Annotated in this window: 50 protein-coding genes, 4 pseudogenes and 2 riboswitches (1 of these 56 running past the window's edge); of the genes and pseudogenes, 32 read left to right on the top strand and 22 right to left on the bottom strand. The window is 65.5% G+C overall.

The features are described 5' to 3' along the window. Positions 1-754 carry the 3' portion of an MFS transporter gene (locus tag N5J71_RS13665; RefSeq protein ID WP_003464869.1) on the top strand. 476 nt of this gene lie to the left of the window's left edge, so only the last 754 of its 1230 coding nucleotides appear in the window; the start codon falls outside the window, past its left edge; the stop codon is at positions 752-754. A gap of 22 nt (positions 755-776) precedes the next feature. Next, entirely contained in the window at positions 777-3038 is a 2262-nt protein-coding gene (locus tag N5J71_RS13660) for a TonB-dependent receptor (RefSeq protein WP_279917033.1), read from the top strand. Positions 3039-3081: 43 nt separating this feature from the next. Here the strand turns inward: N5J71_RS13660 and N5J71_RS13655 are convergent. Then, a pseudogene (locus tag N5J71_RS13655) lies at positions 3082-3393 on the bottom strand (MFS transporter); the annotation flags it as partial. Between the two features lie 101 nt (positions 3394-3494). Next, entirely contained in the window at positions 3495-4406 is a 912-nt protein-coding gene (locus tag N5J71_RS13650) for a LysR family transcriptional regulator (RefSeq protein WP_279917031.1), read from the bottom strand. Positions 4407-4546: 140 nt separating this feature from the next. Here N5J71_RS13650 and N5J71_RS13645 point away from each other — a divergent pair, with 140 nt between their 5' ends. Together N5J71_RS13645 and N5J71_RS13640 are read left to right on the top strand one after the other, a co-directional pair. Next, positions 4547-5290, top strand: coding sequence for an SDR family oxidoreductase (locus N5J71_RS13645; protein WP_074856643.1), 744 nt, complete (start codon positions 4547-4549; stop codon positions 5288-5290). A gap of 83 nt (positions 5291-5373) precedes the next feature. Continuing rightward, complete coding sequence (locus tag N5J71_RS13640) at positions 5374-5943, top strand: flavin reductase family protein (protein WP_003464862.1); 570 nt, start codon at positions 5374-5376, stop codon at positions 5941-5943. Between the two features lie 12 nt (positions 5944-5955). On the opposite strand, the gene N5J71_RS13635 is transcribed toward N5J71_RS13640, so the two are convergent. Next, positions 5956-6567, bottom strand: coding sequence for a LysE family translocator (locus tag N5J71_RS13635; protein WP_074856640.1), 612 nt, complete (start codon positions 6565-6567; stop codon positions 5956-5958). Positions 6568-6661: 94 nt separating this feature from the next. On the opposite strand from N5J71_RS13635, the gene N5J71_RS13630 reads away from it, so the two are divergent. Continuing rightward, a complete protein-coding gene (locus tag N5J71_RS13630; protein ID WP_279917030.1) occupies positions 6662-7642 on the top strand; it encodes a GlxA family transcriptional regulator in 981 nt (326 codons plus the stop codon). Between the two features lie 81 nt (positions 7643-7723). Here N5J71_RS13630 and N5J71_RS13625 read toward each other — a convergent pair whose 3' ends face one another. From N5J71_RS13625 to cobG, 6 genes and pseudogenes are all read right to left on the bottom strand, one after another. Continuing rightward, a complete protein-coding gene (locus N5J71_RS13625) occupies positions 7724-8410 on the bottom strand; it encodes a LysE family translocator (RefSeq protein WP_481787213.1) in 687 nt (228 codons plus the stop codon). Beyond that, a pseudogene (locus N5J71_RS22645) lies at positions 8367-8624 on the bottom strand (AraC family ligand binding domain-containing protein); the annotation flags it as partial. The gene N5J71_RS13625 and the pseudogene N5J71_RS22645, both read right to left, overlap by 44 nt. Before the next feature lie 400 nt (positions 8625-9024). Next, positions 9025-10674 carry a precorrin-3B C(17)-methyltransferase gene (gene cobJ / locus N5J71_RS13620; RefSeq protein ID WP_279917029.1) on the bottom strand — a complete coding sequence of 550 codons (1650 nt, stop codon included), beginning with the start codon at positions 10672-10674 and terminating at the stop codon, positions 9025-9027. A gap of 123 nt (positions 10675-10797) precedes the next feature. Continuing rightward, the gene (locus tag N5J71_RS13615) at positions 10798-11538 is read right to left on the bottom strand and encodes a precorrin-2 C(20)-methyltransferase (protein ID WP_279534074.1); all 741 of its coding nucleotides are present in this window, start codon (positions 11536-11538) and stop codon (positions 10798-10800) included. Then, a complete protein-coding gene (locus N5J71_RS13610; protein WP_104729416.1) occupies positions 11538-12164 on the bottom strand; it encodes a precorrin-8X methylmutase in 627 nt (208 codons plus the stop codon). The genes N5J71_RS13615 and N5J71_RS13610 overlap by 1 nt, the downstream gene beginning before the upstream one ends. Beyond that, entirely contained in the window at positions 12157-13470 is a 1314-nt protein-coding gene (cobG, locus tag N5J71_RS13605) for a precorrin-3B synthase (protein ID WP_279870967.1), read from the bottom strand. Before cobG ends, N5J71_RS13610 begins: the two co-directional genes overlap by 8 nt. Before the next feature lie 93 nt (positions 13471-13563). Further along, positions 13564-13888, bottom strand: a riboswitch (cobalamin riboswitch). Positions 13889-14068: 180 nt separating this feature from the next. Between cobG and cbiE the strand changes: the two genes are divergently transcribed. The 14 genes from cbiE (at position 14069) to N5J71_RS13535 (ending at position 30268) form a co-directional block, all read left to right on the top strand. Continuing rightward, on the top strand, positions 14069-15271 hold the full coding sequence (cbiE, locus tag N5J71_RS13600) for a precorrin-6y C5,15-methyltransferase (decarboxylating) subunit CbiE (protein WP_084341255.1): 1203 nt from the start codon (positions 14069-14071) through the stop codon (positions 15269-15271). After that, the gene (locus N5J71_RS13595) at positions 15268-15987 is read left to right on the top strand and encodes a cobalt-precorrin-6A reductase (protein WP_084341254.1); all 720 of its coding nucleotides are present in this window, start codon (positions 15268-15270) and stop codon (positions 15985-15987) included. Before cbiE ends, N5J71_RS13595 begins: the two co-directional genes overlap by 4 nt. A gap of 364 nt (positions 15988-16351) precedes the next feature. Continuing rightward, a complete protein-coding gene (locus N5J71_RS13590; protein ID WP_279917027.1) occupies positions 16352-17050 on the top strand; it encodes a (2Fe-2S) ferredoxin domain-containing protein in 699 nt (232 codons plus the stop codon). A gap of 102 nt (positions 17051-17152) precedes the next feature. Then, a riboswitch (cobalamin riboswitch) is annotated at positions 17153-17346 on the top strand. 111 nt (positions 17347-17457) lie between these two features. Further along, on the top strand, positions 17458-18036 hold the full coding sequence (locus N5J71_RS13585; RefSeq protein WP_279917026.1) for a TonB-dependent receptor plug domain-containing protein: 579 nt from the start codon (positions 17458-17460) through the stop codon (positions 18034-18036). Continuing rightward, on the top strand, positions 18036-18806 hold the full coding sequence (locus N5J71_RS13580; protein ID WP_104729413.1) for an ABC transporter ATP-binding protein: 771 nt from the start codon (positions 18036-18038) through the stop codon (positions 18804-18806). Before N5J71_RS13585 ends, N5J71_RS13580 begins: the two co-directional genes overlap by 1 nt. Then, on the top strand, positions 18806-19834 hold the full coding sequence (locus tag N5J71_RS13575) for an ABC transporter substrate-binding protein (protein WP_206419344.1): 1029 nt from the start codon (positions 18806-18808) through the stop codon (positions 19832-19834). The genes N5J71_RS13580 and N5J71_RS13575 overlap by 1 nt, the downstream gene beginning before the upstream one ends. Next, positions 19831-20838, top strand: a complete 1008-nt coding sequence (locus tag N5J71_RS13570) for a FecCD family ABC transporter permease (protein ID WP_003464835.1) — start codon at positions 19831-19833, stop codon at positions 20836-20838. The genes N5J71_RS13575 and N5J71_RS13570 overlap by 4 nt, the downstream gene beginning before the upstream one ends. An 84-nt stretch (positions 20839-20922) precedes the next feature. Then, on the top strand, positions 20923-22107 hold the full coding sequence (gene cfaB / locus N5J71_RS13565; RefSeq protein ID WP_125874629.1) for a C17 cyclopropane fatty acid synthase CfaB: 1185 nt from the start codon (positions 20923-20925) through the stop codon (positions 22105-22107). Between the two features lie 40 nt (positions 22108-22147). Beyond that, on the top strand, positions 22148-23899 hold the full coding sequence (locus N5J71_RS13560; RefSeq protein WP_279917025.1) for a sensor histidine kinase: 1752 nt from the start codon (positions 22148-22150) through the stop codon (positions 23897-23899). 232 nt (positions 23900-24131) lie between these two features. Continuing rightward, the gene (locus N5J71_RS13555; protein ID WP_279917024.1) at positions 24132-25472 is read left to right on the top strand and encodes a sigma-54-dependent transcriptional regulator; all 1341 of its coding nucleotides are present in this window, start codon (positions 24132-24134) and stop codon (positions 25470-25472) included. Positions 25473-26097: 625 nt separating this feature from the next. Beyond that, a complete protein-coding gene (locus N5J71_RS13550) occupies positions 26098-27051 on the top strand; it encodes a TAXI family TRAP transporter solute-binding subunit (RefSeq protein ID WP_206408884.1) in 954 nt (317 codons plus the stop codon). A 134-nt stretch (positions 27052-27185) separates the two neighbouring features. Next, positions 27186-29213, top strand: a complete 2028-nt coding sequence (locus N5J71_RS13545; protein ID WP_279917023.1) for a TRAP transporter permease — start codon at positions 27186-27188, stop codon at positions 29211-29213. Beyond that, the gene (locus N5J71_RS13540; RefSeq protein ID WP_125874624.1) at positions 29210-29617 is read left to right on the top strand and encodes a DUF1850 domain-containing protein; all 408 of its coding nucleotides are present in this window, start codon (positions 29210-29212) and stop codon (positions 29615-29617) included. The genes N5J71_RS13545 and N5J71_RS13540 overlap by 4 nt, the downstream gene beginning before the upstream one ends. Positions 29618-29755: 138 nt before the next feature. Further along, positions 29756-30268 carry a DUF3617 domain-containing protein gene (locus tag N5J71_RS13535; protein WP_116620444.1) on the top strand — a complete coding sequence of 171 codons (513 nt, stop codon included), beginning with the start codon at positions 29756-29758 and terminating at the stop codon, positions 30266-30268. A gap of 3 nt (positions 30269-30271) precedes the next feature. Here the strand turns inward: N5J71_RS13535 and N5J71_RS13530 are convergent, their stop codons facing one another. Further along, positions 30272-30997 carry a substrate-binding periplasmic protein gene (locus N5J71_RS13530; protein ID WP_279917022.1) on the bottom strand — a complete coding sequence of 242 codons (726 nt, stop codon included), beginning with the start codon at positions 30995-30997 and terminating at the stop codon, positions 30272-30274. A 58-nt stretch (positions 30998-31055) separates the two neighbouring features. Continuing rightward, positions 31056-32501: a cardiolipin synthase gene (gene cls, locus N5J71_RS13525; protein WP_074855736.1), complete on the bottom strand. Its 1446-nt coding sequence runs from the start codon at positions 32499-32501 to the stop codon at positions 31056-31058. 282 nt (positions 32502-32783) lie between these two features. Between cls and N5J71_RS13520 the strand changes: the two genes are divergently transcribed. After that, positions 32784-34457, top strand: coding sequence for a BCCT family transporter (locus N5J71_RS13520; RefSeq protein WP_279917021.1), 1674 nt, complete (start codon positions 32784-32786; stop codon positions 34455-34457). Between the two features lie 355 nt (positions 34458-34812). Here N5J71_RS13520 and N5J71_RS13515 read toward each other — a convergent pair whose 3' ends face one another. Next, positions 34813-36201, bottom strand: a complete 1389-nt coding sequence (locus N5J71_RS13515; protein WP_279917020.1) for an L-serine ammonia-lyase — start codon at positions 36199-36201, stop codon at positions 34813-34815. A 183-nt stretch (positions 36202-36384) separates the two neighbouring features. Here N5J71_RS13515 and N5J71_RS13510 point away from each other — a divergent pair, with 183 nt between their 5' ends. Beyond that, positions 36385-37287 carry a LysR family transcriptional regulator gene (locus tag N5J71_RS13510; protein WP_279917019.1) on the top strand — a complete coding sequence of 301 codons (903 nt, stop codon included), beginning with the start codon at positions 36385-36387 and terminating at the stop codon, positions 37285-37287. A 328-nt stretch (positions 37288-37615) separates the two neighbouring features. Here the strand turns inward: N5J71_RS13510 and N5J71_RS13505 are convergent, their stop codons facing one another. From N5J71_RS13505 to folE2, 4 genes are all read right to left on the bottom strand, one after another. After that, positions 37616-37777 carry a DUF2986 domain-containing protein gene (locus tag N5J71_RS13505; RefSeq protein WP_147811488.1) on the bottom strand — a complete coding sequence of 54 codons (162 nt, stop codon included), beginning with the start codon at positions 37775-37777 and terminating at the stop codon, positions 37616-37618. Positions 37778-37838: 61 nt separating this feature from the next. Beyond that, the gene (locus tag N5J71_RS13500; RefSeq protein ID WP_279917017.1) at positions 37839-38546 is read right to left on the bottom strand and encodes a 3'-5' exonuclease; all 708 of its coding nucleotides are present in this window, start codon (positions 38544-38546) and stop codon (positions 37839-37841) included. Next, a complete protein-coding gene (locus N5J71_RS13495) occupies positions 38543-40462 on the bottom strand; it encodes a DUF294 nucleotidyltransferase-like domain-containing protein (RefSeq protein ID WP_279917016.1) in 1920 nt (639 codons plus the stop codon). Before N5J71_RS13495 ends, N5J71_RS13500 begins: the two co-directional genes overlap by 4 nt. 106 nt (positions 40463-40568) lie before the next feature. Continuing rightward, a complete protein-coding gene (gene folE2 / locus N5J71_RS13490) occupies positions 40569-41453 on the bottom strand; it encodes a GTP cyclohydrolase FolE2 (RefSeq protein ID WP_279534066.1) in 885 nt (294 codons plus the stop codon). A 71-nt stretch (positions 41454-41524) separates the two neighbouring features. Between folE2 and N5J71_RS13485 the strand changes: the two are divergent. The 4 genes and pseudogenes from N5J71_RS13485 to N5J71_RS13465 form a co-directional block, all read left to right on the top strand. Beyond that, positions 41525-41863, top strand: a pseudogene (locus N5J71_RS13485) (TraR/DksA C4-type zinc finger protein); the annotation flags it as partial. A gap of 250 nt (positions 41864-42113) precedes the next feature. Further along, positions 42114-42227: pseudogene (locus tag N5J71_RS13475) on the top strand (TraR/DksA C4-type zinc finger protein); the annotation flags it as partial. A 14-nt stretch (positions 42228-42241) separates the two neighbouring features. Further along, entirely contained in the window at positions 42242-43447 is a 1206-nt protein-coding gene (zigA, locus tag N5J71_RS13470) for a zinc metallochaperone GTPase ZigA (protein WP_279917015.1), read from the top strand. Further along, positions 43447-44091 (top strand): DUF1826 domain-containing protein, encoded by a 645-nt coding sequence (locus N5J71_RS13465; RefSeq protein ID WP_279917014.1) that lies wholly within the window; start codon positions 43447-43449, stop codon positions 44089-44091. The genes zigA and N5J71_RS13465 overlap by 1 nt, the downstream gene beginning before the upstream one ends. A gap of 339 nt (positions 44092-44430) precedes the next feature. On the opposite strand, the gene N5J71_RS13460 is transcribed toward N5J71_RS13465, so the two are convergent. Then, positions 44431-44781, bottom strand: a complete 351-nt coding sequence (locus tag N5J71_RS13460) for an NADH:ubiquinone oxidoreductase (protein WP_125874615.1) — start codon at positions 44779-44781, stop codon at positions 44431-44433. A 95-nt stretch (positions 44782-44876) separates the two neighbouring features. Between N5J71_RS13460 and N5J71_RS13455 the strand changes: the two genes are divergently transcribed. Next, a complete protein-coding gene (locus N5J71_RS13455) occupies positions 44877-45857 on the top strand; it encodes a CobW family GTP-binding protein (protein ID WP_279917013.1) in 981 nt (326 codons plus the stop codon). A 34-nt stretch (positions 45858-45891) separates the two neighbouring features. After that, complete coding sequence (locus N5J71_RS13450) at positions 45892-46770, top strand: alpha/beta fold hydrolase (RefSeq protein ID WP_003464779.1); 879 nt, start codon at positions 45892-45894, stop codon at positions 46768-46770. A 95-nt stretch (positions 46771-46865) separates the two neighbouring features. Here the strand turns inward: N5J71_RS13450 and N5J71_RS13445 are convergent, their stop codons facing one another. Then, complete coding sequence (locus N5J71_RS13445) at positions 46866-47261, bottom strand: DUF3301 domain-containing protein (RefSeq protein WP_003464776.1); 396 nt, start codon at positions 47259-47261, stop codon at positions 46866-46868. 172 nt (positions 47262-47433) lie between these two features. Here N5J71_RS13445 and N5J71_RS13440 point away from each other — a divergent pair, with 172 nt between their 5' ends. Beyond that, complete coding sequence (locus N5J71_RS13440) at positions 47434-47808, top strand: TFIIB-type zinc ribbon-containing protein (protein WP_003464775.1); 375 nt, start codon at positions 47434-47436, stop codon at positions 47806-47808. Here the strand turns inward: N5J71_RS13440 and N5J71_RS13435 are convergent. After that, positions 47799-48296, bottom strand: coding sequence for an acyl-CoA thioesterase (locus N5J71_RS13435; RefSeq protein WP_003464774.1), 498 nt, complete (start codon positions 48294-48296; stop codon positions 47799-47801). The two genes, N5J71_RS13440 and N5J71_RS13435, sit on opposite strands and share 10 nt — an antisense overlap. Positions 48297-48380: 84 nt before the next feature. Here N5J71_RS13435 and N5J71_RS13430 point away from each other — a divergent pair, with 84 nt between their 5' ends. Further along, positions 48381-49100, top strand: a complete 720-nt coding sequence (locus N5J71_RS13430; RefSeq protein ID WP_279917012.1) for a tetratricopeptide repeat protein — start codon at positions 48381-48383, stop codon at positions 49098-49100. After that, positions 49097-50359: a hypothetical protein gene (locus N5J71_RS13425; protein WP_125874610.1), complete on the top strand. Its 1263-nt coding sequence runs from the start codon at positions 49097-49099 to the stop codon at positions 50357-50359. The genes N5J71_RS13430 and N5J71_RS13425 overlap by 4 nt, the downstream gene beginning before the upstream one ends. A gap of 47 nt (positions 50360-50406) precedes the next feature. Here N5J71_RS13425 and N5J71_RS13420 read toward each other — a convergent pair whose 3' ends face one another. Then, positions 50407-51774: a glutamine synthetase family protein gene (locus tag N5J71_RS13420; protein WP_279917011.1), complete on the bottom strand. Its 1368-nt coding sequence runs from the start codon at positions 51772-51774 to the stop codon at positions 50407-50409. Positions 51775-51864: 90 nt separating this feature from the next. Beyond that, positions 51865-53256 (bottom strand): aspartate aminotransferase family protein, encoded by a 1392-nt coding sequence (locus tag N5J71_RS13415; protein WP_279917010.1) that lies wholly within the window; start codon positions 53254-53256, stop codon positions 51865-51867. 240 nt (positions 53257-53496) lie between these two features. Between N5J71_RS13415 and N5J71_RS13410 the strand changes: the two genes are divergently transcribed. Further along, positions 53497-54150, top strand: coding sequence for a GntR family transcriptional regulator (locus tag N5J71_RS13410; RefSeq protein ID WP_003464769.1), 654 nt, complete (start codon positions 53497-53499; stop codon positions 54148-54150). 153 nt (positions 54151-54303) lie between these two features. Here N5J71_RS13410 and N5J71_RS13405 read toward each other — a convergent pair whose 3' ends face one another. Further along, positions 54304-54711: an SMI1/KNR4 family protein gene (locus N5J71_RS13405; RefSeq protein ID WP_279917008.1), complete on the bottom strand. Its 408-nt coding sequence runs from the start codon at positions 54709-54711 to the stop codon at positions 54304-54306. 105 nt (positions 54712-54816) lie between these two features. Between N5J71_RS13405 and N5J71_RS13400 the strand changes: the two genes are divergently transcribed. Then, positions 54817-55287, top strand: coding sequence for a GNAT family N-acetyltransferase (locus N5J71_RS13400; RefSeq protein WP_279917007.1), 471 nt, complete (start codon positions 54817-54819; stop codon positions 55285-55287). Positions 55288-55400: the final 113 nt, after the last annotated feature.

The following is a 55400-nucleotide window of genomic DNA, read 5'->3' as shown; positions in this document are numbered from 1 at the left end:
CGGCGGTGCCGGCGTGCTGTGGCTGTACCAGGTGGTCGGCTGGCAGAGCGCGCTGCTGACCCTGGCCGGCCTGAGTGCCCTGACCATGCTGGCGGTGGCGCGGGTCGATGACCGCCTGCCGGCGCAGGCCGAGGCGGCCAGGCCGGGATTCATCGCCACCTTCAAGCGCCCGGAGATCCGCTGGGCGCTGTTGCTGATCCTGGTCTATCGCCTGGTCGAGGCGCCGGCCATGGCCATGCTCACGCCGATGCTGGTGGATCGCCAGTGGTCGCTGACGCAGATCGGCTTGCTGATGTCTGTAGCCGGCGCCAGCGTCGGGCTGCTCGCCGCCGTGGCGGCTGCACGCCTGTTGCAGCGCCAGCGCGCGGCGACCCTGCTGCTGCGCGCGGGTTGGCTGCGCAGCCTGGCCTACCTGGCGGTCGCCGGGCTGCTGCTCAGCGGCCTGGCCGATGGCTCACCGCTGTGGCTCGGCGCCATGGTGCTGGTGCTCCTGGCCATCCGCTACCTGGCGATGACCAGCCTCTACGCCCTGTTCATGCAGCTGTGCTCGCGGCAGCAGGCCGGCACCGATTTCACCGTGCTGGTGTGCTTCGAGCTGCTGGTGTTCTTCGTCGGCGGTTCGCTGTCGGGCTTCCTCGCCAAGGGCCTGGGCTACGAAACCTATTACCTGCTGCTGGGCGCACTTTCAGTGCTCAGCGTCCTGCTCTGCAAACCTATCGTCCGGTCGATCCAGGCCGGCTCCGGCAATCATTGACGCGCTTTCTCTGGGGGAAACCATGAGGCTTTTTTCGGCATCCATGCAGGTCACCTTGCTCAGCCTGGCGGTGAGCGGCGCGCTCCACGCGCAGGCCGACGACACCACGACGAGCAAGGTCAAGGAACTCAGCCCGATGGTGGTCACCGCCACCCGTTCGGCCAAGAGCATCGCCGAGATCGCCGGCACGGTGTACAGCATCAATCGCGAGCAGGTTGCCGAGCAGGCCGCTGCCGGCCGTTCCACCGCCGATATCCTCGGCCAACTGGTGCCCTCGCTGGCGCCGAGCAGCGGCACCACCAGCAACTACGGCATGACCATGCGCGGGCGCACCGTCCAGGTGATGATCGACGGCGTACCGCTGACCGGCTCGCGTGACGGTTCGCGCCAGCTCAATAGCATCAGCCCGGCGATGATCGAGCGCATCGAGGTGATCTCCGGTGCCACCAGCATCTACGGCGCTGGCGCCACCGGCGGCCTGATCAACATCATCACGCGTAACGCCGACGACGAAACCAGTGACTTCAGCAGCCGCATCGGCCTGCGTACTCCTGGCAAGGCGGCGCGTGACGCCATGGCCTACGAGGCCTCGCAGACCGCTGCCTTTCACCATGGGGCGATCAGCGGTTTCGCCGGCCTGAGCTTCACCAAGCAGGGCGAGATTCGCGATGCCGACGGTGATCGCATCGGCCCGGAAATCTCCCAGACCGACCGCCAGGACACCACCAGCTTCGACTTCAACGGCCGCCTGACCTGGCACTTGGACGACGACCAGCAACTGAGCGCCGGCGTGCGCTACTACAACGACGAGCAGGACAGCGACTACGGCCCGGACTACGGCCCCAACCTGTCGGCGTTGCTGGTCTCGAACTACCAGCCCAGCCACAACGCGGTGGACGGTTTGCAGCTCGACGACCAGCCGCGCACCCGTCATTACGGCGCCAATGTGCAATACCTCAACCGCGATTTGCTGGGTGGCCAGCAATTGACCGCCGAAGCCTACTACCGCAAGGAAAAATCGCGCTGGTTCCCGTTCGCCAGTCGTGCGGCCAATGCCGCGTTGCCCGGTGGGGTGGCCAACGTGGTGCTGCAGTCGAGCACCGACATCGACGTCTGGGGCGTGCGCACCGCCTTGCAGAAGGGCTTCGAGCTAGCCGGCCGCGATCTGCAACTGACCTATGGCCTCGATCATGAGCGCGAGCAGGATCGTCAGGACGGCCAGTTCTACGACTTCAACAGCTTCTTCACCAGCAATGGCCTGAACTACCGCGAGACCTACAGTTCCTCGATGGGCCCGGACGTGGAAGTGAGCAAGACCGGCGCGTTCCTCCAGGGCGACTACCAGCTTACCGAGCGCCTCAGCCTGCAGGCAGGGGTGCGCCGCGAAACCATCCGCAACGAAGTGGATGATTCCATCCCCTATGGCGAGGCGGTCACCGCCGCCACCGTGGCTGGCTACCAGGCGCGCACCCTGGAAGGCGGCAACGTGCGCCACAGCGAGACCCTGTTCAACCTCGGCGCGGCGTACAAGCTGACCGACACTCAACAACTGTTCGCCAATTTCTCCCAGGGCTTCAGCCTGCCCGACACCCAGCGCATGCTGCGCGACGTGCCGGCCAGCTTCGTCATCGATAGCAGCAGCATCGATTCGATCAAGGTCAACAACTACGAACTGGGCTGGCGCCTGGGTGATGCCAGCGGCCTGAACGCCGGGGTGACCGCGTTCTACAACACCTCCGACAAGGTGGTGCAGTTCAACCGCGATTTCAGCGTCTCGGTGGCCGACACCGATGAGCGCGTGTGGGGCGCCGAAGGCAACCTGCAGGTGCCGGTGGTCGAGGGCTGGACGCTGGGCGGCACCCTGGCCTACACCCGTGGCCAGTACAAGGACGCCGCCGGCAACTGGCGCGAGCTGAATGCCTTCCGCGTTTCGCCGCTGAAGGCCACCGTCTACAGTGACTGGCGCTTCCTCGATGGCTATGGCGTACGCCTGCAGGCGCTCACCGTGGGCGGCAGTGACCGCGCTTATGACGACGCTCAGTCCGCCGCGATCAGCCCAACCATCCGCGCCACCCCGGCGACCAAGATCCAGGGCTATACCGTGGTCGACCTGATCGCTCACGCGCCCTGGCTAGGCGGCGAGGTTGGTTTCGGCGTCTACAACTTGGCCAACCGCGACTACAAGACCGTCTACGGTCAGCAGGCCGAGGCCACCTACGGCGCCATCTCCAGCCTGCCGGCGGCGGGGCGTACCTTTGGCTTGAGCTACTCGGTGCAGTACTGATCGTTCAGCGCTGGTAGCTCAGCGGCCGCTTCGATGACTCCGGCAGCGCCAGGCCGCCGGCCATCAGCAGCACGGTGATCGACAGCACGCGCTTGCGTCCGATCCGATCACCGAGAATGCCGAACACGATGCCACCCAGTGGGCGCAGGGCGAACGACACGGCAAACACGGCGAAGGTCTGCAGCAGCGCCAGGGTCGGGTTGCCCGGCGGGAAGAACAGCGAAGCGATGGTCACGGCGAGAAAACCGTAGACGGCGAAGTCGAACCACTCGACGAAGTTGCCGATGGCCGAGGCGGCGATCACCTTGTGCAAGGTGGCCGGGCTGACCTGCTGGCCTGTGTTGATAGCATTCATGCGACGCTCCTGATCCCTGATTTAGACGGCTTCAGGCAGGTTACGGAGCGATGGGCGAGGCGGGCGCTTCGCAGGCGACAGCGGCGTTGCCGTGAACGACCTCAGCCCTGGGGAAACTGCGCCGGGTCGGAGAAGCAGGTGCGCAGGTGATCGAACACCAGGCGCACCCTTGGCGGCACCGGGCCCTGCTGTGGGCGGTAGATGAACAGCTGCCAGGGATCGGGCGCCTGCTCGGTCAGCACCGCCTGCAGGCGGCCGTTCTCCAGGTACGGTTGCGCCAGGTAGGCGGGTAACTGGCCGTAGGCCAGGCCGGCGAGCACGGCTTCCAGCTCGGCTTCAGGGTCGTCGCACACCAGCGCTGGCGCGGGCGGATGCAGGCTGGGGCCGTGAGCGAAGGTCCACGGCCAGGGGCGGCCGTTCTTGCGGTCGATCAGCACCGACAGCGGCCGCTGCTGCAACTCGTCGAGGTTACGCGGCGCACCGCTGGCGGCGATCAGTTGCGGTGTGGCCACCACCTGCAACGGTACGGGTGCGAGGGCGCGGGCGACGTAGCGGCTGTCACGCAGGAAGCCGACGCGGATGCCGATGTCGATCTGCGCTTCCACCGCGTCGGTGATCTCGTCCTCCAGGCGCAGGTTCAGCACCAGCTGTGGGTGCTGCTTGAGCAAGGGCTGCAGGAACGCCACCAGAAAGCGCTTGCCAATGGCCTGCGGCGCGGTGATGCCGATGCGCCCGGCGATGGCCGATTCGGCCTCGGCGCGATGGCCGCGAAACAGCGCATCGAAGTCTTCCAGCATCTGCCGGGCGCGCAGCGCGTAGGCCTCGCCAAAGGCGGTGATATGCACCTGGCGGGTGTTGCGGTGGAACAGAATCTCGCCGAGTTCTTCCTCCAGCGCCTTGATCGCACGGGTCACCGCCTGCGGAGAAATCCTCAGGCGAGTCGCCGCCTCGCGGAAATTGCTGCAGTCGGCCGCGCTGCAGAAGATGCGGATCATCTCCATGCGATTGAGCATGTCGGGGCGCCTTCATATTCCAGAATATGGAATATTTTAATCCAAACTCTTCCATTCATTGAAACGGGAATCGCCTATAACGTGAGCTCATGTCCGGCGTATGGCGTGGACACTCCAATCAATCGAGAGAGGGCTTACCCATGAGCAACAATATTTCCGGCAAGGTCGTGGTCATCACCGGCGCCAGCAGCGGCCTGGGCGAAGCCACCGCCCGTCATCTGAGCAAGTTGGGCGCCAAGGTGGTGCTGGGCGCACGGCGCAAAGAGCGTCTCGAGCAACTGGTCAGCGAACTGGTTGCCGCTGGTGGCGAGGCCGTGGCCTACCAGACCGACGTGACCCGCGCCGACGAGGTCAAGGCACTGATCCAGGGCGCACTGGACACCTTCGGCCGCGTCGATGTGCTGATCAACAACGCCGGTCTTATGTCCATTGCACCGATGAGCGATGTGCGCGTCGAGGAGTGGGAGCGCATGATCGACATCAACATCAAGGGCGTGCTGTACGGCATCGCCGCGGCGCTGCCAGTGTTCCAGCAGCAGAACGCCGGGCACTTCATCAACATCGCCTCGGTGGCCGGGATCAAGGTGTTCAGCCCGGGCGGTACCGTCTACAGCGGCACCAAGTTCGCCGTACGCGCGATCTCCGAAGGGTTGCGTCACGAGGTAGGCGGCAGCATCCGCACCACCACCATCGAGCCCGGCGCGGTGGATTCGGAGCTGAAGTTCGGCAGCTCGCACCAGCAGAGCCGCGACTTCGTCGTCGACTTCTACAAGCAGGCGATTCCGGCGGAATCGGTGGCACGCGCCATTGCCTACGCCATCGAGCAGCCGGCTGACGTCGACATCAACGAGATCGTTCTGCGTCCGACCACGCAGGAGTTCTGATCCATAACCGCTGTTGCAGGCGCTTGCGATGCTGGTTCACCCGAGCCAGCATGCAGGCGCCTTTTTCGCTTTCAGGAGTCTGCATGAGCGCGTCCATTCATTCCGTCGACCTGGCCAAGGCCTACCGTCTGCTCAACCACGGGCCGACCGTGCTGGTGTCGGCGCGTCATCAGGCTGTGGATAACGTCATGGCGGCAGCCTGGTGCTGCGCCCTGGATTTCGATCCGCCGAAACTCACCGTGGTGCTGGACAAGGCCACCCGCACCCGCGCGCTGATCGAAGGCAGCGGCCTGTTCGCCATCCAGGTGCCGACCGTGGCTCAGCTGCAACTGACCCAGGCGGTGGGCAGTGCCAGCCTGGCCGATGATCCGGCGAAGCTGGCCCATGCTGGCGTGGAGTTGTTCGAGATGGCAGGCCACGATGTGCCATTGGTGGCCGGCTGCTCGGCCTGGCTGGTCTGCCGGCTGATCGATGAGCCGCATAACCAGCAGGCCTACGACCTGTTCATCGGCGAGGTGATCGCGGCCTGGGCGGACGAGCGCGTGTTCCGCGACGGCCGCTGGCATTTCGAAACGGCCGACCCGAGCCTGCGCAGCCTGCATCACGTCGCGGGCGGGCACTACTACGCGATTGGCGAGGCGCTCAAGGCCTGATGTCGGGCGTGCTCAGCGCGCCAGCGGTAGCGCTACACCGATCAGCACGAAGAGCACGCCGCAACTGCGGTTGAAGGTGCGGCCGCCGCGTTGCAGCCAGGGCCGTACGCGGAAGGCCAGCAACGCCAGCAGCAGCTCGACGAGGAACTCGACCACGGCGAAGGTCGCTGCCATCACCACGAACTGCACGGCCAGGCCACGCTGCGGGTCGACGAACTGCGGTAGAAAGGCGCCGTAGAACAGGATCACCTTGGGATTCGACAGCGCCGACAGCAGGCCTTGGCGAAACAGCCGGCTGGCGCTGGGGCGCACACCGCTGTCGGCCAGGGTCAGGGTCATCGGTGGCGAGCGCCACAGCTGCACGCCCAGCCAGATCAGGTAGGCGCCGCCGATCCACTTCAGCGCCAGCAGCGCGTTGGGCGCGGTCTTGAGCAGCGCACTGAGGCCGAACATGGCCAGTGCGATCAAGGTACTGAAGCCAACCACACCGCCAAGGATGGTGGCCAGTGCCATGCGCGAGCCGTACAGCCCGCCGTGGGTCAGCGCCAGAAGGCTGTTGGGGCCGGGCGTCAGAGCCAGGCCAAGGGTGGCGACGAAGTAGACGAGCCAGAGTTCTAGAGCCATGCGGGTCTCCTGTTTGGGCGCGGCCAGTCTAGTCAGCGGCAGGTACTTGAATAAGGTAGATTCTGGCTATCTAACGGTTGATTCTGGACATAACATGGCCGAAAGCCCCGATCTGCGTTTTCTCCTGTTGCCCTTGCCGGAGTTCGCCCTGCTGCCGTTTGGTGGTTTTCTCGACAAGTTGCGTTTTAGCGCCGACGACGAGGACTACAGTCGCCAGCGTTACTGCACCTGGACGATTCTCGGCCTGCAGCCAGGGCATGTGCTGTCCAGCAGCGGTGCTGCGCTGCGGATCGAGGCTACACCCGAGCAACTCGATCTGGCTGACTTCGACTATCTGGTGCTGTTCGGCGGGCGCAACGCGCAGGCCACCGCCGCGCTGGCGCCGACCTATCAGCAGCTGCTGCGTCGCGCAGCCCGCGCTGGGGTGAAGCTGGTGGCGATCGACAATGCCAGCTTCCTGTTCGCCGCCTGCGGCCTGCTTGACGGTCATCGGGTGGCGGTGCACTGGCGCCATGAAGCGGAATTCCGTGCCAGCTTTCCGCAGCTGCGCCTGGCTCGCGAGCGTCTGTATTGCCTTGATGGTGCGCGGATTTCCTGCGCCGGCGGCACCGCAGCCATCGATCTGGCGGTGGAACTGCTGGCTCAGGGCAGCGGCCGGGCACGGGCGCTCAAGGGCTTGGCCGATATGCTGGTGGACGAAACGCGCAGCGGCCAGCACGCGCTGCGCTCGTTGCACACGACATCGAGCGGCGAGCGCCATGTAGACCGCGCCATCGCCCTGATGCGCCACGGCCTGGCCAGTGCCGATGGCATCGAGCAGCTGGCGGCCAGTGTCGGCATCAGCCGGCGTCAGCTGGATCGCCTGTTCCACGCCAGCCAGGGCATGAGCGCGCGCGAATACTGGAACGAGCTACGCCTGCAACATGTGCGCTGGCGCCTGCTCAACTCCAGCCACAGCCTGGCGCAACTTGCCGACGAGATCGGCGTCAGCGATGCCAGTCACCTGGGCAAGCTGTTCCGCCAGCGCTTCGGTGTTGCGCCTGGCGCCTTCCGCCGTCAGGGCGGCGCGTTGTAGGAGCCGCGCCCCGCGGCGAATGCTGCGGATAAGCTCGGTATCGCGGCATCGCCGCAATCGCTTCGCGCCGGGGCGACGCTCCTACAGGCTTGCCAGCGGCGGCAGCCACACTGAAGCCAGTAGCAACAGGGCCATGCTGCGGTTGAACAACAGCAGCCGGGCCGGTTGCCGCAACAGGCGCGCGCCGCCGACGCCCAGCACACCCCAGACCAGCAGGCAGGGCGTCGATACCAGCAGGAACAGCGTCGCGTAGCTCGCCACCGCGCCGAACGAGGCCTGGCCGTCGAGGAAGATCGCCGTGACCGAGACGCTCATCAGCCAGGTCTTGGGGTCGATCAGTTGCAGGCCAGCGCCCTGGGCGAAGCCCTGGCGCCGGTCGACGCCGCAGAATCGCGCCAGTTCGTCGAGGCCGATGTTCTGGTGAAAGTGCGCATGCAGATAATTGCGAGCACGCAGGGCCACACTGGCGATCTGTGGGTTGCCCGACAGGCGCTGGCGCCAGTGCAGACTGCGCGAGATACGTTCCAGCAGCGCATCCAGCGTGGCGTCGCGTACCATGCGTGGCTCGCCGTCGCGCAGCGCCTGCAGGGCGTTGGCAATACACGGCAGCAAGCCAGGATCGTCCGGCTGGGTGCGCCGCACGCCGGGCAGGCAGTCGGCGGGTGCCTGCTCGAACAGTCCCGGCAATGCCTTTTCCAGCCAGCCAGGCTGGTTCGAGGTAGAGCGTGGAATAGGTGAAGCCACCCGGCGTCGGCGCGTGGCCGTCATGGATATCGCCGGGTTCGAGGAAGAAGGTCTGGCCGGGCACGCTACTGAACAGCGCGCGGCGGCAATGAAACTGCTGCACACCCTGCTCGGTAAAGCCGATCAGGTAGCTGTCATGCCAGTGTGGATCGTAGGCGTGCCCCTCGAAATGCGCGCGGATCACCTCGATGCCGGTATCGGCATCCTGCTTGAGGTCGACCCATGATTGCGCGTTCATCGCCTGTTGCCTGTCGTTGCTGTGAACGCCCGAGCTTAGCGCGTCCGACGCGCAGGGCTAGAAGGTTTGTGCAGACGCGCTTTTCGTAGGAGCCGGCTTGCCGGCGATCAAGGTGTCCGACGGTGCTGTATCGCCCGCAAGCGGGCTCCTACGGGTCGGGATATCTGCACTTGGTGCGTGGGTCTGTAAGGTGTGCGCAGACGCGCTTTTCGTAGGAGCCGGCTTGCCGGCGATCAAGGTGTCCGACGGTGCTGTATCGCCCGCAAGCGGGCTCCTACGGGTTGGGATACCGGCACTTGGTGCGTGGGTCTGTAAGGTGTGCGCAGACGCGCCGTTCGTAGGAGCCGGCTTGCCGGCGATCAAGGTGTCCGACGGTGCTGGATCGCCCGCAAGCGGGCTCCTACAGATCGGGATACCAGCGCGGCGTATAGACCCACTCGCCGCCATCGGCGCGCGGGAAGCGGCGGGTCTGACTGGAGCCGATGATCACCAGGGTGCGCATGTCGACCATCTCCGGCGTCAGCTCGCCGAGGGTGAGGTTGCGCAGGGCTTCGGCGGGGCGGCCGATATCGCGGCCGAGCACCACCAGGGTTTGCGGTTCGCGGTGTTGACGCAGCAACTCCAGCGCGCGGCCGAGTTGCCAGGGGCGGGACTTGGAGATCGGGTTGTAGAAGGCCATGGCCAGATCGGCGATGGCGGCATGCTGCAGGCGCTTTTCGATCACTGCCCAGGGCTTGAGGTTGTCGGACAGGGATATCAGGCAGAAGTCGTGACCCAGCGGCGCGCCGGCCTTGGCAGCGGTAGCCAGGGCGGCGGAAACGCCCGGCAGTACTTCCAGCTCGATGCTGTGCCAGGTCTCGCTTTGCGGGTTTTCCAGCGCCTCCATTACGGCAGCGGCCATGGCGAACACGCCAGGGTCGCCCGAGGAGATCATCACCACCCGCCGACCGCTGGCGGCCAGTTCGAAGGCGTGGGCGGCGCGCTGCAGCTCCTCGCGGTTGTCGCTGGGGTGCACGCATTGATCGGCGCGCAGCGGGCCGGCCATTTTCACGTAGGTGTCGTAGCCGAGCAGGTCTTCGGCTTCGTCGAGGGCACGGCGCACGGCGGGCGTCATATGTTCGGCGGCGCCGGGGCCGAGGCCGACCACGCTGAGGCGGCCACGGCGCTGGCCGAGGCGTTCGATATCCAGTGGTTGTTCGCCCAGCAGCAGGCGCAGGCCGTCGCCGGCATGGTGCTCGGGCGGCAGCTCGGCTGTGCTGTGAATAAAGCGCAGTGGCAGGTTCAACTCGGCTGCAGCAGCGTGTAGCTCGGCATTGGCCATCCAGTCTTTGTCCGCGAGCAAAACGGCCAGCGCTTGCGGCGCCAGGTTGGCATCGCTATACGCCTGCTGCAGGCGAGCCGGTAGGTCGGCGCCGGGGCGTTCGATAAGTGCGGCGGCGCTGCGCGGGTGGATCAGCAGTTCGTCCGGCTGCGCCGGGCGTGCCTGCGCGGTGATGTGGATTACACGATCTGCAGCGTTATCCACAGGCAACTGCGCGGCTTCCAGCCAGGGCGCCTGGCCTTCGATGCGTACCGTCTCGCCGCCGAGCAGATCGCTGACGAAACGCTTGCCCTGCTGCAGGTCGGCCAGTGCGTAGCCGGCCGGTGGCTCCAGCAGGCAGGTGCCGAAGCGCAGCTCGCCGCTGGTGGTGATGGCCGGCGTCACACCCAGGTGCGCGGCGATCTCGCGGGCCAGGCGGTTGACCCCGGCCAGGCCGCCGAGCAACGGCACCACGGCGCTGCCGTCTTCGGCCAGGGCCAGCACCGGCGGCTCGGCGCCTTTCTCGGCCAATAGCGCGGCAAGGCTGCGAATCACGATCCCGGCAGCACACAGCACCACAAGTGGCTGACCGGCGCGATACAGGGTGCGCAGGTGCTCGCCGAACTCGTCGTAATGGCGCTCGGCGCCGTCGGCACGCCCGCGCAGGCCTTGGATCTCCGCCTGTGGATAAAGCGCCTTGAGACGTTGTGCAGTGGCCAGCGCGCTGGCGCCGAGGATGACGATGTTCATGCGGTAAATCCTTGCAATCCGGGGAATGGGTTTCCCGGGGTGCATCCGTATACGGTCTTGAGACGGGTAGGGCGGGTGCAACCCGCCAGCTCGCTGCAGGCGGGTTGCACCCGCCCTACGGGATTACCCCCGCCATTTCTGCCCAGGCAGCAGAATCATGGAAAAGTACGGCGAATCCATCGGCTCCACCTCGTCCAGCGGCACGATCTTCTGGCTGGCCATGGTCGCGCGCTCGACGTAATGGGCGCGGTCGTCCAGGCCGAGCTTGCGCAGCACGCGGCGCACCTTGTCGAAGTTGCGCCCGAGCTTCATCACAACCGCCGCTTCGGCGTCGCGCAGGCGCTGTTCCAGCTCGTCTTCCGGCAGCACGCCAGAGAGCACGCTCAAGCTCTGGTTGCGGTAGACCAGCGGCGTGCCCAGCACCGAGGCGCAGCCGAGCATGGAGCAGACGCCGGGCACCACCTCCACCTTGTAGCGGTCGGCCAGGCGGTCGTGCAGGTACATGTAGGAGCCGTAGAAGAACGGGTCGCCTTCGCAGATCACCGCCACGTCCTGGCCGGCGTCCAGTAATTGGGCGATCTGCTGCGCGCAGGTGTCGTAGAAGTCGGCGATCACATCCTCGTAGCTCAGCGGCGGGGCGAGCTTCTCGGTGGTCACCGGGTAGACCAGCGGTAGGCGCTGTTGGGCGGCGTCCAGGTGTTCCTCAATGATGCTGAAGGCATTACCGCCATGGCCGGCATTGTGCTTGGCCTTGGCCACGAAATAGGCCACCACCGGCGCGCTTTTGAGCAGGCGCAGCGCCTTGAGGGTAAGCAGCTCGGGGTCGCCAGGGCCGACGCCGAGACCGAGCAGACGACCGGCCATCATTCCACCTCCGAGGCGAGGGCGTTGACCGCCGCCACCGCCATGGCGCTGCCGCCACGGCGACCACGGACGATCACGTAGGGCACGCCACGGCTGTCTGCGGCCAGGGCGTCCTTGGATTCCGCCGCGCCGATAAAGCCCACCGGCATGCCGATGATCAGTGCCGGCTTCGGCGCGCCGGCGTCGAGCATTTCCAGCAGGTAGAACAGCGCCGTGGGCGCGTTGCCGATCACCACCACGCTGCCTTCCAGATGTTCACGCCAGTGTTCCAGAGCCACCGCCGAGCGGGTGTTGCCCAACTCGCGGGCCAGTTCCGGCACGCCGGCGTCGTGCAGGGTGCAGATCACCTGGTTGTTCGCCGGCAGGCGCGGGCGGGTGATGCCCTCGGCGACCATGCGCGCATCGCAGAGGATCGGCGCGCCGGCTAGCAGGGCGGCGCGGCCAGCGGCGCCAGCACCGGGGGAGAAGCGCAGGTCCTCCACCACATCGACCATGCCGCAGGCATGGATCACCCGCACGGCGAGTTTTTCCAGGTCGGCGGGAATGCCGTTGAGGTTGGCCTCGGCGCGGATGGTGGCGAAGGAGCGGCGGTAGATTTCCTGGCCGTCGCGGATGTAATCAAGCATCGGGGGTTCCTGCGGGGTGTTGGCGGGCGAACCAGGCGCCGGCTTCGTCGATGGTCATGGCTGGCGCCAGCAGACGGCCGAAACCGGGCGCCTCGGGTGTGCGTTGATAGAGCTGGTAGTGGTCGGGCGTGCTGGCCAGCAGGGTATAGGGCAGCACGCGGGCGCTGGCGCAACTGCGCGGGCAGGCGCTGAGATGCACCTGCGGGCGGGCGCCGCTTTCGCGCAGCAGCTCCGCCAGGTGCAGGGCGTGGTGTTTGCTATCGGCCAGGCCGCGCTCGCAGGCCGCCGCGCCGGTGCAGGCGACCAGGCCGAGCAGCGGTTCGTCGATATGCGTCAGCAGGCCGAGCTCGCCTAGCGCCGCCAGCAGCTCACCGCTGGCGGCTTCCGGCACATTGCCCAGCAGCACGCCCTGCCAGGGCGTCAGGCGTAAATTTCCATCGCCGTGGTGCTCGCTCAGTTGGGCCAGCGTCAACAGTTGCTCGGCGTGCAGCCGGCCTAGTTGGGCGCCAGCAGCGACCATACACAGGCCGCTCTGCGCCTGTGGATAAATACCAGCCGGGACGTGGTCGAGCGGAGCGCTCTGCTGCCAATTGACCGGCACCGGTTGCAAGGGAAAATCCAGACGTGCTTGCAGACGTTGCAGCAGTTCGTCGGCTGGGATCTGTTGCAGCAACTGGCGCATGCGCGATTGCTCGGGTGTCGCCAGTTCGAGGAACAGCTGCAGGAGTTGGCGCACCAGCTCTACGCCGTGTGTCGCTTCGATGCGCGCCAGCGGCGTCTCGACAGGGCAGCCGGCCAGGCCCAGCAGCAGGTGCTGCTCGTTCTCGGCGACCAGCCATAGATCGTGTGGGTGTTCGCGCATGGCCAGGGCTTCGCCGCCGTCCAGTTGCAGGGCGAACTTGGGTGAAAGGGCATGTAGTGCCGGGGTGTCCTGCAACAGGTCGAGCAACTGGCCAGCCAGCGGGCGTACGTCCAGCCTCGCTTGCGGGTCGAGGCCGGCGGCAGGGCTGAGCATCAGGTTGCGCACGTCGTCGGCGGCGGCCACTCGCGGGCCGAGGCCGGCACCGAGGAGGGCATCGATCAGCGGCGCTTCCTGGCCGGGGAGCACGCCACGAATTTGCAGGTTGCTGCGGTTGGTAAGCTCCAGCACGCCACTGGCATGCTGCCGCGCTGCCTCGGCAATCGCCCGCGCCTGGGTGCTGCGCAGCACGCCGCCAGGCAGCTTGATGCGGCAGATGCCACCGTCCAGCGCAGGCACGATGCGCAGCAGGCCGGGGCAGGCGGAAGGGCGGACGGATGTGGGCAAGCGGTCACCTGTGGATAACGACGCGGCGACCGAACCAGCGAAATCCCATAGGGGACTCCATGGCATCGGTACACCCCGCCCGATGTTGGCACTCGCGACCAGCGTTCGTCGGCAGGTCTCCTGGCTGACAGGTCTTGATCCGCTGCGCCTTCCCGGTACAGGCCGTTGAAAAACTATCTGCGTTGGCAATACGGCGTTAAAAACGGCCTCAAAATGCTCATTTACAACACGTAAACTGCGTTTTTTCGGTCGTTTTTGCCTTGTCTTGCCTGCCTCGCTTACGTTTTTCAGCGGCCTGTTTCCAGTGGCCGATTGCGTTGGACTCGCTGTTTACAGTTGCGGGGGCAGCCACGGTTTTACCGTGTTCCCTCTTGGGGAAACTCTGAAATGGCCATTTACCGTCACTCCCGCGAAGGCGGGAGCCCAGGTAGTACTGAGATTCTGGATTCCCGCCTGCGCGGGAATAACGACTATTTCAGAGTTTCCTTAGGCCCTTTACTGAGTCGTATCGACTCAAGGGCACCGACGAAGGCGCTATTATGCCCGCTTTGCCCCGAGCGCGGACAGGCGCTCCGTCGGGCCTGTGCGAGGACATTGGATGAAACCCTGGTTGACCCTGGTCGGCATCGGCGAAGACGGCTACCCCGGCCTGGGCAAGGCCGCGCGTCGCGCCTTGCTGGCGGCCACGCGCATCGTCGGTGCGCCGCGCCAGCTGGCGCTGTTGCCGCCGTGCATCACGGGCGAGCGGGAAACCTGGCCCAGCCCCTTCGATCTGCAGCCGTTGCTGGCCCGACGCGGCGAGGCGGTGTGCGTGCTGGCCAGCGGTGATCCGATGTTCTATGGCGTCGGTGCCAGCCTGGCGCGCCAGGTGCCGGTCGACGAGTTGCAGGTGTTGCCTGCGCCGTCTTCGGTGTCGCTGGCGGCGGCGCGCCTGGGCTGGCCGTTGCAGGAGGCTGAGGTGGTCTCCTTGGTCGGCCGGCCGCTCGCCACGCTCAATGCCCGTCTCTATCCCGGTACGCGCCTGCTGGTATTGAGCGCCGATGGTGACACCCCTGCGCAGGTCGCCGAAGCCTTGTGCGCACGTGGTTTCGGCGCCAGCCGCCTGACTCTGCTGGAGCACCTTGGCGGGCCTGACGAGTGCCGCATCGAGGGCCTGGCCGCGAGCTGGAACCTGCCACGCGGTGCCGATCTCAATCTGCTGGCCGTGGAGTGCCTGGTCGACACCGGCGCGCAACTGCTGCCACCGACCTGCGGCCTGCCGGACGAGGCCTACCGCCACGACGGGCAACTGACCAAGCGCGACGTGCGCGCGGTCACCCTGGCGCGCCTGGCGCCGCTGCCTGGCGAGTTGCTGTGGGATGTCGGCGCCGGTTGCGGCTCCATCGGCATCGAATGGATGCGCGCGCATCCGGCCTGCCGGGCCATCGCCATCGAGGCCAACGAAGGGCGCCAGGCGCATATCCGCCACAACCGCGATGCTCTCGGCGTGCCCGGCCTGCAACTGGTCGCTGGACATGCGCCCGAAGCACTGGATGGACTGCCGGCGCCGGATGCGATCTTTATCGGCGGTGGCGTTACCGTGCCTGGCGTCCTCGATGATTGCTGGGCCGCGCTAAAGCCGGGCGGGCGTCTGCTGGCCAATGCCGTGACTATCCAGAGTGAGGCGGCCCTGGTCGCCTTCCGTGAACAGCATGGCGGTGAACTGCTGCGTCTGACCGTGGCCCAGGCACAGCCGCTGGGCGGCTTCGACACCTGGCGCGCGGCGTTGCCGATTACCCTGCTGATGGTGCGCAAGCCGTGAGCGCGCGACTCCTGCTGCTCGGTGGCACTACCGAAGCGCTGCGTCTGGCGCGTCGGCTGGGCCCGGAGACGGTGTACAGCCTGGCAGGTCTGGGCCGGGTGCCGGACGACCTGGCCTGCCGCGTGCGCGTCGGCGGCTTCGGTGGCGCCGAGGGTTTGGCTGCCTTTATCGCCAGTGAAGGCATCGAGCTGCTGCTGGATTTGACCCATCCGTACGCTGCGCAGATCAGCCACAACGCGGCCCGCGCCGCAGAAATCGCAGACGTGCCGTGCTGGGCATTGCGTCGCCCTGGCTGGCAGCCCGGCGCGGATGACGACTGGCGCGAAGTGGACGGTTGGGATGAGCTGACCCGCGCGCTGGCGCCGTTCGAACGGCCATTTTTTACCTCCGGCCGCGAGCCGCTGGCGCACTTGCAGGAGATACCCGAACACCAGCGCTGGACGGTGCGCTGCCTGCAGGCCGAGCCGGCGTCGCCGCGCGCCGAGATCATTGGCGCACGTGGGCCGTTCTCGCTGGACGAGGAGCGCGCCCTGTTCGCCCGCCTGCGTTGCGACGTGCTGATAAGCAAGAACAGCGGCAGCGCGTCCACCGAGCCGAAGCTGCAGGTGGCGCGAGAGTTGGGTCTGCCAGTGCTGCTGTTGCGTCGCCCCGAATTGCCATTGGTGACGCGTGAGTTTGCGGAGTTGGACGCTCTGTACGAGGCGCTGTCCCTGTAGGGCGGGTGAAACCCGCCACCGCCGGTCTGGCGGGTTGCACCCGCCCTACACTTGTCGCCACGCCGCATGCCATTGCCAGTGGTGAGGCGCGAGTTCACTGAGTTGGATGGCTGGGGCGAAGCGCTGCTTCTGTAGGGCGGGTGAAACCCGCCACCGCCGGTCTGGCGGGTTGCACCCGCCCTACACTTGTCGCCACGCCGCATGCCATTGCCAGTGGTGAGGCGCGAGTTCACTGAGTTGGATGCCTGGGGCGAGGCGCTGCTTCTGTAGGGCGGGTGAAACCCGCCAATGTCGGTCTAGCGGGTTACACCCGCCCTACGCTTGCCGTTGCGCTGCTAGACTGCCGGCTCTTTTGGAGACTGTCATGAGCCAAGCCCCTTACGCGCGCATCCTGTTCATCGGCCCCGGCCTGGGGCGCGGTGCATCGTCCGAGCGTCTGCAACAGCGTACCGAAACGCTGCTGGGTGAGGCGCATCTGCATGACACGGAACAGGACGGCTTCTGGCAGGCCATCATCGAGGCGCCACGCCCGTTGCTGGTGGTCGATCTGGAGCCACGCGCCGATGCCGCGCACCGCGACTGGCTGCGCGAGTGCATCGCCGAACGCGGTAACGGGAGCGAGGTATTCGTGGTTTGCAGCGCCATGGAAGATGCCTGGCTCGATGGCCTGGGCGCACTGCTGGCGCATCGTCAGGCGCATCTGCCCTGCAGTGACGTGCCGCCCGTGCCTGCGCACCACGCCTGGTCGCAGATCCCGCCACACGCCCAACGCCTGCTGCTGTGCAATGGCCCGCGCTGCACGCGCAAGGGCGCGCTGGGCCTGTGGAAAACCCTGCGCCAGCGGCTCAAGAGCGCTGGCAAGCTGGAGTGCGAGGGCGGTGTGCATATCACCCGCAGCCAGTGCCAGTTTCCCTGTGACCTGGGCCCGACCGCGAGCCTTTATCCACAGGGCGAGTGGTACGGCATCAAGGACGAGGCGGCGGTGATCCGTCTAGTCGATGAGCGCCTGGTGGCGGGTAGGGCGTTGCCGGAGTTGCGCATCGATGAGCAGGGCAACAATTAGCAACTCGGATTACGCCTGCGGCCAATCCAGGCTACGAGCAGTCGCCGCTAAAGCGCCTCCCGCAATTGCCCCCGCGCCTTGACTTGAGCGGGTGTGGGTGGTCATATCCGCCCCGCTTCAGGTGTCTCACGCCGCCGCGCGTGAGGTGAAACGGGAAGTCGGTTGAAGTCCGACGCTGCCCCCGCAACGGTAAGCGAGCGACCGCATCGATACGCCACTGTGCGCCCCGCGCATGGGAAGGCGATGCGTTCATGACCCTCGCAAGCCCGGAGACCGGCCTGGAGTCGTTTGTGTCTGGCAACCCGCGGTGGGCGGGCGTTGACTCCAGTAGGGCGCCCCGTGCCCCTGTCTGCTGTTGCGCATTTCCATCGGATTGCCGTGCCTTTTCTCTTTGCGATGGAAGCAATATGGCGCGCTATCCCCTGTTCCAAACCTGTGCATCGTTCGCGTTGCTATTGGCTGCTTCAGCCATGGCCAGCGCCTCACCAGTCGATCTGCCTGACGTCACCGTCCAGGCGCACGTTGTCGAGGAAGGCGAGAGCGATCTGCATACGCATACTACGTCCGGCTCGCGCCTGGAGCTGTCGGCGCTGCAAACACCGGCCAGCACCACCAGCCTCAGCGGCGCGGAGGTGCGCGAACGCAACAACCGCAGCGTGCAGGATGCTGTGACGCGCACGCCGGGTATCAGCAGCATCGGCTCGCCCGGCAATGGCGGCACCGCGCTGTCGGCGCGCGGTTTCACTGGCCATGCGGCGACCATGCAGCTGTACGATGGCACCCGTCAGTACGTCGGCGCCGGCACCATGACCTTCCAGCTGGTCGACGCCAACGTCGCCTGGCAGGCATTGCCGGACGTGCGCCTGGGCCTGGAACTGAACAACCTGTTCGACCGCCAGTACGCCACCAGCGCCAGCAGCGACGGCGAGCAGTGGTATCTGGGGGCGCCGCGTTCGTTCTTCGTCACCGCGGATTACAGCTTCTGATGACTCCGCGTTTGCGTATTCAGGCGCTGGCCTGGTCGCCCGATGGCCAGCGTCCGCTGCTCGACGGCATCGACCTGGACGTTGGTGACGGCGAGCTGCTGGGGCTGATCGGCCCCAACGGCAGCGGCAAGACCAGCCTGCTGCGCTGCGCCTATCGCTTCCAGCGGCCGTGCAGCGGCAGCGTCGAGCTGGGCGGCGAGGCGCTGTGGCAACGCCCGCCGCGCTGGAGTGCGCAGCGCGTGGCCGTGGTGCTGCAGGAATTTCCGCAGGACTTCGGCCTGCGTGTGGAGGAGGTGGCGGCCATGGGGCGCACGCCGCACAAGGGCTTGTTCGATGGCGACGATGCCGAGGATCGCCGTCTGATCGACGAGGCGCTGGCACGCGTTGGCCTCGGCGGCCTGGCGCAACAGCCGTTCGCGCGACTGTCCGGTGGCGAGAAACAACGCGCGCTGTTGGCCCGCGCCTTGGTACAGCAGCCGCAGTTGTTGATCCTCGACGAGCCGACCAACCACCTTGACCCGCGTTACCAGCTGGAACTGCTGCGGCAGATCAAGGCGCTGGGCCTGGCGACCCTGGCCAGCTTCCACGACCTCAACCTGGCGGCGGCCTTCTGCGACCGCCTCTGCGTGCTGGATAAGGGACGCCTGGTGGCCGTCGGTACACCCGCTGAGGTGCTCACTGCCGAGTTGCTGCAGCAGGTGTTCGGCCTGCAGGCGCTGGTCGATACCCATCCACTGGCGGGTCATCCGCGTATTACCTGGATCGTTTGATGAAGCGTTTACGCACGGTTGCATCTGTAGGAGCGAGCTCTGCTCGCGAACCTTGGGGAACGACAGAAGCTTCGCGAGCAAAGCTCGCTCCTACTCTCATTGGCGCGATCCTGCTGGCGTTGGCCAGCCCCGCCTGGGCCGTCACCGTCACCAGTTGCGACCGTCAGGTGACCATCGAGCAGCCGCCGCAGCGGGCGGTCAGCCACGACATCACCCTGACCGCCATGCTCCTGGATCTTGGCCTCAGGCAGCGCATGGTCGGCTACAGCGGCATCAGCGGCTGGAAGACCGTCGAGCCGGCCATGCAGGCGCAGCTCGATGGGCTGCCCGAACTGGCCGCACGCTATCCGTCGCTGGAGAATCTGCTCGATGCCGACGCCGACTTCTTCTTCGCCGGCTGGAACTACGGGATGCGCATCGGCGGCGAGGTCACCCCGGCCAGCCTGGCGCGCTTCGGCATTCCGGTGTACGAGCTGAGCGAGTCCTGCGCGCACGTCACGCCTGGCCGCGTCGCCAGCCTGGACGATGTTTACAACGACCTGCGCAACCTCGGCCGCATCTTCGCCGTCGAGGATCGTGCCGAGACCCTGGTACAGGGCATGCAGGCGCGGGTAGCGGCGGTAAGTGCGCAGCTCGGTGAGCAACCGACGCGACCGCGGGTGTTCGTCTACGACAGCGGCGAGGACCTGCCCTTCAGTGCCGGCCGTTTGGGTATGCCGCAGTCGCTGATCGCCGCGGCTGGTGGGCGCAACGTGATGGACGGCGTAGCGGCCAACTGGATGCAGGTGGGCTGGGAGGCCGTGGTCGAGCAGGACCCGGAGCTGATTCTGATCGTCGATTATGGCGAACGCACGGCGGCGCAGAAGCGCGATTTTCTCCTGCAGCACCCGGCGCTGCAGGGCGTCACGGCGATTCGCCAGCAGCGCTTCGTGGTGCTCTCCTATCTCGCCGTCACACCGAGCCTGGACAACGTCGCCGCCATCGAAACCCTGGCTGCCGCGCTGCATCCCGAGGCCTTCGCGCAGTGACGCGTTTTCGCTTGCTGCTGCTCGGCCTGGCGGTATTGCTGGCGCTGTCCTGTGCGCTGTCGCTGGTCTTCGGCGCGGCTCAGGTGCCGCTGGAGCGCGTGCTGGCAATACTCGCTCGGCAGCTGTTCGGCATCGAGCCCGCAGTGGCGGTGAGCGTCGGCCAGGACAGTATCGTCTGGCAACTGCGCGCGCCACGGGTGCTGCTCGGCGCGCTGGTGGGCGCCGGGTTGGCGCTGGTGGGTACGGCGCTGCAGGCGGTAACGCGCAACCCGCTGGCCGACCCGCACCTGCTTGGCGTCAGCTCTGGCGCAGCCTTCGGTGCGGTGCTCGTGGTGCTTTACCTGGGCGAGTTTGCCGGGATGCTCAGCCTGCCGCTGGCGGCCTTCGTCGGCGCCATGGCGAGCATGCTGCTGGTGCTGGCGATTGCCAGTCGCGGTGGTCGGCTGCACAGCGAGCGCCTGCTGCTGGCCGGAGTGGCGGTGTCGTTCGTGATGATGGCGGCGAGCAACCTGTTGCTGTACCTGGGCAACCCGCATGCGGCCAGCTCGGTGCTGTTCTGGATGCTCGGCGGCCTCGGTCTGGCGCGCTGGGAGCTGCTCTGGCTGCCGGCGCTGTGCCTGTTGTTGGCGCTGGTCGTGCTGCTCGGCCTGGGCCGCGCGTTGAACGCGCTGATGGCCGGCGAGCAGAGCGCGGTGAGCCTGGGCCTGGAGCCACGGCGGGTGCGCCTGCTGGTATTCGTGGTGGCCTCGCTGCTCACCGGCGTGCTGGTATCGCTGTCCGGCGCCATCGGTTTCGTCGGGCTGATGCTGCCGCACGTGGCGCGCTTTCTGGTCGGCGCCGAGCACCGTCGCGTGCTGCCGGTGGCGGCGCTGCTGGGGGCGCTGTTCCTGGTCTGGGTCGATGTCGCCGCGCGCACCTGGCTGGCGCCGCAGGATCTGCCCATCGGCATCGTCACCGCCGCCATTGGCGGAGCGTTCTTCGTAGCCCTGCTCAGGCGCCGCTAGTCGCCAGGATCGAACTGCTGCAAGGGCGCAAAGGTCATCTAAGCTAGTCTCCATAACACAGACTCCTGGCCAGGAGGGATGCCCATGCTCGCGCAACTGCCCACCGCACTTCGTGATCTACGACTACCGCTGCGCCTGAAGTTATGGGACGGCAAGCAGATCGACCTTGGGCCCAAACCCAGGGTGACGCTGGTGGTGAAGGATCCCTCGCTGGTCACGCAATTGGCCCATCCCAGCCTGGATGCATTGGGCGCTGCCTATGTCGAGGGACGGGTGGATCTGGAAGGCCCCATCGAGGAGGCCATCGAGGTTGGCGATGCGCTGAGCACGGCGCTGCTCGGGGATGAATCCACACCAGCTGAGCCATACGCCGCCCACGACAAACGCAGCGACGCCGAGGCCATCAGCTACCACTACGACCTGTCCAACGAGTTCTACCGCCTGTGGCTGGACCGCGACATGGTCTACTCCTGCGCCTACTTCGAAACCGGCCAGGAAGACCTGAACCAGGCCCAGCAGGCCAAGCTGCGCCACCTGTGTCGCAAGCTGCGCCTGCAGCCGGGTGACAGGCTGCTCGACGTCGGTTGCGGCTGGGGCGGCCTGGCGCGTTTTGCCGCGCGCGAGTTCGACGTCGAGGTCTACGGCATCACCCTCAGCCAGGCGCAGCTGGAGCTGGGCCTGCAGCGCGTGGCCGAGGAAGGCCTGGAAGGGCGCGTGACCCTGGAGCTGCTGGATTACCGTGACCTGCCGCAGGACGGCCGCTTCGACAAGGTGGTCAGCGTCGGCATGTTCGAGCACGTCGGCCACGCCAATCTACCGCTGTACTGCCAGCGTCTGTTCGGCGCGGTCAAGGCCGGCGGTCTGGTGATGAACCATGGCATCACCTCGCGCTTCACCGACGGCCGTCCGGTCGGTCGTGGCGCCGGTGAGTTCATCGACCGCTACGTGTTCCCGCAAGGTGAGCTGCCGCACTTGGTGACCATCAGCAAGGCGATTAGCGAGGCCGGGCTGGAGATCGTCGATGTCGAGAGCCTGCGTCTGCACTACGCGCGCACCCTGCAGTTGTGGAGCCAGGGTCTGGAGCGACAGTTGCAAGCCGCCGCGCAGTGGGTGCCGGAAAAGTCGCTGCGCATCTGGCGTTTGTACCTGGCTGGCTGCGCCTATGGCTTCCAGCATGGCTGGATGAACCTGCATCAGATCCTGGCGGTGAAGCCGCGCGATGACGGCGGTCATGATCTGCCGTGGACCCGTGCTGACCTGTATTCGTGATGGAGTAACATGCGGCTCGTATTGATCCCGCGAGCCGCCTATGCCCTTGCCGCAACAGCATCGTTACCGCGTACTGCTCACCGTTCTGGTGATTGCCGCCGGCTTGCTGGTGAGCCTGTGGCTGGGCGGGCGTTATGCCGAGCAGCGCGCCTGGGACGAGCGCAGCGTCGAGGCGCGCGGGCAGTTGCAGCTTTATGCCCAATCCATTCGCACCCTGGTCGAACGCTTCAGCTCGGTGCCCGAGGTGCTGGCGCTGGACAGCGACATCCGCAGCCTGCTGCGCGCGCCACATGATCGCCAGTTACGGCTGGCCCTGAACCAGCGCCTGGAGCGCCTCAACGCCGCCGCTGGCTCCACGGTCCTGTACTTGCTAGATGCCCAGGGCGAAACCCTAGTGGCCAGCAACTGGCGCGACTGGAGCAGCTTCGTCGGCAATAACTACGCCTTCCGTCCCTATTTCCAGAATGCGCTGCGCGAAGGTGGTGCCCGTTACTTCGCTGTCGGTGTGACCACCGGCATACCCGGTTACTTCCTGTCCCATGTCGTACGCGACGAGGATGGCAGCTTGATCGGTGTGTTGGTGGTCAAGCTGGAGCTGGAGGAATTGCAGCGCGAATGGGTTGACCAGCCCGGCGTGCTGCTGGTGGCCGACAGTCACCAGGTGGCGATCCTCAGCAATCGTCCGGCCTGGCGTTTCCGTACCTTGCAGGCCCTGGACGACCAGGCGCGCGCCGAGCTGATCGACGTGCGCAAATACGCCGAGCAGGCGCTCAAGCCCTTACCCAGCCGGGTTCATCGCTACATCGACGACGAGACGGCCTGGACGCGTATGGACGGCCCCGATGGGGCGCGCGATTACCTCTGGCAGCGGATGACGTTGCCCGATGAAGGCTGGACGCTGCATCTGCTCAGCGATCCCGGAAACCTGGCCGATGCTCGCCTCAGCTATCGCCTGGCTGCTGCCGGGGTATGGATGACCTTCGCCTTCCTGCTGTTGTTCCTCTTCCAGCGGCGCAAGAACCAGCGTTTGCAGGCCGGCATCCGCGAGCGCCTGGAGCGCGAGGTGGCCCTGCGCACCGCCGAGCTGCGCCAGGCCCAGGAAGGCCTGGTGCATGCCGCCAAGATGGCCGCGCTGGGGCAGATGTCGGCGGCGCTGGCGCACGAGATCAACCAGCCGCTGACCGCCCTGCAGATGCAGCTCGGCAGCCTGCGCCTGCTGCTCGACAGTGGTCGGCCGGAAGCGGTGCGCGATGGTCTGCAGCGTATCGATGGCCTGCTGCAGCGCATGGCGGCGCTGACCGGCCACCTCAAGACCTTTGCCCGCAAGACCCCGGCCGGCCTCAGCGAGCGCCTGTGCCTCGGTGATGTGCTGGAGCAGGCCCTGCAGCTGTTGGCGCCGCGCATGCGCAGCGAGCAGGTGGAGCTGCGTACGCAGATCGACGACGAGGCCGAAGTGCTTGGCGATGCCATCCGTATCGAACAGGTGATTCTCAACCTGCTGCACAACGCCCTCGATGCCATGGCCGAGAGCGAGACGCGCATCCTCCTGGTGCGCATCGCCCGCGAAGACGATGGCTGCCTGCTCAGCGTCGAGGACAGTGGCGGCGGCATTGCCGAGGAAACCCTCGGTCGCGTGTTCGAACCCTTCTTCACCACCAAGCCGGTGGGGCAGGGGCTGGGGCTCGGGCTGGCGGTGTCCTACGGTATCGTGCGCGATCTCGGCGGCACGCTGGAGGCGCACAACGGCGAGCTGGGTGCAGTGTTTACCTTGCGTTTGCCCGCTGCGCCGTAACCCGGATTGCTGCGCGTAGGCCTTGTAGGAGCCCGCTTGCGGGCGATGCTCCGCGCCACAAAGGCCTATCGCCGGCAAGCCGGCTCCTACACGGGGCATATCGGTGGGCCTGGGGTGGGTTGGTGCTCGCTGCGCGGCGCTGCCTGATCGTAGTGTGCGCGGTGCGCACCGGTCGCTCCCCCGGATCGTATTCGTCGGGCTACACTGCCCGCCGTTCTCAAGAGGAGGTGCCATGAGCGCTCAGGTCATAGTGGTCGACGACGAAGCGGCGATTCGCGAGGCGGTACAGCAGTGGCTGGAGCTGTCCGGTTGCGACGTACGTACCTGCGCCAGTGCGGCCGAAGCCTTGGCTTTGGTCGACCGCGACTTCCCCGGCATCGTCGTCAGCGATGTGCGCATGCCCGGCACTGATGGCCTGCAACTGCTCGACAAGCTGCTGCAGATCGACAGCGACCTGCCGGTGATCCTCGTTACTGGCCATGGCGACGTGCCCATGGCGGTGCAGGCACTGCGCCAGGGCGCCTATGACTTCATCGAAAAACCCTTCACCCCCGAGCGCCTGCTCGACAGCGTACGGCGTGCCTTGGACAAGCGCCGCCTGGTCTGCGAGAACCGCCAGCTACGCCAGCAGGTGGCCGACAAGGGCCGCATCGAAAGTCAGTTGATCGGCATTTCGCGGCCCATGGAAAACCTGCGCCGGCAGATCCTCGAATTGGCCGGTACTTCGGTCAACGTCCTGATCCGGGGGGAGACCGGCAGCGGCAAGGAGCGCGTCGCGCGCTGCCTGCACGACTTCAGCGCGCGCGCGCGCAAGGCCTTTGCCGCGCTCAACTGCGCGGCGATTCCCGAGACCATCTTCGAAAGCGAGCTGTTCGGTCACGAGAGCGGCGCCTTCACCGGCGCCCAGGCGCGGCGCATCGGCCGTATCGAGCATGCCGATGGCGGTACCCTGTTTCTCGACGAGGTGGAGAGTCTGCCGCTGGCGCAACAGGTCAAACTGCTGCGCGTGCTGCAGGAAAAGACCCTGGAACGCCTCGGCTCGAACAAGAGCATCCAGGTCGATCTGCGAGTGATCAGTGCGGCCAAGCCGGATCTGCTCGACGAGGTCAAGGCCGGGCGTTTCCGCGAGGACCTGGTGTACCGCCTGAACGTCGCCACCCTGCATATTCCGCCGCTGCGCGAGCGCCGCGAGGACATTCCGCTGCTGTTCGAACATTTCGCCTATGAGGCGGCGCTGCGTCATGGGCGCGAAGCGCCGCCACTGGCGCCGAGCGAACTTGCTCGGTTGCTCGGCCATGACTGGCCGGGCAACGTCCGTGAGCTGATCAACGCCGCCGAGCGCCATGCTCTCGGCCTGTCCAGCCCGCCGCCGGCCGAGCGCTTTGCCGGCCAGGCGCTGGCGCAGCAGATGGAAGCCTTCGAGGCGCAGTGCCTGCACAACGCCTTGCTGCAGTGCCAGGGCAACATCGCCGCGGTGATGGAAATGCTGCAGCTGCCGCGCCGCACCCTCAACGAGAAGATGCAGCGCCATGGCCTGGCGCGTGGTGAATACCTGCCTGGCGGCGAAGAATGAGCACGCGCTGTAGGAGCCGGCTTGCCGGCGATCTTGGGCGGGCTGCTCACCTTGGGATGTTCTGAAAAGACCACCTATCGTCACTCCTGCGAAGTCGGGAACCCTGGTGATTTGTAGATTCTGGGTGCCCGCCTGCGCGGGCATGACGGTTTCCCTTGAGCTGTGGGAGCCCCGCCCCGGGGCGAAGCTTTTATTTCGGGATGGCTGCAATTCGCCGCGAGGCGCGGCTCCTACAGGGCGCGTGACGTGATAAGCGGAATTTTGCCGACCCTGTCACGGATGTAGGCGATTTCCCGCTCAATGACCCATCGGTCTCTATATAAAACCCCTCTATCTCGGGCGTTTTAGGCCCTGGCACGGCATCTGCTATGACAGTCACAGCCGTGCAGCATCTTGCTGACGCGGCGACCATAAAAACGACAAGAGGTCAGCCCATGAACTGCCATGCCCCTCGCGCCATGCCGCATTCGCTGCCGTGCATGGGCCGCCTTCCTACCGCGCCCGCTGCGGCTCTTGTCCGACGCTGTGCCCTGCGCTGCTGATCGCGCAACGTCGACGTCGCCTGTGCGGCGTCGTCTAGAGTGAAACTCTGCATATAGCCAATAACAACGACGGAGATACTTCCATGCGACTGACCAAGAAAATCAGCCTGTTCGCCGCTGCCGCGGCCATCACTGCCAGCACCGCAGTGCTCGCTGCCCCGACTTTCATCAACGTGCTCACCGGCGGTACCAGCGGTGTGTACTACCCGATTGGCGTGGCCCTTTCGCAGCTGTACAGCAATGGCATCGAAGGCTCCAAGACCTCGGTCCAGGCGACCAAGGCGTCGGTGGAAAACCTCAACCTGCTGCAGGCCGGTCGCGGTGAGCTGGCCTTCGCTCTGGGTGACTCGGTCGCCGATGCCTGGAACGGCGTCGAAGACGCCGGCTTCAAAGTGCCGCTGAAGAAGATCCGTGCCATCGCCGGTACCTACCCGAACTACATCCAGATCGTTGCCAACGCTGAATCCGGCATCAAGACTCTGGAAGACCTCAAGGGCAAGCGCATCTCCGTCGGCGCGCCGAAATCCGGCACCGAGCTGAACGCCCGCGCCATCTTCGAAGCCGCTGGCCTGAGCTACCAGGACATGGGCAAGGTCGAGTTCCTGCCCTATGCCGAGTCGGTCGAGCTGATCAAGAACCGTCAGCTGGACGCCACCCTGCAGTCCTCCGGTCTGGGCATGGCGGCCATTCGTGATCTGGCTTCGACCATGAAGATCAGCTTCGTCGCCATTCCGGCCGAAGTGACCGCGAAGATCGACAACGCTGCCTACGAGGCTGCCACCATCCCGGCCGGTACCTATGACGGTCAGGACGCCGATGTGCCCACCGTGGCGATCAACAACATTCTGGTCACCCACGAGGGCGTCTCCGACGAAGTGGCCTACCAAATGACCAAGCTGATGTTCGACAACCTTGACCGCCTGGGCACCGCTCACTCTGCGGCCAAGGACATCAAGCTGGAAAGCGCTACCAAGAACCTGCCGATCCCGCTGCACCCGGGTGCTGAGCGCTTCTACAAGGAAGCCGGCGCGCTGTAATGACGGCTCGGACCGCGGCGAGCCCGCCGCGGTCCGGTCTTCACAGAATCGCGAATAAAACCGGCGCCCGTGGGCGGTAGATTTTGTTGGCGACTCTGTCACCGCAATCGAAGTAGTCATGAGGTTTGCACTCCATGAGTGAACAAAACAACGGCCTGGCCGCCAGCCCGTCCGACTGGCCGAAGGCACTCTTTGCCGTCGCGCTGCTGTTCTCCATCTTCCAGATCGTTACTGCCGCTTTCCATCCGGTATCCACTCAGGTGTTGCGTGCGGTACACGTCGGCTTTCTGCTGTTGCTGGTGTTCATCAGCTTCCCGGCCCTCGGCAAGGGGCGTCCGTGGCAACCGCTGGCCTGGCTGCTGGGCCTGGCTGGCATGGCCACGGCCATCTACCAGTGGTACTTCGAAGCGGACCTGATTCAGCGTTCCGGTGACCTGACCACCAGCGACATGATCGTCGGCCTGACCCTGATCGTGCTGGTGTTCGAAGCTGCGCGCCGCGTCATGGGTATCGCCCTGCCGATCATCTGCGCGCTGTTCCTTGCCTACGGCATGCTCGGCCAGTACCTGCCGGGCGACCTGATGCACCGCGGCTACGGGCTCGACCAGATCGTCAACCAGCTGTCGTTCGGCACCGAAGGTCTGTATGGCACGCCGACCTATGTGTCGGCCACCTACATCTTCCTGTTCATTCTGTTTGGCGCCTTCCTCGAGCAGGCCGGGATGATCAAGCTGTTCACCGACTTCGCCATGGGCCTGTTCGGCCACAAGGTCGGCGGCCCGGCCAAGGTATCGGTCGTGTCCTCGGCACTGATGGGCACCATCACCGGTTCCGGCGTGGCCAACGTGGTCACCACCGGCCAGTTCACCATCCCGCTGATGAAGCGCTTCGGTTACCGCCCGGCCTTCGCTGGTGGCGTCGAGGCGACCTCGTCGATGGGTAGCCAGATCATGCCGCCGATCATGGGCGCCGTGGCCTTCATCATGGCCGAGACCATCAACGTACCCTTCTTCGAAGTGGCCAAAGCCGCGCTGATCCCGGCGCTGCTGTACTTCGGTTCGGTGTTCTGGATGGTTCACCTGGAGGCCAAGCGCGCCAACCTGCGCGGTCTGCCCAAGGACGAATGCCCGAACCCGTGGAAGGCCGTACGTGAACGCTGGTTCCTGCTGATCCCGCTGTTTATCCTCATCTACCTGCTGTTCTCCGGCCGTACTCCGCTGTTCTCCGGTACCGTCGGCCTGGCGCTGACCGCCATGGTCATCCTCGGTTCGGCGATCATCCTGCGGGTCTCGTCGAAGGCCATGCGCTTCGCCTTCTGGATCGCACTTGGCGTGCTCTGCGCCGGCTTCTTCCAGCTGGGTATTGGCGTGGTGTTCGGCGTCATCGCGGCGCTGGTGGCAGTCTGCTGGTTCGTCAAAGGCGGCCGTGAAACCCTGACCCTGTGCCTGCACGCGCTGGTCGAAGGTGCGCGTCATGCCGTACCGGTGGGTATCGCCTGCGCCCTGGTCGGCGTGATCATCGGTGTGGTGTCGCTGACCGGGGTGGCCTCCACCTTCGCCGGCTACATCCTCGCCATTGGCCAGGACAACCTGTTCCTGTCGCTGGTGCTGACCATGCTCACCTGCCTGGTGCTGGGCATGGGTATTCCGACCATCCCCAACTACATCATCACCAGCTCGATCGCTGCCCCGGCCCTGCTGGAACTGGGCGTGCCGCTGATCGTCTCGCACATGTTCGTCTTCTACTTTGGCATCATGGCCGACCTCACCCCACCGGTGGCGCTGGCCTGCTTCGCTGCCGCGCCGATTGCCAAGGAGCGCGGGCTGAAGATCAGTTTCTGGGCCGTGCGTATCGCCGTGGCCGGTTTCGTCGTGCCCTACATGGCGGTGTATTCGCCGGCGCTGATGCTGCAGGGTGACAGTCTGCTGGCAACCGTCTACGTCGGTCTCAAGGCGTTGCTGGCCATCGGCATCTGGGGTGCGGTGTTCACCGGCTTCCTGCAGGCCAAACTGAGCTGGTGGGAACGCATTCTCGGTTTCGCTGCTGGCGCCAGCCTGATCCTGGCCACGCCGATCAGTGACGAAATCGGCTTTGCCCTCAGCGCCATCTTCATCGCTCAGCACTTCTGGCGCGCTCGCCGCGCCGAGGTCGCGACAGCGTGATCGGCCTGTGTCTGGGCTTGGCCGGTGCGGTGTGGGCAGAGCTGCCCACGCCGGCCTTCACCCTGGCCTGGACGCACACCATCGAAAAGATTCGCTGGGAAGAGGATTACCGCGTCACCACCGAGGGGCTGCTGCTCGGTGAGGCGCGGGTCAAGGGTTCCGGTGCCGGCATGGAGATTCCCGACGGCGCCGAACTGCGCAATGGCAGCTGGCACTACCAGCGTCAGCTACCGCCTTTGCAACCCCTGCGAGTCGGGCGTACGCCTGAGGCCGGGGATTACCAACTGTGTTTCAACCAGCGTTGTCGCCCGATGAGCGACTGGCTCGGCCCGCCACAAGCGAGCCAGCCGGCGTTGGAACTCTGGAGCTGCGAGCTGAGCTCCCCCGCGGCTGACGCGGGTTAGGTCGATTATTCGACCCATGCTCCCGATGCCATAAGCGTTGGCTGAAAAGGAAGAGAACCCCCACATGGAGTGAGCCTGTGGGGGTTTTGTTCTTTATGCTGTCTAAGCTTTTTCAGACCATTGCACTGGAGCACCATCATGCGTCGTCACACTCGTTGCGCCTTGTTTCTCACCTTTGCTCTGGCCCCAGTACTGGCTAGCGCCGTAGAGCTGCAGCCCGGTGTCTGGGAGGTCAGCGCGCACAACATGCAAGTTGGCGGTCAGGCCATGCCGGGCATGGATCAGATCCTCGCGCAGCTGCAGAACCTGCCCCCGGCGCAGCGCCAGATGATGGAAGGCATGATGGCCGAGCGCGGTGTGAAACTCGGTGCCGGTGGGGTGCAAATCTGCCTGACCGAAGAGCAGATCAAGTCGCAGGACATTCCCCTGCAGGATCCCAACTCTGGTTGTAACCAGCAGATCACCGAACGCAGCGGCAACCTGTGGAAATTCCGCTTCACCTGCCCGGATGCGCAAGGCGAGGGGGAAACCCGCTTCGTCAGCGACAAGGAGTTCACCACCCAGGTCAAAGGCACCTACAAGGGCCAGCCGAGCAGCATGGAGAGCCAAGCCCGCTGGATGGGGGCGGATTGTGGGGCGCTGAAGCGCTGATGCTCAAAGCCCGTGGCGCCGGCGGATTTCTCCCACCAACTCGGCCCGTTCTTCGAGAAATCGGTTGAACGTCTCGATCAGCTCGGGGTGGTTGATACTCGACAGGTAGTAGTGATCCTCCACATGTGGCAGCTCCGGGTCGAACACCAGGCTGTCGGGCGCCATGCGCATCTGCCGGAGTTGGTGAGCCACGACCTTGGGGTTGAGGTAGACCGCGTCGACGCGGTCACTGGCGGCCATGCGCAGCAACGAGTCGATCTGGTTGGCCTGGATCAGGCGGATTTTTCCGGCGCGAATGTCCGGCAGGTAGGGCCAGGGCGTAAAACCATTCTGTGTGCCGAGCAATTCGATGCGTTGCTGGCCCTGACCGAGGTAACGCGGCTTGACCAGCATGCCGTCGACATAAGGCGCTGCCGGGGCGCTGTAGTGGATGACATGGCCGGCTTTCTGGTCGGCGTTCCATTGCGGGTGATCGGGGAACTTGAGGTCGACCCGGCCAGACAGGAAACCGCCGAGCAGGCGCCTGACCGGCAGCGGCATGTAGACGAAGCGATAGCCATGCTCGGCGGCGAAGGCGTCCAGCAGATCGCGTGCATAGCCACGGTATTCGCCGTTCTCCACATCCGAGTAAGGCTGATAGGGCTGCAGTTCGACACCGACGTGAATCTCCTCCTGTGCCAGAGCGGGCAGGACGAACAGGCAGAGCAGCAGGGCAAAGCACTTGGTCATGGTAGGCGGGTTCTCGCTGACAGCTAACAGCGGCTGGCACCCTAACCATAGCCGCGGCTCAGAGAATCGGCGAGATCAGCCGCGCTACGCGCATGCCCAGTTGCTGCAGGCGGTGCAGGTTGCGCCGGTCGGCGTTGACCAGCTCGCGTGAGCGGCTGAAATCCTCTTCCAGCATGTTTGCCACCTGAGCGTTGAAGCCCTCGTCGAAGGTCAGCAGGCTGGCCTCGAAATTCAGGCGGAAGGAACGGTTGTCCAGGTTGGCGCTGCCCAGCATGCTGACATCGTGGTCGATCAGCAGCGCCTTCTGGTGCAGGAACCCCGGTTGGTAACGGAAGATGCGCACGCCGGCGCGTAGCGCCTCGAAGGCGTAGAGGCTGGAGGCGGCATAGACAATGCGGTGATCGGGGCGTGACGGCAGCAGCAGGCGCACGTCCACGCCGCGCATCACCGCCAGACGCAGCGCGGCGAACAGCGCCTCGTCGGGCACGAAATAGGGGCTGCTCAGCCACACCCGCTCGCGCGCTGCGTGAATCGCTTCGACAAACAGCAGCGAGCAGGTTTCCTGCGGGTCGGCCGGGCCGCTGGCGATCACCTGGCAGAGCAGGCCGGGGTCATCCTGCTTGCTCGGCATCAGTAGCGGCGGCAGCTTCTGGCAGGCCCAGTACCAGTCTTCGGCGAAGGCTTCCTGCAGGCTGGCCACCACGGGGCCGCGCACTTCGACGTGGGTGTCGCGCCAGGGCGCCAGCGGCGGCTTCTGCCCGAGGTATTCGATACCGACGTTGAGCCCGCCGAGAAAGCCGATCTCGCCGTCGACCACGACGATCTTGCGGTGGTTGCGGAAATTCAGCTGAAAGCGATTGAACAGCCCGGAGCGTGTGGGGAAGGCGTGTATCTGCACGCCGCCGCGGCGCAGGCGATCGATGAAGGCGGCGGACAACGAATGGCTGCCGACGCCGTCATACAGCACATGCACCTGTACGCCCGCGGCGGCGCGCTCCAGCAGTACGTCTTGCAGGCGCCGGCCGAGGCGGTCATCGCGGATGATGAAGAACTGCAGCAGGATCACCTGCTGGGCGCTGGCCAGGGCTGCGAAGATGGCGGCGAAGGTGGCTTCGCCGTCGATCAGCAGTTCGACGCGGTTGCCGATCAGGCCGGGCAGATGGGACAGGCGTGGCAGCGCGCGCAGGCGGTCGTAGGCCGGCGACAGGTGCGCCGCCTTGGCTTCCTCGACCCAGGGGCGCCAGTCCTGTTCGGCCATGGCGTGGTGCATTTCCTTGTCGGCCTGGCGCCGCGCCTTGACGTAGGCATCGAAGCGGCTGCGGCCGAACACCAGGTACGGCAGCAGCGTCAGGTAGGGCATGAAGAACAGCGACAGGCCCCAGGCCAGCGCGCCCTGGGCGGTGCGCACGGTCAGCACGGCGTGGATCGCGGCCAGTACGCCAAGGGCGTGGATGGTGGCGATCAGGTACGCGAACAGGTGGGGAATGCCGAAATCCGCAGGCATGCAGGGTCTTCCTTTGCACAGGCTGTGTGCAGCTGACCATGGGGGTTATGCAGCGTTCGCGAGCATCCTGCCATGGCTATCTGGCAAATGGCAGTGTCGGGCAAATTGCCACCTTTCGAGGAATTATTCAGGGCTCTCATGTGTCTGTGAGTCTGAGTGAGCGGAATTCATGTGTTACCCTTTCCGGTTCGACCCGTTTGCAGGTCGTCTTTAATTGGAGGAGGGCATCCGTCCTGTTCACGCTCGTCTAGCGAGTCAAACGCATCAAGGAGCACGCCACGTATGGGAAACGTCCCTTCGCATGACACGTCCCCGCCATCCGCAGCGGAAACCCACGAAGGCATCCCGGCACCGACCGGTGAAGCCAACCTGATCGACACCGATTACGTCATCGGTCAGGACAACATCAAAGGGCAGTTCGTCTTCGCCCTCGACATTCACGGCAAGGTCTTCACCATCTCCGCGCTGGTCGCGGTGATCTTCGTGATCCTCGCCCTGGCCCTGCAGAATCAGATCGAACCGCTGTTCAGTGGTGTGCGCGACTGGCTCACCCACCATATGGCCTGGTTCTTCATCGGCGCCGCCAACATCTTCGTCCTGCTCTGCCTGGGGCTGATCGTCTCGCCACTGGGCAAGGTGCGCCTCGGTGGCAAGGACGCGACCCCCGACTACACCTACATGGGTTGGTTCTCCATGCTGTTCGCCGCCGGTATGGGCATCGGTCTGATGTTCTACGGTGTGTCCGAACCCATGTCGCACTACAGCGCGGCGATGGGCGGGATCACCGTCGGTGAAGATGGCGTGCGCACCGACTGGGCTCCGCTTGGCGGCGCCGCCGGTAATGCCGAGGAGGCCGTGCGCCTGGGCATGGCCGCGACCATCTTCCATTGGGGCCTGCACCCCTGGGCGATCTACGCCATCGTCGCGCTGGCGCTGGCGCTGGCGCTGTTCTCGTTCAACAAGGGCCTGCCACTGTCGATCCGCTCGATCTTCTACCCGATCCTCGGTGAGCGCGTCTGGGGCTGGCCGGGGCATATCGTCGACATTCTCGCGGTATTCGCCACCCTGTTCGGTCTGGTCACTTCGTTGGGGTTGGGCGCGGAGCAGGCGGCGGCGGGTGTGGAATACCTGTTCGGCATCCCGGCCACGGACACCACCAAGGTGCTGCTGATCATCGCCATCACCCTGATTGCCCTGGCCTCGGTGGTCGCCGGCCTCGACAAGGGCGTCAAGCGCCTGTCGGAGATCAACATGGGCCTGGCCATGGCCCTGCTGCTGTTCACCATCATCGCCGGGCCGACCCTGGTGATCTTCACCGACTTCTTCAAGAACCTCGGCGCTTACCTGCAGTACCTGCCGGCGCTGTCCAATCCAGTCGGCCGTGAAGATGCCAACTTCAGCCAGGGCTGGACCGCCTTCTACTGGGCCTGGTGGATCAGCTGGTCGCCGTTCGTCGGCATGTTCATCGCACGGGTCAGCCGTGGTCGCAGTGTGCGTGAGTTCCTCGTCGCCGTGCTGCTGGTGCCGTCGCTGGTGTCGGTGCTGTGGATGACTGCCTTCGGTGGCACCGCTATCAACCAGCTGCTGGTCGATGGTTTCACCGGTGCGCAGGAAGCCGGCCTGGAGCTGAAGCTGTTCAGCATGCTCGGTGAAATGCCGCTGACCGGTATCACCTCGTTCATCGGCATCGTGCTGGTGGTGGTGTTCTTCATCACCTCGTCGGACTCGGGCTCCCTGGTGATCGACACCATCACCGCTGGCGGCAAGGTCAACGCGCCGGTACCGCAGCGCGTGTTCTGGGCCAGCATCGAAGGCGTGATCGCCATCGCCCTGCTGCTCGGTGGCGGCCTGGTGGCGCTGCAGGCCATGGCCGTGTCGACGGGCCTGCCGTTCACCATCGTGCTGCTGGTGGGTTGTATCTCGATCGTCAAAGGCCTGATGAGCGAGCCGCGTTAGGCGGGCTACCCCCGCATCCGGCGCTTGGCGCCACCTTCTCCCAAGGGAGAAGGGCATCGAGGAGAGCGTCGCTGTGTCCCTCTCCCATTTATGGGAGAGGGACAGGGTTGCCGATTAGATAAGGCCGCCAAAGTGGCCTTTCGTAGGAGCCCCGCCCCGGGGCGAAGCTTTTCAATTGCGCATCGCCCTGGTTCGCGGCGGGGCGCCGCTCCTACGCATTCGCAGTGCCGACGCTCAACTGACTGGCATCAGGGTGAGAGGGGGCTTTCAACGCCCGATCATCGCCCCCTGCCACACACAAAAACGCCGCGAACCTGTCAGGGTTCGCGGCGTTTTTGTATCTGGCGGTCGTGCATCAGCACTCGATGATGTTCACCGCCAGGCCGCCACGGGCGGTTTCCTTGTACTTGGTCAGCATGTCGGCGCCGGTTTCGCGCATGGTCTTGATCACCTTGTCCAGGCTGACGTAGTGCGAGCCGTCGCCGTACAGCGCCATGCGTGCGGCGTTGATGGCTTTGACCGAAGCGATGGCGTTGCGCTCGATGCAGGGGATCTGCACCAGGCCGCCGACCGGGTCGCAGGTCAGGCCCAGGTGGTGCTCCATGCCGATTTCGGCGGCGTTCTCGACCTGCTCGGGCGTGCCGCCGAGCACCGCGCACAGTGCGCCGGCGGCCATCGAGCAGGCCACGCCGACTTCACCCTGGCAGCCGACTTCGGCGCCGCTGATCGAGGCGTTTTCCTTGTAGAGGATGCCGATGGCGCCGGCAGTCAGCAGAAAATCGATGATGCCGCGCTCGCTGGCGCCGGAAATGGCGTTGGCGTAGTAGTGCAGCACCGCCGGGATGATGCCGGCGGCGCCGTTGGTCGGCGCGGTGACCACGCGGCCACCGGCGGCGTTCTCCTCGTTCACCGCCAGGGCCCAGAGGTTGACCCAGTCGAGCATGCGCAGCGGGTCTTCCAGGTAGCTGCGCTGGAAGCCGCCCAGCTTGCGCGCCAGGATCGCCGCGCGGCGACGTACCTTGAAGCCGCCCGGCAGAATGCCCTCGGTGCGGCAGCCACGGTCGACGCAGGCCTGCATCACCTTCCAGATTTCCAGCAGGCCGGCGTCGGTTTCTTCGTCGCTGCGCCAGTGACGTTCATTGCGGCGCATCACCTCGGCAATGCCGATGCCGTTCTCGCGCGCCAGGCGCAGCAGGTCTGCGCCACTGCTGAACGGCAGCGGCAGACTGGTGGCGTCCGGGGCGATGACCTTGTGCTTGGAACCGTCGGCGAGGATCGCCTCGCTGACCACGAAGCCGCCGCCCACCGAGTAGTAGGTGGCCTCGTGCACCTGAATGCCGGCGGTGTCGAAGGCGGCGAAGCGCAGGCCATTGGCGTGCAGCGGCAGCGCCTTGCGGAACATCTTCAGGTCGGCCTTCTCGTCGAATGCGACGGCGTGCTTGCCGGCCAGGACGATGCGCTTGTCGCGGCGGATGGCCTCGATGTAGCCGGGCACCTGATCCACGTCGACGGTGTCCGGCTCGTAGCCGCTGAGGCCGAGCAGCACCGCCTTGTCACTGCCGTGGCCCTTGCCAGTGGCGCCCAGCGAGCCATACAGCTCGGCGGCGACACGGGTCACCTGCGGCATGTGGCCGTGGTTTTCCAGGGCGTGGGTGAACAGCGCGGCCGCGCGCATCGGGCCGACGGTGTGGGAGCTGGAAGGGCCGATACCGACTTTGAATAGGTCGAAAACGCTGATAGCCATGGCGAGATTCTTCTTCTGTGGGCATCGCTGAAAACCGGGTTTTCAGCGATGCCTGTATGTGGGTGAACCACGCGCCCGGTTCAGCGCGTGTGGATATCTCTATCTAAGGCCGGCCATATCATTATGTATACTGATTTATTTTTAACCTATTCGTTAGCGACCCTTAACTATTGAGATCGCGCCATGGACATCACCCGCCTGCGCACCCTGCGTGAACTGGCCCGCTGCCGCACCATGGCGGCCGCCGCCGAGTCGCTGCACCTGACGCCTTCGGCGGTTTCGCAGCAGGTGTCCCAGCTCGAGCGTGAGGCGGACATGGCGCTGATCGAACGGCGCGGGCGCGGCGTGGTGCTGACCCCGGCCGGCGAGCGCCTGGTGGCGCATGCCGAACGCATCCTCATGGTGCTCGACGAAGCGCGCTCGGAGCTGGCGCTGCTGCGCGGGGAAATCGCCGGTGAATTGCGCGTGGCAGCCTTCCCCTCGATCGCCGTGGCGGTGATAGCGGAAACCGTGCGCGCGCTGCGCAGCGCTTACCCGCGGCTGAACGTGGTGGTGCTGGAGCTGGAGCCGCAGGAAAGCCTCAGCGCTCTCGGCGCCTGGCAGATCGATGTGGCGGTGATCGACGACCTGGCCGTGCAGCCCGACGAGAACCGCGAGAACTACGCGCTGATTCCCCTGACCCAGGACCTGCTGCACGTGCTGCTGCCGATTGATCACGCGCTGGCCAGGCGCGACAGCCTGACTATCGCCGAGCTGCGCGACGAAGCCTGGGCGCTGGACTCCACCGGCAGCTCGTTCGGCGAATTCATCACCAACCTGTGCCGCCGCTCGGGCTACGCGCCGCGCATCAACGCCCACTGCGCCGGCTTCGAGATGGTCGCGGCCATGGTCGCCTCGGGCAACTCCATCTCCATCGTCTCCGGCCTGCGCCTGGTGCGACCGCTACCCGGCGTCACCGCTGTGCCGCTGTTGCCGGCTATCCAGCGCGGCGTCTTTCTCGCCTACCGCAAGGGCGAGCGCGATCACCCGGCAGTGAACGTGTTTCTCGACGAGGCGGTATACACCGCCGACAAAGTCCTCGGCTAGCGCCATCTCGCCGTGTGCCGATGGTGCCCACGCTCTGCGTGGGCACCTGCGTTCGAGACGCTCTGCGTCGGCGGACGCTGCCAGAATCGCAACGGACGCAGAGCGTCCTGGGCTGCGTTGCCACGCGGAGCGTGGGAACGATCAACGGCTGGGCAGCAGTCCGCTTTAGCCGCAATGTTTTGGCTCTTTATGCCGATGGTACCCACGCTCTGCGTGGGCACCTCCTTTCGAGACGCTCTGCGTCGGCGGACTCTGCCTGAACCGCGACGGGACGCAGAGCGTCCTGGGCTGCGTTGCCACGCGGAGCGTGGGAACGATCAACCGACTTCTACTCAGCGGGCGCGAGAGGCTCTTGAGCCGCTTGAGCCTCCAGCTTCGCCCTGTCAGCCTTACTGACGTACTTGGGTTTGTTGCTTTTGGGCGCGAGCTTGGCATTGGCCTTCTTGGCGTGGGCTTCGAGCAGTTGTTTGATCTTTTTGCGGCGGTTCATGGGCGTGTGCTTGTGTCGTTCTGATTCGAGAGTACCCACGCGTTGTGCGGGTAGTCGGGGTTCAGCTCCAGAGCGCGCTGATCAGTGTACGCCCCGAATAATGCCTCGCCACTTGAGCCTGCAGCAGTTCGCCACAGGCCAGCGCGTCGGTCAGTGCATGGTGTGCCGAGTACAGCGGCAGGCCGTAGCGCAGGCGGCTGTCGGCCAGGCGGATGGAAATGGGCTCGCGGCCGCGCAAGCGGTTCCACCAGCTTACGGTGCGCTTGGGGTGCAGGCGGGCTTCCAGCTCCATGGTGTCGATGATGGGGAAAATCAGCCCTTCACCCAGGTGCTGGCGCACGGCCTGGTCGAGGAAGCTGCGTTCGATATTGCGGTAGTGCACGACCACCACCTTGCCGGCCAGGGCTTCCAGCAGCTCTTCGAGCACGCTGGCCAGGCGTGGGGCGTGGCGGATGTCGCTGTGGGTGATGTGGTGGAAGGTGACTGATTCGGCACTCAACTCGCTGGTGGGTTTGACCACCCAATAACGGGCTTCTGCGCAGCGGATACGCTGCAGGCTCAGTGGCACCAGGCCCAGGCTGACGATGGCGTGCTTACGCGGGTCGAGGCCGGTGGTTTCCACGTCCAGCGCCACCAGCGGGACATCCTCCAGTGGCGTATCAGCCGCGACGCAGCCGGCGCCGTAGAAGGCGCGTAGGCGCGGGTCGCGGCTGCTGTCGGCGAGGCTGGCGAACAGTTGCGGCCAGTCCTGGGCCGCGCGCTCGCTCATCGCGGACGGCCCGCCGGTTGTGCCGGGTAGCGAAAACGCAGGAATTTCTGCGCGTTGCTGATCACCTGGAAGGCTTCCTTGAGGTGCTGGCGTTCGCTGGCGCTGAACTGCTCCGGCTCGATGTAGTTGCTCGGCGCGTTGCCGGCCTCGACTTCGCGCGCCTGGTGGCGTACACGCACCAGGCTGAGGAACTCGAAGGCGTAGCGCAGGTGCTCCAGCGCTTCCTTGGGCAGCAGCTTGGTGGCGGCGATGGCGTCGAGGCGATCCAGCGAGTTCTGTGCCTTGGAACCACAGGCCAGGGCGTGCACGCGGATCAGGTCGGTAAGCGGCGCGGTGCCACGGCCCTTGAGGTTGATGATGTTGCGGTGGCGGCCGTCGGTTTCCATCACGAAGGTGCGGAAGAAGCCCAGTGGCGGCGTGCGGTTGAGCGCGTTACGTGCCAGCGCGGCGAGGAAGGCAGGGCTGGCGCTGGCTTTTGCGGCGAGCAGGTCCTTGAGGTTCTCCACCAGCTCGGTTTCGCCATAGAGGCCGTCGAGGTCGAAGAAGATGCTGGCGTTGAGCAGGGTTTCCGGGTTGGGCCGCTCGATCCATTCGCTGAAGTACTGCCGCCACACCTTCAGCGGCTGCCGCCATTTGGGGTTGGTGGCCATGATGCCGCCCTTGCAGTAGCTGTAGCCGCAGGCGGCCAGGCCGTCGCTGACGAACTGCGCCAGTTCGGCGAAGTAGGCGTCGTGTTCGTCCGCATCGAAGCTATCGTCGAGCACCAGGGCGTTGTCCTGGTCGGTGAGCAGCAGTTGCTCGTCGCGGGCCATGGAGCCGGCGACCATGAAGCAGTAGGGCACTGGCGGCGGGCCGAGTTTCTGTTCGGCCAGCTCCAGCAGGCGCTGGCTGAAGGCGCGGCCGATGCCGCTCATGGCGCTGCCGACCATGTGTGCGCTGGCATCGTCGGCGACCATGCGTACGAAGGTGGCGTGCAGGTCCGGCAGCAGGCTCTTGAGCCCCTCCACCGAGGTCTTGTTGAAGATGCCGTTGACCAGATACAGGCTGCTGCGTGACTCGTAGCGGATGATGTCGGCCAGCGCCACCACGCCCACCGGGCGGCGGCGATGCAGCACCGGCAGGTGGTGGATGTTGTTGCGCAGCATGCACAGCATGGCCTCGAACACCGAGTCGTCGGCCTGCAGGGTGATCGGGTTGGGCGTCATGATCTGGCTGACCGGTGTGTCGCTGGGCAGGCCGGCGGCGACCACGCGGGTGCGCAGGTCGCGGTCGGTGAGGATGCCGGCCATTACCTGGTTCTGCTGCTCGGCGACGTCCACCTGGTGCGGGTCGGGCCAGCGCGTGCCGGGGTCGACGACGATCACCGAGGACACGCTGTGTTCGGTCATCACCTGCGCCACCTGCTGGATCGGCGTATCCAGCGGCACGCTGATCGCACTGCGCGAGATCAGCTTGCGCACCTTGATCTTCATCAGCTCGCTGGCCTTGCCGTGGCTGTCTTCCAGGGCGGACTTGAGGCGCGACTGACCTTCGGCCTCGACGAAGTCGGCGAAGCTGTCGAACTGCTCGCAGAGCTGATGGAACAGCGCGCCGGGGATGAAGTAGATCAGGCTGTCTTCGATCGCGGTGGCACCCAGGCGTACCTTGTTGCCGCGCAGCAGGCCGGCCTGACCGAAGATGTCACCCTCGCTGAGGCGGTTGTGCAGTTCGCCGCCACGCCGGTGGATTTCCACCGCGCCGCTGCGCACGTAATGCAGCTCGTGGATCGGCGCACCGACGGCGAGGATTTCGCTACCGGCCTTGAAGTAGCCCACCTGCACCTGGCGGGCGATCTCGTCGAGAGTTTGTTCCGGCAGGTTGTCGAAGGGGGCGTAGCGATTCAGGTGGTCGCGGATCTCGATCAGTTCGATCTGCATGCGGGCCTTTAGACGATGGTCGATGGCTCTCCACCATAGCGGTTACCACGGTATCAGCGCAAAACCGGATGGCCAGCAAGTCTGTACAGGAGCCGTCTGCCATGCCTCAGCTCCAGCGGCTCTGAGCCACCGCATCGTGGGCGTGCAGGCTTTCTGCGTGTACGACCTTGAGGCGGAACGCGCTGGCTTGCGGCAATTGGCGCAGGGTGCGGTGCAGACGGCGTGCGGCATCTTCGCAGAACATCAGGTTCTGCCCGTTGGCCAGGGCGAAGGCCTGTTCGTCGGCGCGCTTCACCGCGGTCTGTACCGGCGTGCCGAGGGCCTGCTCGGCACTGTCGATCAACGCCAGTACGGGCAGTTCGACGCAGCCCGGTGCCAGGCGCAGTTGTAGGGTCGCCGTACTGCGCTGACTGTGCGGGGTGGCGACGATGCCCTGGGTCGAGCCGAGCCAGTCGAGCACGCTGGAGTAATCCACCTGCTGGTCGGGAAAGTCCCAGGCGAAGCGTTGCTGGATCAGCTGCCGTGCCAGCGCCGCCGAGCAGGGGCAGGTGGACGAGTAGGCGACCTCGACCTGCAATTCGATGGTCACGCCGCGACCGTCCTGCCTGGCGTGCAGTTCGAAGGGGTAGCCTTTCCAGCCAGTGAGTGGACTGACCAGCGCCGAACGTTTGAGTGGTAGCTCGCCGCGTAGGGTCAGGGTGGCGCTGTCGGAGAGCGCCTGATGGCTGCTCAGGCAGTCGTCCAGCACCTGCAGCACCGCCGGCACGTTCAATGGCTGATGCACCAGGCGCTGCGCCGCCAGGTACAGGCGCGACATATGGATGCCGCGCGCGCCGGCATCGTCGAGGCTCACGCCGATATCGACGCTGGCGGTCACGGCGGCGTCCGCCAGGCGAATGGGCAGGGCGATGCCGGCCATACCGACCCAGTCCAGCGGTAGGTCGTGGTGGGTGGCTTGGGCGGCAATATCCGGCAGGGGCTGTTCGTTCATCGCAAATCCATGGGTTGTTTTCAGAATTAAATGTTATGTTATAACAATTAAAGCAAGCCAGCCGATTTGCCATGACCCAGACCGCGACCACCGAAGCCGAACTGCTGGCCCAGCCAGCCGACGACTACATGAACGACGCCCAGCAGCAGTTCTTCCGCGAGCTGCTGCTGACCCAGCGTGCCGAGTTGCAGGTGCGCATCGATGAGGAATTCACCGAGCTGCGCCAACCCGATACCAGCAGCGACGTCGCCGACATCGGTGCCGCCGAGGAGCAGCGCCAATGGCAGCTGCGCCTGCTGGAGCGGGAAAAGAAGCTGCTGGACAAGATCGACCAGGCGCTCGAACGCCTGGCGCGTGGCGAATATGGCTGGTGCCCAGGGTCTGCCCCCCGTTTCGGCGCGAGCCGCGTTGCTGCGCCAAATGGCGCCATGGCCGGGCGGCGTTCCGCAGGCGCGGGACGCAGGGAATGGTGGTCCCTTGCCAAGTCCCGCAACGCCGCATGGCGCCATTTGCCGCGCAACCCGAAGGGCCGGGCCAGTTTTTGCGCGGTGCGTTGTTGCTCGACGGCTCATTTGGAGCACCAAACTTCGCGTCTCGCGCCTAGCCCCGCGCAAAAACTGGCGCCGGCGCGGCCACGACGAAACGGGGGGCAGACCCTCAATCGGCGAACCCATTGGCCTCAAGCGCCTGCTGCTGCGCCCTACCGCGACCCTGTGCATCGAAGCCAAGGAGCGTCAGGAACAGCGCGAAAAACATCAGCGTGACCGTGACTGAACGAGGAACACCCCATGAATCAGCGTCTACCCGTTACCGTGCTGTCCGGCTTTCTTGGCGCCGGCAAGAGCACCCTGCTCAACCATGTGCTGAAGAACCGTGAAGGCCGCAAGGTCGCCGTGATCGTCAACGACATGAGTGAGATCAATATCGACGGCGCCACCGTCCAGCAGGACGTCAGCCTCAACCGCGCCGAAGAGAAGCTGGTGGAGATGAGCAACGGCTGCATCTGCTGCACCCTGCGTGAAGACCTGCTCGACGAGGTCAGCCGCCTGGCCAGCGAAGGCCGCTTCGACTACCTGCTGATCGAATCCACCGGCATCAGCGAGCCGCTGCCGGTAGCCGAGACCTTCACCTTCCGCGACGAGCAGGGGCGCAGCCTGTCCGACCTGGCGCGGCTGGATACGATGGTCACGGTGGTCGACGGGGTGAACTTCCTGCGCGATTTCCATGAGGCCGACAGCCTGGCCAGCCGGGGCGAAACCCTCGGCGAGGAGGACGAACGCTCGATCACCGACCTGCTGATCGAGCAAGTGGAGTTCGCCGACGTCATCCTGATCAGCAAGATCGACCTGATCAGCCAGGCCGAGCGCGAGGAGTTGATGGCCATCCTCCGTGGGCTCAACACCCACGCCGACATTCAGGCCATGAGCATGGGCCAGATCGCCCTGGACAAGATCCTCGACACCGGCCGCTTCGACTTCGACCGCGCCTCGCAGGCGCCGGGTTGGCTCAAGGAGCTGCGCGGCGAGCACGTGCCGGAAACCGAGGAATACGGCATCGCCTCCAGCGCTTACCGCGCGCGCCGGCCGTTCCATCCGCAGCGCTTCTTCGATTTCCTCTCGCAGGAATGGCGCAACGGCCGACTGCTGCGCTCCAAGGGCTTCTTCTGGCTGGCCAGCAAGTACCAGGAAGCCGGCAGCTGGTCGCAGGCCGGCGGCCTGATGCGCCACGGCCTGGCCGGGCGCTGGTGGCGCTTCGTGGCCAAGCAGCACTGGCCGCAGGACGAGGAAGGTCTGCAGACGATCATGAAGCACTGGAGCGCCGAAGTCGGCGATTGCCGTCAGGAGCTGGTATTCATTGGCCAGAACATCGACTTCCCGCAGTTGGTGCGTGAGCTGGACGACTGCCTGCTGACCGATGAGGAAATGGCCGGCGGCCCGGAGGCCTGGTGCCTGCTCGCTGACCCCTTCGGTGCATGGCAGCAGGAGGCCGCCTGATGTTCGCCCTGCAGTTGCCGAACCTGTCCCGGCAGGTGCTGGGCGAGGATATCCAGGTGCTCAGCGAGGTGCTGCATGACGGCGTCAATCTGGCCGTCTGGCAGCGCCGCCTGCCGGCGCAGATCGCCGACTTCGCCGAGGCGCTGCTGGCGCAGAACGAGCCGCTGGCGCAGTCCATCACCCTGGAGCTGTCGCGTGTGGACAGCGAACCGAACCTGACCGGCCTGGTGGCGCAGTATGCCGATCTGCCGGGTCAGGCGGCCTTTCTCGCCGACGTGGCCTGGCTGGTGCGGGCTTACGCCTGCCTGCTCGACGCCCGGCGCATAGGCCTGCGCCTGCGCGCGCTGGACAAGGCCATGTGCCCGCGTTTTCACGTCGACCACGTGCCGTTGCGGCTGATCACCAGCTATGCCGGGGTTGGCAGCGAGTGGCTGGAGGAGGGCGCGATGCCGCGCAGCAAGCTCGGTCAGCCGGGCGCAGAGCCGCAGGACGAGGCGTTGATCCAGCATCTCGATGCCGGCCATGTGGCGCTGGCCAAGGGCGAGAAATGGCACGGCAACGAGGGACGCGGGCTGATCCACCGCTCGCCGCAGCCACCGGCGGGCGAGCGGCGCCTGTTGTTGACCCTGGATTGGTTGGCCTGAATATCGCCCGCTGACGACGGCAGGAGCCCCGCCTCGGGGCGAAGCGATCGTGGTTGTTCAGGAAACCTGCGGCGTGATCACTGTTCGCCGCGAGGCGCGGCTCCTACGAGAAATGATCCACTGCAATGGGGCATAACAAAAAAATAGGCCGGAGCGACTGCCCCGGCCTTAAGCACCAAGAGATCATGCCGACGCGTGACTCGGCATGAGGGTTACGTGAGGTACCCGAGGTCATTAAGCGCCTGTTGGGTGAAAGTTTGATGTCAGCGTTTCCGCGTAGGGCGGGTGCAACCCGCCAAGCAGGGAGTGGCGGGTTGCACCCGCCCTACAACACTCGGCTCAGGGCTTGATCCACTGGCCCTGATACTGCGTCTTGCAGGCCGGCTCCAGGTACAACGCGTCGCTGGCCACGCCGTAGTAGTGGATGTCCTGCTGGTACAGGCCGCTGCCGGCGCGCGCATTCTGGCAAACGCCATGGGCACCCTTGGGGCACTGCGCGACGAACTCCACCTCGACCGTCTGGCCTTGCAACTGCGGCTGGCAGAAGCCCTCGCGAAACAGCGTGGCGGGGATGTTGCGATTCTCCTGGCAGACCTTCACGTCCAGGCGTTCGGCCTGGCTATGCACCACGCAGGCTTCGGCCAGGGCCAGGCCCGGCAGCAGGGAAAACAGCAACAGCCATGCACGCATCGTTTCGACTCCCGAAAAACTGCCGGCGAATCTAACATGCTGCTTAATCGCAGTCTGTGCTGGTACTTGTCTGGCGAACCACCGAACATACATTCATGCTCAGTCAAATCCCTACCCACCTCATTGCCGGCCCGCTCGGTGCCGGCAAGACCACGTTGATCCGTCACCTGCTGGCGCAGAAACCGGCGGGCGAGCGCTGGGCGGTGCTGATCAACGAATTCGGCCAGATCGGTCTGGACGCCGCCTTGCTCGAGCAGGGCGACGACGGCATCGCCCTGGCCGAAGTGGCAGGTGGTTGCCTGTGCTGCGTCAATGGCGCGCCGTTTCAGGTTGGCCTCGGGCGCCTGCTGCGCAAGGCCAGGCCCGACCGCCTGCTGATCGAGCCGTCCGGCCTGGGGCATCCGGCGCAGGTGCTGGCGCAATTGCGCCAGCCGCCCTGGCTCGGTGTGTTGGCCGTGCAACCGGCACTGCTGGTGCTGGATGCTGCCGCGCTGGCTAGCGGTCAGCCGCTGCCGGACGTGCAGCGTCAGGCGCTGGCTGAGGCCGGCTTGCTGCTGTTGAACAAGAGCGAAGGCTTGGACGCCGAGGCGCGAGCGCGGATTGCTACCGATCTGCCATCCGTGCCGCTGCACTGGACCGCGCAGGGCCGGCTCGACCTGGCCCTGTTGCCGAGGCTGGCGGCGCAGGCCTCGCCCATCGGGGTGAGCGCCGAGTTACCCACAGCTGCACCCGGCCTGGCGCAGATCTGGCGCAACGCCGCCGAGCCTGTCTGCCAGGTGCAGGATCAGGTCGAAGGCTGGAGTATCGGCTGGCGCTGGCACCCGAGCCAGCGTTTCGACCTCGAGCAGGTCAGCCGCTGGCTGCAAAGCCTGGGTTGGCGCAGGGCCAAGGCCGTGCTGCATGGTGCCGCCGGCTGGCACTCGTTGAATGCCTTGCAGGGGCAAGCGTTGGCGGCCTGGAGTCCGAGCGAATGGCGCAGGGACTCACGGTTGGAGCTGATCTTCGATCAGGCACAGAGCGTCGACGTGCTGACTACCTCCTTCGCCACCTGTCGAATCCGGGCGACAGACTGCTAAACTCGCCGCGCTTTCGTCGCTGTGGATAACCTCAATGCAACTGCTGCCCTGGTCTCACGACACCTCTGCCGGCTTCACCCTGCGCGGCTGGCACACGCCGCCGTCGGGCAAGCCGCTGCTGCATTTCCTGCACGGCAATGGCTATTGCGGGCGTGTCTACACGCCGATGCTGGCGCTGCTGGCCGAGGACTTCGACCTCTGGCTGTGCGATGTGCAGGGCCATGGTGACAGCGACCATGGCGGCCGCTTTCACGGCTGGAACCGCAACGCTGAGCTGGCGGTGGAGGCCTTCGATACCCTGCGAGGACCGTTCGGCGACGTGCCGCGCTTCGCCCTTGGTCACAGCTTCGGCGGTGTGCTCACCAGCCTGATCCTGGCGCGTCATCCCGAGCTGTTCCGCCGTGCCGTGCTGCTCGATCCAGTGCTATTTAGCCCAGCGATGATCGGGGTGATGGCATTGTCCGACGTGGTCGGCCTGGCGCAGCGCACCGGCATGGCGAAGAAGGCGCAGAAGCGCCGCCGGCAATGGCCGGATCGTGCCAGCGCGCACGCCGCACTGCATGGTCGTGGCATGTTCCGTGGCTGGGACGAGGCGGCATTCGACGCCTATATCGAGCATGCGCTGAAGGAGGTCGAGGGCGGTGTCGAACTCAAGTGTCGACCCAGCCGCGAGGCGGATATTTTCGGTTCCTTCCCGCGGCGCCTGTGGCCTTCGCTGGCCAAGGTGACGACGCCGACCGAAGTGATTCACGGCTCACGCACCTATCCCTTCGTTGCCAAGTCCGTGGCGCGCTGGTGCGCGAGCAACCCCCATGTGCGCAGTCAGGTGGTGCCGGGTGGGCACTGCTTCATGCAGGAGCAACCGGCAGACAGCGCCGAGCGCGTGGCTGACTTTCTGCTGCAGCGCAGCTGATAGATCTCTACATCATGTAGGAGCCGGCTTGCCGGCGATCAAGTAGCGCAATATCACCGGCAAGCCGGCTCCTACGATTGAGGCTGCACGCTGCTCTACTGCGCCTTGCGCCGCCAGTCTTCCAGGCGGATGACGTTGCCTGGCTGCTGCACCGCAACCGGCTCGGGTTGCGGCTCCAGTATCGGATGGGGCTGCAGTTCGATGCGGCCGAGATGCGGGCCGAACATGCTGATATGCCCGCGCAGTCGTTGCTCGCCGGTGACGGTGAACTCGAAGTCATAGAGTCGCGCCAGGCGCCGGTGGCCCTTGCCGTCGCGCTGGATGGCCAGGCGGCGCAGCGCCACGGCACCGTCGAGCAACTCCACGTCGAGCTTGGCGCAGTGCTGCTTGGCGAACGCCAGTGCACGCTCGCGAATACCATGGCCGCGCCACAGCCAGGCGCAGACGGCAGCGAACAGCATCAGCAGGAAGACATCGAACAGGTTGATCATGACGACTCCAGATCCGGGAGACAGAGCTTAGCCTATCCGCCAAGTAGTTCTCAGGGTCGCTCTTGCTCTCGTATTTGCCCTAGGGTCTGTTGCCGTTTCGTCGCGGCCGTGCGCGAAACGGCAACAGACCCTAGATTAGCGTTCGCGCACTCAATAGGAAAAGGACGTCACCATGCATTGCCCCGCCTGCCGTACGACTCGCCTGCAACCAGCAAAACTCGAAGATGGCCTGCTTGGCCATGGCAGTGCACAGTGCCAAGGCACACTGGTCAGCCTGCTGCACTACCGCGACTGGGCCGAGCGCCAGCCAGCACACGAGACATCAGTTGAGCTGGCCGCCGAGGCCGAAGCGGGCGAAACCAGTCATGCCCTGAGTTGCCCCAAGTGCGCCAAGCTGATGAGCAAGTTTCAGTTCAGCGGCACCCGTGCCAACCGTCTCGACCTATGCGGTACTTGCGACGAAGCCTGGCTGGACAGTGGCGAATGGCAATTGCTCAAGGATCATCCGCAGCGTCGCGAACTGCTGTTCTACATCGGTCACGATTGAGGGTCGTTCTTCTCCTCGCTCAACGCCCGATAACGCTGCTGCAGCTCTTCACGAATCTGCCGGCGCTGTTTGGCCTGGCGCTGACGGCGCAGGCCGTCGGGTGTGTCCGGGTGCAGTTCGGGCACCACTGCCGGGCGACCCTGCTCGTCCATCGCCACCATGGTGAAGAAGCTGCTGTTGGTATGGCGTACCGAGCGTTCGCGGATGTTCTCGGTGATCACCTTGATGCCGACTTCCATGGAGGTGCGACCGCAATAGTTGACCGAGGCGAGGAAGGTGACCATTTCGCCGACATGCACCGGCTCGCGAAAGATCACCTGATCCACCGACAGCGTCACCACATAGCGCCCTGCGTAGCGGCTGGCGCAGGCGTAGGCGACTTCGTCCATGTATTTAAGCAGGGTGCCGCCGTGGACGTTGCCCGAGAAGTTGGCCATGTCCGGGGTCATCAGTACGGTCATCGTGAGTTGTGCGGTTCCGGCTTCCATGGTGACTCCGAAATTGGGAGGCTGTGCGCTGCCGCGCTGTGCGTCGCCCGGCTAATATGGGGTTTTGCTTGGTTAGGATGCCAGATGATGCCCTTGCGCCACATTCCCCTTATGTTGCTTGGCCTGCTCGCGCTGCCGGCACTGGCAGAACAAACGTGCGATACACCGGCGCAGTGCAACCAGGAGGGCACGGCCGCCTATCAGGCCGGTCGTTTCGAGGCGGCCATCGAGTCCTTCGAACGTCAGCTGCGTCGCGTCGAGAACGAAGATGAAGCTGGGATCGAGCTCGCCGTTAACAATCTGATGCTGGCCAACCTGCGCGCCGATGACGCCGGCATGGCCCGCGCCTGGCTGCAGTTGGCACTGGACACCAATCTTTATGGTTCGGCAACGCGGCACAACCTGATCAAGGTTACCCAGGCGCTGGATTACCCGGCACTGAGTGCCAGCCCGGTAGGCCGCTACCTGCGCTACAGCGGCCAGGCGGTGTGGAGCGAACTGCAGATCAGCGAGATTCCTGGCGGTGGTTATCACGTCAGCTTTGCGCCGTTGCGCGCGGGGGCGCGGGTCGAGGAGTACGGCCCGGCGGCTGTCGGTGGGCTTGAGGGCAAGCTGGTCGGCGACGCTGTGCAGATGCGCCTGGAGGATGCCGCGCTGAATGCCGGTTGCGCGGTGAGTCTGTTGCGCGAGGGAATCTCGCTGCGCGTGCTGGAAGTGTTCGCCGATGGCTGCCAGGACTATGGCGGCATGGGCATCAGCGTGGCGGGCGACTACATCAAGGTCGATGCGCAGGTGCGTCCGTGAGCCGACGGGCCGGCCTGCTGGGTGCTGTGATTCTGGTGCTGGCGCTGCTGGTCGGTGGCAGCGCCTGGCTGCGTGATGAGCCGCCTGGCGCCCAGGTGCAGGACTGGCAGCAGCAGGTGCAGGCGGCGACCGGCGAAAGCCGCGCGTACCTTTTCCTCAACGGGATCGATGCGCCTTTCGATGAGCAGCCCGAGGCACTGGGTAAGGCCCGTCTGCAGCACTACGAGCGCTGGTACGCCGGGCGCGGCGTGACCGATAGCGATTATTCGGGGCCGACCGTTGCCAGCCTGTCGTTGCCAGAAGGGCGACTGTTCTGCCGAATCGAGGCGCTCGGCTGCTTCGACAGCCTGCTGGCACAGGCCGACCTGGGCAGCCGTATCGCCCCCGATTGGTTCGCTCTGCAGCGGCGCTACTGGGATTTTCTCAACATGGACGACTACCGCACGCTGACCTCGGTGAGTGTCGCCGAGCCGGTACCGCGACTCACTTATGTGTACGCGGGCCAGCAGGTGCTCAATCTACTGATGCTGCAAATGGCCCGTGATGGTCAGGGTGATGTGGCACAGGGAGGGCTGCGCGAGGAGCTCAGGCTACTGCGCCAGCAACTGGCGCGTGCGGACAACCTGGTGCTGAAGATGCTGCTGGGCGTGTTGGTCAACCGCAATCTGGAATGGCAGGTCCGCCTGTATCGCCAGGGGCTGATCCCGCGCCCGTCGGTTCCGAAGCCGTTCAGCGTGGACGAGCGCTCGCTGCTCAAGCCCATGCAGCGCGAGTTCTACGGTATCGCGCAGATGTATGCGCAACTGCCGGAGAGCGTCTCCGGCCGGGAATACCTTGGCCTGCAGCTGTTCTTCCGCCCGCAGATGACCATCAACGCCAGCCTGGCGCCGTATGCGCGGGCTGTGCAGTTGTCGCAGCTGGAGCCAGAGGCGTTTGCCGCAGCGATGCAGGAGCCGGCTCCCGGGCCGGCCTCGGTTGGCGGCATACGCAACCGGGCCGGCAATATCCTGCTGACCGTTGCCGGCCCTGACATGCGCCGGTATGCCGGGCGTTTGCACGACCTGGAGGCCAAGCGCCGTTTGCTGGCCGTGGTGGTGAGCCTGCCTCCGGGGCCTTTCGATGCCGAGCAGCTGGCCAACATGCCGGATGCCCGCAACCCCTACCATCCGACACAGCTGGCCGAGCCCGATGGACGCGGCCAGCTGTGTTTCGACGGCCCGCACGAGGCGGGATTCAATGGGCGTTGCATGCCGCTGTAGATAAGGGTGTGCGGCAGGGCTCGCCGCCAACTCATCGTCCGCGACGATCAGGCGTGGGTCAGGTACCAGCGCCAGTCCTGCTCGCCCACTTCGCCCATGAACTGGCGGAACTCGGCCCATTTGATCGCCAGGAATACCTTGAGAAAATCCTCGCCCAGCGCTTCGCGCGCCCAGCTCGAACCTTCCAGGTTGCGCAGGGCGGTGAGCCAGTCGGTGGGCAGGGTTTCGCGCGCCTGCTCGTAGCCGTTGCCGACGATGGCCTGACCCGGATCGATCTGCTCGCGGATGCCCTTGTGGATGCCGGCGAGGATCGCCGCCGCGGCCAGGTAGGGGTTGGCGTCGGCGCCGCAGATACGGTGCTCGACGTGGCGGCTGCCCGCCGGCCCGCCCGGCACGCGGAACGACACGGTGCGGTTGTTCACCCCCCAGCTCTTGGCCAGCGGCGCGTAGCTGTTGGCCTGGAAGCGGCGGAAGGAGTTGGCGTTGGGGCAGAAGATCGCCAGGGCATCGTTGAGTGTGGCCATCATGCCGCCGATGGCATGGCGCAGTAGCGGCGTACCTTGTGGGTCTTCGCTGGCCATCAGGTTGTTGCCCTCGGCATCGGCCAGCGATACGTGCATATGCATGCCGCTGCCGGCCAGGTCGCCGAACGGCTTGGCCATGAAGCAGGCCTGCAGCCCATGCTTGTTGGCCACGCCCTTGACCAGACGCTTGTAGCGAACCCCTTCGTCCACTGCCTGCAGTGCATCGAAACGGTGCTCCAGGGTCAGCTCTAGCTGGCCCGGCGCGTATTCGGAGATGGCCGTGCGCACCGGCAGGCCCTGCGCCTCGCAGGCGGCGTAGAGGTCGTCGAGGAACGGCTGCATCTGCTCCAGCTCGTACACGCCGTAGACCTGCGGCGCCTGTGGGCGCACGCCGTTCATCTGCACGGCGGGCTGCGGGCGACCATTGGCGTCGCGCTGCTTGTCCAGCAGGTAGAACTCCAGCTCCACTGCCATCACCGGGTGATAGCCGTCGGCCTTGAGCGCTTCGATGGTGCGGATCAGCACATGCCGCGGGTCGCCAGGCGTGGCCGGCAGGCCCTGGGTCGGGTGCATGCTTACCTGCAGTTGGCCGGTTGGCACCGTGCGCCAGGGCTGTAGGGTCAGGCTGCCGGGCAGCGGGTAGGTCCAGCAGTCGGCGTCGGCCACTTCCCAGACCAGGCCGCTTTCCTCGACGTCCTCGCCCTGGATGGTCAGCGACAGGATCGAGCTGGGCAGCGGTCGGCCGTTTTCGTAGATGGCCAGCAGCTCGTCGCGATGCAGCAGCTTGCCGCGTGGAATGCCGTTGGCGTCGATCAGCATCAGCTCGATGCTGCGCACCTCGGGGTGGCGTTCGAGGAAGTCGCGGGCTTCCTGCGGGTTGGCGAATTGCATGGTGATTCTCACAGTGAGTCGTTATCTCGTGGGAGGGGCTTTAGCGGCGACTGTCGCGGCTAAAGCCCCTCCCACAGGCTGATCGATGAATTACTCGCGGGCGCCGGGGATGGCCAGCAGCTCGGTGAGGGCTTGATCGAGCATCGTGATCAGCTTGTCCACATCCTGCGCTGTGGTGCTCGGGCAACACAGGGTCATATTGTGGAACGGGGTGATCAGGATGCCGCGGTTGATCAGGTACAGGTGCAGGGCCCTCTGCAGCTCGTCATGGAATGCCGCTTCAGCCTCGGCACCGGTGCGTGGCGACGTGGCGCAGAACTGGAATTCGCAGCGTGCGCCCAGCTCGGTCACCGACCAGTTCAGGTTGTGCTTGCCGATCAACTGACGCAAGCCCTCGGCCAGGCGCGCCGCCAGCGGCAGCATGTGGTCGTAGGCCGCCTGGGTCATCACCTGTTCCAGGTTGGCGCGCATGCAGTGCATGGCCAGGGCGTTGGCCGACAGGGTGGTGCCCATGCCGCTGTGGCCGTGACCGTGGCTTTCTTCACTGTCGCGCTGACGCGCCTTAGTCATGGCGCCTGCCATCTCTGCGCTGCAACCGAAGACGCCGCAAGGCACGCCGCCGGCGATGGGTTTGCCGACCACGAAGAAGTCCGGGTCGAGGCCCCACAGTCGCGTGCAGCCGCCGATGTCGGTGGAGATGGTGTGGGTTTCGTCGATGATCAGCAGGCTGCCGTACTTGCGCGTCAGCTCGCGGCACTTCTGCATAAAGCCCGGATCGGGCAGCACCATGCCGATATTGGTCATCGCCGGCTCGCAGAGCAGGGCGCAGACATCGCCCTGAGCCAGCGCCGCTTCCAGCGCCTCGACATCGTTGAAGGGTATGGCGCGGCTGTGCTCGGTCAGGTCATAGGCCTGGCCGACCAGACCGGAGCGGTGCACGGTCTGGCCATCGCGATGACGCACCATGACGTCGTCGACGGTGCCGTGGTAGCAGCCGTCGAACACCAGCAGGGTCTTGCGCTGAGTGATGGCGCGCGCCCAGCGCAGCACGTAGCGGTTGGAGTCGGTGGCGGTGGCGGTCACCTGCCAGTAGGGCAGGCCGAAGCGCTGGGCCAGCAGCTCGCCGCATACCACAGCGTCCTCGCCGGGCAGCATGGTGGTCAGGCCATTGTTCGCTTGCTCGGCGAGGGCGCGCGCGACCGGGTCGGGCGAGTGGCCGAACATGGTGCCGGTGTCGCCCAGGCAGAAGTCGATGTACTCGTGACCGTCCACATCGAAGAAACGTGCGCCCTTGGCACGTTCGACGAACAGTGGCACCGGCGTCGACCAATCGGCCATCCAGTGCATCGGTACGCCGCCGTACAGCGAGTGGCGGGCGCGTTCGGCCAGGGCCACCGACTTCGGGTTGCGTTCGAGGAAGCGCGCGCGCTCACGGGCAGCGAAGGTTTCCACGGCGGTTGCGGCGATACCACTGGCAGTCATCTTGAACACCTCGTTCGGATTTCCGCACATCATATTTTGTGATCACAGAAATCGCAATATCCACTTATTGAACCTATATGAGTTAGTATTTGGCTAACTTTGTGATCACAAAAAAATGAAGCAGACGAACGGCGATCACTCGTTCCTGTCGGCCCGATCTTCGTTCAATGGAGAAACTCATGCGTGACTGCCTGCTTACCCTCTCCCAGCTTCCTGCACCGCCAAAGGGGCATTGAAACCATGAGCGATAATCTGCAGGAACAGCTGTACCAACGTATTCGTGAGGGATTGCTGGCCGGACGTTTTCAGCCGGGGCAAGCCTTGAAGATCCGCGACCTGGCGGCCGAGTGGGGTACCAGCCCGATGCCGGTGCGTGCGGCTCTGCAACGTTTGGTGGCCGAGGGCGCGCTGGAGGGCGAGCAGCAGCGCTCGGTGCGCGTCCCGTCGATGACCCGCGAGCGCTACGAAAACATCTTTCAGGTGCGCCTGGCGCTGGAAGGCCTGGCAGTGGAGCTGGCCACGCCGCGTCTGGACAGCAGCGACCTGGCCCTGCTGCGTGACTGCGTGCAGCGCATGGACGCCGCCATCGAGCAGCGCCAGGTGCAGGACTACCTCAACGCCAACAGCCAGTTTCACCTGCATTTGTACGGTGCATGTGGCAACCCGGTGTTGCTGCGTTCGATCGAGTCGCTATGGCTGCAGATCGGCCCCTTCTTCAACCGCCTGTTCACCGGCGCCGACCTGTCGCTGCGGCTCAATGACTTTCATGAAGACGCCTTTGCCGCTATCGAAGCCGGCGATGCCAAGGGCGCTCGCCAGGCGATGGAACAGGATCTGCTTTACTTCGCGCGCTTTCTGCTCAACCTGCTAGCGTTGGAGCAGGGCGAGGTGTGAGGGCGCTGTTCGCGTAACTCGCTTGATGAGGTTCGCGGCTGAAGCCCCTCCCTCGGGGCTGAGTCTCGGAGACATATCGTGGGAGGCGCTTCAGCGGCGACGGCGTTCGCGAAGCCGATAGTCCGTATGGCGCACCCCAGGGCGAAGGCGTGATCAGCTTTCCAGCCAGACGTCACGGCACCAGTGCCAGACCGAGTCCCAGCTTTCGTCGGTCAGCTCGCCTTCGTCGCCATCCCACAGCCAGACCTGGCCTTCCACGTCCACGGCGTAGTAGTCGCGGCCGTCCTGGCACAGCGGCACCAGATCGCGTGGCAGGCCGAGGCTCCAGGCTTCGGCGGCGACTTCCGGCAGGTAGGTGTGCGAGTGCGGATCACTGGCGGTCACCGGCTCCAGGCGGCCGTAGACCACATCACTGACCTTGAGCAGGTATTCGCGCAGCTCGAAGGGCAAGTGGATGAGGATCTGCTCCTGAATCTCCACCAGGGTTTCTTCTTCCGGCAGCTCCAGCGGTACCGGTACCGGCTCGTTGAGTTCGCGCAACTGTTCGATGACTTCTTCCACGGCGTCGGCTCCTCATCTTGGGGGATCGGCTTTATACAGTAGCTGGCGGGGCGAGTGTAAACATGTCGCCGCCATCGGATAATGGCGCTATTGCGGAGCCTTCCCATGTCATCTGTCACCTGGCATTGCCTGCACCACCGCGAACTCGATACCGCCACCCTCTATGAACTGCTGGCGCTGCGCACCCAGGTGTTTGTGGTCGAGCAGAACTGTCCCTATCTGGAAACCGATGGTCAGGACCTGGTCGGCGATACCTGCCACCTGCTGGCGCGTGACGAGTCGGGGCTGGTGGGCTATCTGCGTCTGCTCGATCCGCAGCGTATGGAAGGCGAGGTGGTGATCGGTCGGGTGGTGATCGCCGAGCGGGCGCGTGGCACTGGCCTGGGCCACCGGCTGATGGAGCGGGCGCTGGTCGAGTGTGGTCAGCGTTGGCCGGGGGCGCCGGTTTATCTGTCGGCGCAGGCGCACCTGCAGGGCTACTACGGGCGTTATGGCTTCGTGGCGGTGACCGAGGTGTATCTGGAGGACGACATCCCGCATATCGGCATGCGCCGGGCTGCTACTGATCTGTCGTGAGGGGCTGTAGGAGCGGCTTCAGCCGCGATAACCGGCAAATGCCGAAATAAAAACCCGGGCAAGCCCTAATGCTGTTCACTTAAGGTTGCACACGTTTGGCTCCCCTCTCCCAT

It is taken from the genome of Ectopseudomonas oleovorans, from assembly GCF_029845265.1.
Taxonomy (GTDB): domain Bacteria; phylum Pseudomonadota; class Gammaproteobacteria; order Pseudomonadales; family Pseudomonadaceae; genus Aquipseudomonas; species Aquipseudomonas oleovorans.
This window is presented reverse-complemented; position numbering and strand designations above follow the sequence as displayed.

Excerpts from the sequence above, each read along its gene's own strand:
- N5J71_RS13440 (WP_003464775.1), top strand. The coding sequence starts at position 47,434 with ATGCATTGCCCCGCCTGCCGTACGACTCGCCTGCAACCAGCAAAACTC.
- N5J71_RS13435 (WP_003464774.1), bottom strand. The coding sequence starts at position 48,296 with ATGGAAGCCGGAACCGCACAACTCACGATGACCGTACTGATGACCCCG.
- N5J71_RS13500 (WP_279917017.1), bottom strand. The coding sequence starts at position 38,546 with ATGAGCGAGCGCGCGGCCCAGGACTGGCCGCAACTGTTCGCCAGCCTC.
- N5J71_RS13420 (WP_279917011.1), bottom strand. The coding sequence starts at position 51,774 with ATGCAATTCGCCAACCCGCAGGAAGCCCGCGACTTCCTCGAACGCCAC.
- N5J71_RS13645 (WP_074856643.1), top strand. The coding sequence starts at position 4,547 with ATGAGCAACAATATTTCCGGCAAGGTCGTGGTCATCACCGGCGCCAGC.
- N5J71_RS13495 (WP_279917016.1), bottom strand. The coding sequence starts at position 40,462 with ATGCAGATCGAACTGATCGAGATCCGCGACCACCTGAATCGCTACGCC.
- N5J71_RS13530 (WP_279917022.1), bottom strand. The coding sequence starts at position 30,997 with ATGACCAAGTGCTTTGCCCTGCTGCTCTGCCTGTTCGTCCTGCCCGCT.
- N5J71_RS13410 (WP_003464769.1), top strand. The coding sequence starts at position 53,497 with ATGAGCGATAATCTGCAGGAACAGCTGTACCAACGTATTCGTGAGGGA.
- N5J71_RS13580 (WP_104729413.1), top strand. The coding sequence starts at position 18,036 with ATGACTCCGCGTTTGCGTATTCAGGCGCTGGCCTGGTCGCCCGATGGC.
- N5J71_RS13625 (WP_481787213.1), bottom strand. The coding sequence starts at position 8,410 with ATGACGGCCACGCGCCGACGCCGGGTGGCTTCACCTATTCCACGCTCT.
- N5J71_RS13615 (WP_279534074.1), bottom strand. The coding sequence starts at position 11,538 with ATGGCCGGTCGTCTGCTCGGTCTCGGCGTCGGCCCTGGCGACCCCGAG.
- N5J71_RS13585 (WP_279917026.1), top strand. The coding sequence starts at position 17,458 with ATGGCGCGCTATCCCCTGTTCCAAACCTGTGCATCGTTCGCGTTGCTA.
- N5J71_RS13650 (WP_279917031.1), bottom strand. The coding sequence starts at position 4,406 with ATGCTCAATCGCATGGAGATGATCCGCATCTTCTGCAGCGCGGCCGAC.
- N5J71_RS13610 (WP_104729416.1), bottom strand. The coding sequence starts at position 12,164 with ATGCTTGATTACATCCGCGACGGCCAGGAAATCTACCGCCGCTCCTTC.
- cls (WP_074855736.1), bottom strand. The coding sequence starts at position 32,501 with ATGCCTGCGGATTTCGGCATTCCCCACCTGTTCGCGTACCTGATCGCC.
- N5J71_RS13545 (WP_279917023.1), top strand. The coding sequence starts at position 27,186 with ATGAGTGAACAAAACAACGGCCTGGCCGCCAGCCCGTCCGACTGGCCG.
- N5J71_RS13515 (WP_279917020.1), bottom strand. The coding sequence starts at position 36,201 with ATGGCTATCAGCGTTTTCGACCTATTCAAAGTCGGTATCGGCCCTTCC.
- N5J71_RS13635 (WP_074856640.1), bottom strand. The coding sequence starts at position 6,567 with ATGGCTCTAGAACTCTGGCTCGTCTACTTCGTCGCCACCCTTGGCCTG.
- cbiE (WP_084341255.1), top strand. The coding sequence starts at position 14,069 with ATGAAACCCTGGTTGACCCTGGTCGGCATCGGCGAAGACGGCTACCCC.
- N5J71_RS13590 (WP_279917027.1), top strand. The coding sequence starts at position 16,352 with ATGAGCCAAGCCCCTTACGCGCGCATCCTGTTCATCGGCCCCGGCCTG.
- cobJ (WP_279917029.1), bottom strand. The coding sequence starts at position 10,674 with ATGAACATCGTCATCCTCGGCGCCAGCGCGCTGGCCACTGCACAACGT.
- N5J71_RS13560 (WP_279917025.1), top strand. The coding sequence starts at position 22,148 with ATGCCCTTGCCGCAACAGCATCGTTACCGCGTACTGCTCACCGTTCTG.
- N5J71_RS13660 (WP_279917033.1), top strand. The coding sequence starts at position 777 with ATGAGGCTTTTTTCGGCATCCATGCAGGTCACCTTGCTCAGCCTGGCG.
- N5J71_RS13555 (WP_279917024.1), top strand. The coding sequence starts at position 24,132 with ATGAGCGCTCAGGTCATAGTGGTCGACGACGAAGCGGCGATTCGCGAG.
- N5J71_RS13445 (WP_003464776.1), bottom strand. The coding sequence starts at position 47,261 with ATGATCAACCTGTTCGATGTCTTCCTGCTGATGCTGTTCGCTGCCGTC.
- N5J71_RS13510 (WP_279917019.1), top strand. The coding sequence starts at position 36,385 with ATGGACATCACCCGCCTGCGCACCCTGCGTGAACTGGCCCGCTGCCGC.
- N5J71_RS13640 (WP_003464862.1), top strand. The coding sequence starts at position 5,374 with ATGAGCGCGTCCATTCATTCCGTCGACCTGGCCAAGGCCTACCGTCTG.
- N5J71_RS13575 (WP_206419344.1), top strand. The coding sequence starts at position 18,806 with ATGAAGCGTTTACGCACGGTTGCATCTGTAGGAGCGAGCTCTGCTCGC.
- cfaB (WP_125874629.1), top strand. The coding sequence starts at position 20,923 with ATGCTCGCGCAACTGCCCACCGCACTTCGTGATCTACGACTACCGCTG.
- N5J71_RS13455 (WP_279917013.1), top strand. The coding sequence starts at position 44,877 with ATGCTCAGTCAAATCCCTACCCACCTCATTGCCGGCCCGCTCGGTGCC.
- zigA (WP_279917015.1), top strand. The coding sequence starts at position 42,242 with ATGAATCAGCGTCTACCCGTTACCGTGCTGTCCGGCTTTCTTGGCGCC.
- N5J71_RS13400 (WP_279917007.1), top strand. The coding sequence starts at position 54,817 with ATGTCATCTGTCACCTGGCATTGCCTGCACCACCGCGAACTCGATACC.
- N5J71_RS13460 (WP_125874615.1), bottom strand. The coding sequence starts at position 44,781 with ATGCGTGCATGGCTGTTGCTGTTTTCCCTGCTGCCGGGCCTGGCCCTG.
- N5J71_RS13505 (WP_147811488.1), bottom strand. The coding sequence starts at position 37,777 with ATGAACCGCCGCAAAAAGATCAAACAACTGCTCGAAGCCCACGCCAAG.
- N5J71_RS13430 (WP_279917012.1), top strand. The coding sequence starts at position 48,381 with ATGATGCCCTTGCGCCACATTCCCCTTATGTTGCTTGGCCTGCTCGCG.
- N5J71_RS13450 (WP_003464779.1), top strand. The coding sequence starts at position 45,892 with ATGCAACTGCTGCCCTGGTCTCACGACACCTCTGCCGGCTTCACCCTG.
- N5J71_RS13550 (WP_206408884.1), top strand. The coding sequence starts at position 26,098 with ATGCGACTGACCAAGAAAATCAGCCTGTTCGCCGCTGCCGCGGCCATC.
- N5J71_RS13465 (WP_279917014.1), top strand. The coding sequence starts at position 43,447 with ATGTTCGCCCTGCAGTTGCCGAACCTGTCCCGGCAGGTGCTGGGCGAG.
- N5J71_RS13630 (WP_279917030.1), top strand. The coding sequence starts at position 6,662 with ATGGCCGAAAGCCCCGATCTGCGTTTTCTCCTGTTGCCCTTGCCGGAG.
- N5J71_RS13520 (WP_279917021.1), top strand. The coding sequence starts at position 32,784 with ATGGGAAACGTCCCTTCGCATGACACGTCCCCGCCATCCGCAGCGGAA.
- N5J71_RS13415 (WP_279917010.1), bottom strand. The coding sequence starts at position 53,256 with ATGACTGCCAGTGGTATCGCCGCAACCGCCGTGGAAACCTTCGCTGCC.
- folE2 (WP_279534066.1), bottom strand. The coding sequence starts at position 41,453 with ATGAACGAACAGCCCCTGCCGGATATTGCCGCCCAAGCCACCCACCAC.
- N5J71_RS13535 (WP_116620444.1), top strand. The coding sequence starts at position 29,756 with ATGCGTCGTCACACTCGTTGCGCCTTGTTTCTCACCTTTGCTCTGGCC.